The organism is Rhodococcus sp. NPDC019050, from assembly GCF_055664235.1.
Genome location: NZ_JBVOON010000024.1, coordinates 1 through 55,368, shown reverse-complemented (window position 1 = coordinate 55,368; position 55,368 = coordinate 1). Strand labels below are relative to the sequence as shown.

Sequence of the window (55,368 nt, the reverse complement as noted above, 5' to 3'; positions counted from 1 at the left end):
GTGAGTTGGTTACCGAATCGGTCGCAGTCCTCCTGAAACGACATGATCGTCGCAACCTCTCGTTGAGAGTGTTGCGACGATCATGTGAACCCGCCGTCGGTGTGGGGCCTCGTGGTGTGTTTGTCAGTCCTCGGGGCTGAATCCGAATTCGGGGAGGACGTTTCGACCGGCATCGAGGACTTCTTGCACTCCCTTGGCGTGCAGGCCGTGGTCGACGACTTGGCGGATGAGAAGAGCGAGCTTGGGGATCTGGGTCTCGTGGGCTACTCCGTTCTCGATGGCGTCGAGGGCGACGGCGGCGCGGACTCCGTAGCCGTGTGCGTAGGCGACGGCGGCGAGGACGGACAGGATCGTAAAGCGGGCGTAGCCGGAGGTCTTGCGGGCGGCGTCGGTCAGGATGGCGACGGCGGCAACGTTGCGGGAGAAGTACAGGGCCACGTCGCGGGCGCGGGGGTTGTCGGTGAGGGTGATCGCGACGGCGACGGCTTCGGGATAGGTCAGCTCGCGGGGTGCTTCGATGGCGTCGCGCAGCGTCTCGAGGTTTGCGGCGTCGGTAATTTCGGGAGCCTGGGCGCGGGCCTGGCGCGCGTCCCACTGGCGCTCGAACAACACTCCGAGGTCTTCGGCGGGTGCGAGTTCGGCGGTGAGGGCGTCGCGGCTGGGGGCAATGGGTGCGCGGCCGTCGATGACTCCGAGGACAGCAACGGTGCTCGCGAGGATGTCGCCGAGTTCGCCGGATTCGGCGCTGGGGAAGTTGAAGAAGGTCTCACCGGCGGTGTACTCGGGCAGGACGGCGGCGATGGGCACGGCCAGACCGAGTGTGTAGGCGTGGCGGGTGGCGGCGAGAAGGGTTTCCTCTGCGGTGTCGCCGTTGGGGTGGATGCTGACGAGCGCGGCGATGGTGGCGTTGAAGTCGGCGGATTCGGCGGCGGCCATGAGCTTGTCGAGAGCGACAACGGCGGTGGCGTTGTCGTGGTCGAGACGGGCGAAGGGGCCGGTCGTTCCCTGGGGATCGATCAGGGCGATGACGAGGGATTCGTTCGGGACCATGCCGAGGAAGGCGGGGATGCCTTCGATGAACTGGGCGGTGTTGAGGCGGGTAACTGGGGCGTTCTCGTTGTTGTTCATGACTCAAGTTTACATCTGTCTTGATGCTTTTTCGATGTTTCATTGGTGCTTTTCCGGTGCTTTTCTGGTGATGCCGGTCACACGTTTTAGGCTCTGACCTGCGGTTTTGCGGGTTTATCGGGGTGGTTCGGTGGCGGTGGTGGAGCGGGTACCTCGGTCGGTCGGTGCGGCCTGGTGAACCGGGCGCGGTGACTGCCGGGCAAGGGCGGGTTTTCCCTTGCTCGGTGGTCGGCGGGTCCGGTAGGGCCGTGGTGTGGCGACCGGGCGCGGTGCACGCGGAGCAGCGGGAACCTTGGGAGGGAGGGACAGGGGTCCGGGGGCGGAGCCCCCGGGATCGATAGAGCCGACACACGGCAGACGAGCCGGGGCACACCCCTAGCCAGAGCGAGGGGGCACCGTCCGCCGGCCGCGGGAGCATACGTTTGCCGCCCCGAGACCAACGAGGCAAAAATCCGACTGCCACACCGACCCTCGAACACACTGCTCGTCGACACCCGACACGACCCCAAAGGGGGTCCGGGGGCGGATCGCCCCCGGAGACAGGACACCTTCTCGGCCTCGACATCCGAACCGAGACCGTCTCGGAGCCAGTCGGCGTCGGGTGGTTCACTACACTCATGACGTTCCATGCGGTAGCTGCACTTGTGATGATTTCGGGTCCTGCCGACACCGAACAAGAAGTTGAAGCAGTCAGAGCCACCATCGCGAAATGGAACAGCAGCCACGCCAGGGATGAGGGCGTCGTGTTCGTCCCCCAGCACTATTCGACCGATACGGTCCCGGTCCTACGTGCAGGTGTCGATGGTCAGGCGATCATCAACGAGCAGATCACCAATCATGCAGACGTGATCCTCGCGTTGTTCAAATACCGTCTCGGCACCCCGACTCCGCGGAACGAATATTCGGGCACCGTCGAAGAGGCCGAGGCTCGGAGTGAGACCGGGATGGCACACATGTTCTTCTGGCAGGGCGACAGCCTCCCGATGACGATCGCCGGCAGCACCGAGAAGATGGCGGACTGGGACAAGCTCAAGACGTATCGAGAGACTTTCCACGAAAATACGAGCGGGTTGTATCACGCGTATAACTCGCTTGAATCCTTGATCGAAAAGGTTGAGGCAACACTTTGGCGCGACGCTCGAATTCTGAAGACTAGAGGAAATACGCTTCAGCCAGTCCCCGCTGCGTCTGTTTCAAAACTGGATCTCGAAGTCTCTCTGGACGAAAATGAAGTTTGGCATCATCCGGATCTTCCCGAGTTCATCGAAGTGCTCATTGATAACGAATTGGAACGCGAGAAGAAGCGGGAAGGAATTCCCTCAGCCAATGACGTAATTGCCCGTTCCTTCGTCTCCATTAATTCAGGCTCATCGGTCGACCCAGCCAAAGAAATGGAAGGATGGACCGCTCGCACTCGCGCAAACTTGGCTTCTTTCGACGAAAAGATTGCAGCGGCAGCGGCACTCCCTATAAAGGTCGCACTTTCTACTTCCAAGGTCCTCAAGGACCTGGAAGTAGAGTTCGTGTTCTACGGCGTGCGCGGGCTCGATCCCACCGAGGACAGATTCACCGATATATGGACCCCCTTGCGGAGATCCAAGAGTTCACACCCTCCGTTTGGTGTCCACGTACCCGATTTTTCAGCTTACAATCTGATTCTTCATTCATCCTGGGACACCGTTGGAGACGACGTTGTCCTTACCGTTAGTGTTCCCGACCTTCGTAGACAGGTAAAGCCCTACGAGTCGGAGCCCGCGGTGGTTTTGATGGTCCCTTTCGATCAAACTGGGATCGAGGAAATTAGATATTCCTGGCGTGCCACGGCTATGAATGTGGAAGGGGAGGCAGAAGGTGATGGTTATCTCCCCGTTATGCAGTCAGGACGCGAGGACGTGATCGAGTGGATGAAGTCGCATTTATAAAGTCGACTCGTCTCGTGCACGGCGCAGCGTTGCGTACATCGCAGAACGCGAGAGTCCGCTGATCTCGCAGAGCTGGCCGGCGGTGTATTCGCCGGATTCGTAGTCGGCGAGCAGGCGTTTGCGCTGCAAGGCGGACAGCTTCGGTTGCTTGCCTTTGAGTCGGCCGGCCTTCTTCGCTTCGGCCATGCCTTCGCGGGTGCGGGCGCGGATGAGGTCGGATTCGAACTCGGCCATCAGCGACAACATGCCGAAGAAGAGTTTGCCGGTGGGATCGGTCGGGTCGTGGACGGAGCCGCCGATGCTCAGGCGGGTGCCTTTGGCCTCAAGTTCGTCGGCGATCGCCCGGAGGTCGACGGCGGAGCGGCCGAGGCGGTCGAGTTTGGAGACGACGAGGGTGTCGCCTTCGCGGCAGGCGGCAAGTGCTTCGCGCAGACCGGGTCGGTGTCGGTTGCGGCCGGTGTATCCCTTGTCGGTGTAGATCCGGTCGTCGGGGACTCCCAGGCGTTTGAGGGCTGTGCGTTGCGCTCGCAGATCTTGGCCCGCGGTGCTGCATCGGGCATAGCCGATCAGGATTCCGTCCATGAGGCGACGATAGTGCTGTTTGGGTCAGCTATGCGAGACCGACATGCAGGACGGTTAAACAGGACGGTCGCACGGCCGCCTTCCGCAGGACACGATCGAGTGCCGGACCGTTTCGGGGTGTGCTGTTTGAGGATCGTCTTACAGGACCCGCGAACATATGCGCGGGGATCGAGAAGTGCCTCCGGCGGTCATCCCCTCTGGAACGCGGGTAGGACGGGCCACTCGATGGTTGGGCGAGGCACACTGAGTCCTTGTGACCCCTGTGAAGAAGATAGATGCCCAGACTCGACGTGAGATCAAAGAACTCCTACTTGAGTGGGGCTGGCACGGCCACCAGACCGAGCTCGAGTTCCTGTCCGAGCTGTACGAACTCCACACGCTCCGAAGCCGTGATCCTCGGTTCAAGACGGCATATGAAGACATCGAAACGCACCTCAGGTTCAATGATTGGAACGAGGGGTGGGTGTTTACCGATCCACGTTTCGAATGGGAAGGACCGGATGAAACAGTGCTGCGGTTCGTTGCCTACAGGCTTCACCCGCATGTTTGCCGGGAGTCACACAAGGAGCCACTGCTCAAGGCGTTGAGCGAGCTCCTCGCTCCGTGTGGTTATGAGTTTTACGAGCACGAGGGACGTACCGGGGTAACGAAGTTCAACTACCGCGACACTACGAACTACCACCCCCCTCAACCGCCTTCGATAATCTCGGCTGGCGCCCAGCTCGGCGACCCCGAATCCCTCCAACTGCATCTGAAACGGATCGCGAACTCGATCACCAGCGATCCTGGTCTTGCGATCGGTTCAAGCAAGGAACTTGTCGAGGATGTGTGCGCGCAAATACTTCACGCCAAAGGTGCTGCAGTTAACCCCACTGACAATCTGGGGCAGAAGTTCAAAGCGGTAGTCAGCGCTCTCAACCTTTCGAATTTGGCAGTACCCGGCGATCCGAAGGCCAGCGATGCAGCGACCAAGGTCGTTCGCCAACTTACGGGGGCAGTGCAATCCCTCGGAGAATTGCGCAACGCCGCAGGTACCGGGCATGGATCGGGGAAGGTCTCGTCGGCGACCCCGCGCGAGGCACGGCTCGCGTTCAATGCTGCCGTCACCGTCTGCGAATACCTATTTGGGGTATGGGACGACTTCGGCGCTTCGACACCGTAAGACTCGTGTAGCGGCCCATACAGGTCGGCTACAACGGTAGGGCTCCTTGGCGCCCTAGTTGCGCGATGAGCCCTCAGTCGCACTGCCGGTCACATGTTCTCGCTACTGGTCTCACCCCAACACGGGCAATGGTCGATACTGTCCGTTCCAGCTGTTTCGGACAAACTTCGATCGCATCAGAGAGACCTCCACAAATGAGTCGTAAGACAATCGTCGCTTCGACAGCCCTCCTGTTGACAGCTCTGTGCTTCACCGCATGCGGCGACGCTACTGGGGGCGCCCCGGCCGCCCCCAGTAGCGCGGCCTCCTCGCAGGAGGAACAGTCCGAGTCCACTGCGCCGGCGGCATCCGAATCTCAAGCTCTTGTTTCGAGGTTCACGACAGCTCTCGACGACCTCGGCATCGAACATTCCGAGCCCATGCGCGCCGAGGTCGGGTTGTCCGGAGCTCGGATGAAGTTCGACATGCAGGTGAACAATTACGATGCTGGAATCAACCTCTTCCCGGACGCGGAAACGCTCGCGACCTGGCAAGAAGCGAGCGATTCGTTCGGCGGGATCCACGTCGCTCTGCCCGACGGGAACGCTGTGCTGTCGCTGAACAGTTCCGAGGGCATCGCCGACTCCGCGGAGATCGCCCCGAAAATCGCGGAGGCTGTCGGCGGCACGGCGCACGGCGTTTAGACGCCGGGATTTTCCTGCAGGCTGATCCGCTTTGCGGACCTATGTCTCCTGCTGGGGATCGCGACTCGGTGGAAGCGGGATCGAGTCAGGCCAGTTCTTCGGCGGGCTGGAATAGAAGATGTCGGCCACATTCGCGCTGATCAGGTTCGCGCGGCTCAGGGTCGCGCGGCTCAGGTCCGCGCGACTCAGGTCCGCGCCGTGCAGGTTCGCGTTGGTCAGGTTCGCGTCGTGCAGGTTCGCACGGCTCAGCTCCGCGCCGGTCAGCTTCGCGCCGTGCAGGTTCGCGCCGTGCAGGTTCACGCCGTGCAGGTCCGCGCCGGTCAGGTTCGCGCGGGTCAGGTTCGCTCCGGTCAGGTTCGCGACGGTCAGGTTCGCGACGGTCAGGTCCGCGCCGTGCAGGTCCGCACCGGTCAGGTCCGCGCCGTGCAGGTCCGCGACGGTCAGGTTCGCGCGGGCCAGGTTCGCTCCGGTCAGGTTCGCGTCGGGCAGGTTCGCGCCGAACAGGTTCGCGTCGGTGAAGTTGAAGCGGGACCCCGACCAGGATCTCGCCACTCCTGAGCGTTGCGTGTGGTCCCGGATGACGCTGACGATTGCGCTTCGCACGTCCTTCTCTTGGCGTTCTACCTGGGGTGGTCGTGGCGGATTAGGTGCGAGGCGGAGAGGTTTTCTTCCCGCGACGTGTGGGCGGGACGCAGGCCGCGGGCCCGGCGCGGTGGAGTGTTTGGTCGGCGAGGTTCGATCGGAGCGAAGGTATGCGCACAGGAGGTCGATGCACACCTGGCGTTCGTCGTTGTTGCCGAAGGTGTGCCAGTCGTCTGCGAGGGAGGCCAGGGCGTACACCCCCGCTAAGCGGATAGCGGAATTTTCATGGCCGAGCTGTTCGGCGCAGGTGGTGTACCGCTCGCGCAGGTTCCGCTCGACGCCGGTGCGGTGCTCGCGGTCGTCGGCCTGGACCTTGTGTTCGTGCTGGCTTGCAGCCGTCTCTTGTTGCCTGGCAGCCGTCCCGTTGGCGGTGTCGAGTGCTCGCTGCCGGTGATAGGCCAGGACTGCTGCGGGGACTCCGACCGCGGCCGCGGCGATCAGTCCGACTGTCCGTCCAAGGCCACTCAGATCAGCCGTCACCACGCTCACGCCAGCTGGGGTAGCGAGTTCGGCGAGGATCCAGGTGACGACCCCGACCAGGATCAGCGTGCCGACCCCGTAGAAGACCAGAACCTTCGGCGAAACTTGCTCCGCTCGGGGCACGGGCACGTTGCCTCCGGGCGATGGAACAGGCGAATCCGGGAGCGACACAGCAAGAATCTATACAGGCACTTACCCGGGTTGCCGGAGGCCATCGCAGCTGACCGTCTGTGTCGCGGCGGGTGCGGCGGGCCGATGCTTCCCGAAGGTTGCATGAGCGTCCTTCCATCGGCCTGCCGCGGATCCGATTCTACGAGTGTTCGAATGTATGTGCGAATATTGTGAGTATGGGGTCGTATGAGCGTGCCCCGAAAACGTGCCCGGAAGGACATCGGCTGGGGCCGAACCGAGCGGTAGTGGGCTGGATCCCCTGCTCGTGCGAGACGGCGGCGCGGCCGTCGGGCGCGATGGGTCACCGCACGTACTGGTGCGCCTCGTGCGGTGCGGAGATTTTAATTCCCCCGCACACCGGCCCGGTGCTGTTCGGGGTGCAGTGGCCGACGCGCGATGATCGCAGCGATTCGTAATCCGAGGTTTCGTGTTGTCTCGGCGGCCGCGGATCCGGCCGTCGCCTTCGAGTGGAAGTCACCGAGCTACCGTGAGGTCCGTGGACGCGGCACGACGGGCTATCGGGGATTCGGCCGACTCGATGACCGAGGACGAACTCGAGGCGGCGGTCGCGGCGTTCCATGCCCGTGAGCGGGCGCTTCTCGTCGCCGGTGACGGTGAGGTCGCGCTCGAGCTGGCGTGCACGAAGTTCGTGCTCCTGTCCACTCTGGAAGATCGTCGCGCGCGCCGCTGATCGGCGGCGTTGCTTGGATTCGGGTTTTCTCCGACTTCCGTATGTTGCGGTATTTGTACTGCCCGCTCGCCGGTGGGGCCGTACTGGCAGTGCCAAGTCGGTGGTCGCGGTGGATTCAGGGCGGCGCGCTAGCGACGCTCATTGAGTGCGGGCCGCCGGGCCTGGGTGTTCGAGTCTCCGAAGGACGGTGCTGCCGCACCGCCGCTGCGCGCCGGCTTGCCATCGAAACGATCGTCTCCCCTCGTGGACTGCGGTCCGGTCCTTCGTTTTCTTCTCGGCGGCCCACGAGATTCCGCCACGTGCGACGCCAGCGCGGAGCGGGGAAGCTCCGTCGCTGGCGCCGATCGCCTTCTCAGCCGGCCTTCCGGCCTGCTGCTCGCCGGTAGACGATGAGCACGAGCCCAAGGTTGACCAGGGACAATGCCAGTAAGGTCCACTCCATGTCCTACCTCCTTGTCGGTGGTGCGGGATATACTTCGGAGGGAAGGTGGACGCGGCTGGTTGCCGCGCCCACCAGGTGTTACCTCCTCCTAGCTCGACCCTTGCGGCGGCGCTTAGTTCCAGCTAAGCGTCGCTTGCTCCTTTTCGGGAGCATGAGTCGTGCTGTTTGGAGGGCCACTACCGCTGTGACGAGCTGAACCACCGCGGTGGTCAGCTGCACGAGGTTGTGGGCCATTGGGCAACACCTCCCTCCTGCCCCGCGTACGAGGCACGCCCGATTCAGCGGATTGGGGTGGGGTGTCAACCCCGGAGAGCGGAGGGCCGCCGGAATCGACTTTCACGGCGGAGCGCAGCGGAGCCGCGGGTGTGGAAGTCGATGGAGCGCGTGGGCGGAGCGCAGCGGAGAACGCGCGGTAGTGCCCGGAGCGTGGGTTGACGCCTCGGGCCCCCGGTCCGCTTCACTTGGGCGACTCGTATGACGGGATAACGCAACCACTGGCTTGGCCCCGAAGGGGTTTCAGTGCGGCGTAGCCGCTCCATGGGTGCAGTCTGCTGCCTGAGTGTTCGAGTCTTCGCATGAGGGGCTGCCGCCGAAACGGTCTTCTCGCCTCGTCGACTGCGGTCCTTCGTTTACTTCTCGGCCACTTCTGGCAGGCGTGCTTGAATTCGTATTACACTATTCGGTATGGCTGACGAGACGATCAACGGAATCCCCGTCACCGACGAGATGATCGAGGGTTGGGCAGATGAAGCCGAGGCTGGTTACGACGTCGCCGCCCTGCGTAAGCGTGGGCGTGGACGTCCGACGATCGGAGAGGGTCCTGCGACCGTGGTTCCGGTTCGCCTGCCCGAAGCTTTGTTGAAGTCGTTGAACGCGTGTGCTGAACAAAGGCATGTAACCAGGTCGGAGGCGATTCGGGAGGCGATCGAGGCCTGGACTCGGGTCTCGTGAATGTGCACAGATCCGCACTCAAGCACGGAATCGACGAAGCCGACAGTATCTACGCAGCTCAGAACTACGTCTTTGTAGCGCCCCTCAGTGACGACCACCCTGCACGCGAACTCCGGCTCGGTTTTGACCCGAAGAACCGCCTCTTGGAACTGGTGGTTTTGCGATTCGACAGCGGTAACGAACTTCTCATCCACGCGATGAAAGCCCGCAAGCAGTACCTCGATCTACTCCCCTGAGCCTTGACCAGCCTGCCGGCCACAGATCGGTTCTACCGCGCTGCAGCGAGGTCGTGTCCTTATCCCGTCACTGGACCCCTCCTGCGGACCGACAGTCGGACTGGACTTCGTTGCCGTGGCGGGAGCACGGTGTCTACTCATCGTCCTCCCAACCGTCATCGACCGATCCACGTGGAGCCTTCGACGGGGCGATCGGCGGAGCCGGAACGGACGCACCCAGCCCGATACCGTCGAGTGCGTCATGCAGCGAATCGCGCACCCGCTCGCGAGCATCTCCAATTGCCTGGTTGTATGCCAATTGGGCGGCCGCGCCTCCGGCAGCGCCCGCACGTTGGTATCCGCCCCACCACTCGACCGGTCTGTACCCAACTCCCGAGGGATCGATCCGAACCACCCAGAAAGTCTTTCCCATCTTTCGCACGGTCCAATAGGTCCCGTCGGCCGAGTAGGTTCGGTATCCGTTACTCATGGGGGACGATCCTGCCCCAACGACTCGGTTTTAGCTCTCTCACAGTTCCGGTGTGAAGTGCTGACTGTGCGTAGGCGGTTGGTGTTCGTGCGTGGCTGGGGGCCGGCTGTTCGGTTGGGGCGGTGTGTGATTGACCTGCGGCGGCCTGTGCCACTCCCCCGTTGCCGACTCTCGACTGTGTGTTTCCGCTGCCTCTACCTCGGCGAGTTCGTGGTGCATCTCGCCCTCGACGGGCGTTTGCTCTGGTTCGCGCGCGCCGATCGTCGTGGTGGGCCCGGCCTGGTTGTCGACCTCGAGGGGGTCTGGCGCGAGGGCCGGGATGGTCAGGGGCTCGTGAATGTCGTTGCGGCCCGGGGACTCGAGTAGGGTATCGCTGCGCTGGGTCAGGACATCCCAATGCCGCTCGTACCGTTGCTGGGCGTCCGCTGCCCTCGGTCCTTCCGGCGTGCTGGGTAACTCGGTGGTGACGGCCCGCTTGAGTTCGGCGGCGAACGCTTCTCGGCCGGCAGCACGCATCGAGGTCTCGAGTACAGGGTCGGGCTCGGCGCCCTCGGGGGGATCGTCGTGGTAATTCGCTGCGTGGGTTGCGGCGCGGAGCGCTTCGGGGTCGATGACGCGCCAGTCGATGGTGCGGTCGGGATCGCTGTGGACGAGCTGGTCGGTCATGAGCAGGACGGCGACCGACTGGACTCCTTCGGTTTCCTCCTGGATGGCGGCGATGTGGCGGCCGAGCTGGTGCGGGTCGGCGAGCGTGTGGGCGTCGGCGGCCGCGATCACTGGGCTGGTGTAGGCCGGGGTGTCGCTGATGATGGGCATGAAGTCGGTGTGCAGCTCGCGGTGGATGACGCTCGCGTGCAGTTCGCTGCCGTCGCCGGTGATTTCGCGGTGCGCGAGATAGTCGGCGGTTCTCAGGGCCAGCTCCCAGGTGATGAGGCGGCGTAGCCGGGCTGGGTCGCGTTCGTCGAACGCATTGACCGGGGCGCCGGTGTCGTAGTGCATGGTTCGTTTGTCTGCGGTGGGGTCGAACAGATCCTTGTACCGGTCGTTCGGCGCAGGCAGCGCGGCGGCAGTGCGTTCGGCAGCCAGGGTGGAGGCGCCCTCGAGGATCCGGCGCACGGCAGCATCGTGCTCGGGGCCGTAGTCGGTGCGTTCGGCGAGCGTCAGACCGAGGCGGACCAGGGCGTGAGCGTTGTCGAGTTCGGCTCCGCGCAGGGCTCGCTCGCGGGGAATCTCGCGGAAGGTTTCGGCGGCGGTGTAGGGGCCACTGCGGTCGCGGTCGTAGTCACGCATCATCGCCAGGTGGCTGACCAGGGACAACACGGGGCGACCGGGGGCCGGCGTGACGGGTGCGTACCCCTCGTTCGGTACGACGGCGGGTGCGAGGACGTCGGCGAGCAGTCGGGGGTCTCCGGTCTCGGCGGTGACGTAGCGAGCCGCGGACAATGCGGCGAGGTCGACGCGGGTTGTGTTGATTTGCCATCCTGCGGTGTCTGCGACGCGCCGGAACAGTTCGTACTGGCTGCGGGAGTTTCCGTCGGCGAAGGGATGGATCTCGGTCATCCGGGCCCAGTAGTCGGCGAGGCGGGTGACGAAGGTGTGGTGGTCGAGTCCGATCAGGTTGTTCTCGTCGGCGAGGTCGGCGAACAGCTCCTCGACGTCGGCGGCGGTGTCCTCCGGGGTCGAATGCATGATCGGAAGGTTTCCCTGTGTGGTGGCCACGGTCTTGTACTGGCCGGCCCACGAGTACACGCGATACAAACCACGCCGGTGGATCTCCCGCAGGAACTCACCGGTGAACCTCTCGGGCGACGGGATCGCCGCGAACTCGTACATTCCCGCTGCGAAGGACCGGTCCTCGATGCGTTCGAGAAGGCGTGCATCGGTGATCCCCAGCAGGTTGATTCGGACATCCGTTCCAGAGATGTAGCCCTCGGATTCGATGGCCGATGCGGTCACTCCGCGTCCTTGCGGTGCTGTTCGATCAGCTCGTTGATCAGGTCATCGAGCGTTTCGCCGGCTTCGAGCCTGTCGATGATCGTGCGGGGATCTTCGATGTCGAACTTCCCTGCCATTGCGTTGGCAGCCCGGATGTTCTGGGCAATGTGATCGCGTACCGCGTCCTCGCCCAGTGGGGCGAGCCGTTCTCGCAGGGACAGCTTTTTGGGTCGGTTGTCGTTGTCGGTCATGGTCTCCCCCGTGTGTGTCGTGCGTTCAAGACGTGAGACAGGCTCAGCACCGGTGCCCTCTCCCCCATCGGTATCTCTACTTGATCCTTCCGACGGTAGGCGCGGCACCGATCCTCGTGCGAACGTGCTCGAGTCGCTGGGTGGCGGTGCGCTGGGCGCGTCCGATGGCGACCATGTGCTCGAACAGTTCGTGTTCGGGCAGGGTCTCGGCGGCCTCGGTGATGGCGGCGCCGGCGGCCCGGAAGCTGCGGCGGTAGGCGGCGCTGATGACGGCGTGGGCGTAGAAGGGCGCGGCGATGGGATCCGCTTGTGCGGTGGTGGCTGTGGTCAGGGCGTAGGCAAGGCGGCGGCCGTGGTGTCCGGCGAGCTGGCCGTGGCGTTCGAGGTGGGCCAGGACCATTGCGGGGTCGTGAGGTTGGCCGGTGGTCACCAGGGCAGCGAGGGCGTCGAACAGTTCGGCGTGCAGCGGTTGGTGGAAGTCGGTGGTGATGAGCAGACCCACGATGTCGGCGGCGGTGTCTCGGGCGGCGAACAGCAACGCGCACAGCAGCAGGGTTTCGGTGTCGGCGTCCTCGGGCGCGAGCTCGTTGGCGCTGATGTAGCGATCGAGGTCGGCCTGATCGGTGAGGGTCATGCGCTGATCCGTTCGTCGAGGGCATCGGCGGCGTCGAGTACCGGGGTGGGGTCGGGCTGGCCGGTGGGCGCGGTGGCGATGGTGGCGCGGGTGGCGGTGCGGTTGTCGATGGTGACGATGACTTCGCTACCGGCGGGCGCAGCGTAGGAGAGCGCGAGCGTGCGCGCTGCTTCGGCGGCGGCGGATGCGGCGGCGGAGTGGGTGAAGGCGCAGCCGGAGTCGGAGTGCGTGCCGGCGTCCGTTGTCAGGGTGACGGTCCAGACGATCATTGCGGTGCTCCTTCATCGTGGCGGGGTTTTCCCAGGTACTCGTCCATTGTCGCCTTATTTGCATGTTTTGTGAAGCCTTTCCGGTGACTTTTATATGTATATCTGATGTTTTTCTGATTTGGTTGTGGTGCTGGGTAGGTGACGGGCGCGCGCCGTCGGCGTCGACCGGGGGCTCGATGCCCCGGGTCGGCGGCCATGCGCGCCGGGAGCCGGCCCCGGTGGGCGGCGGTGCGGCCGCCCACCGGGGAAGGGGTTACTGCTCGTCGGTCAGGGATTCGAGTCCGGCGGCGCGGCGTTCGATGTCGGCGAGGGTGTAGCCCTGGGCTTCGACGGCACGTAGGTAGAACTGCGCGAGATCGGAGGGCCTGCGCCAGTGCTCGACCCCGACCTGGGACTCGAGGGCGCACAGGAAGTAGGCGCGGAGCAGCACCAAGGCGCGGGGGTCGGTTGCTGTGGCGAGCTTGGCGAGAGTGTCGGAGGTGGGGAGGATCTGCCCGGCGAGGGTGCGCGCGTGGTACGCGGAAGTGATGTGGGGCCACTTCATCAGGGCCGTGGCCACGAATGAGGCGGTGCCTTTGGGGGCGGTCTTGCGGGTGGTCTGCTGGGCGATCCACTTCCGCCGGACTTCGGTCGCGGCCCGCCATTCGCGGTTGTTCTCGATCACTTCGCGGCGCTGGGCGGCGCGTTCCTCGGGATCCTGTTCGGCCTCGACGGGGCGGGCGCGGTGTCCCCACCAGGTGCGCCAGGGGGTTTCCTCGTAGCGGATGACGTGCCAGTAGAGAGTGGTGTCGGTGTCCTCGACGACGTTCTTGCGGGGGATCATCCAGTCCTCGAGGGCGTCACCCTCGGGTAGCTCGTCCACGATGTCTTCTTCCTCGATCTCTTCGCCGGTCTCGCTGTTGAAGAAGGCGGTACGGGTGGCGATGTAGAGACCGAGGTGCCCGGCGGCGGCGACTTCCTCGATGGTGGGGGTGTTGCCTGCTTCGTCGGTGACGCGCTCGAGGAGAGCGCTGTCCCCCTCCCCCACTCGTTCGTTGATGCATCCGAGGGCGACGGCGTCGATGCGGTGTTCGGCGAGGTATGCCTCGGCGCGAGTCTGGGCGGCGGTGCGATCAGTGCGGCGCAGCCGTTCGGCGGCGAGGGCGTGGTCGAGTCGGCCGCTGCGGATCGCCCATTCGATGCGGCCGACGGCGGCAGGGTCGTCGCTGAATTCGGCGATGGCTGCTGCTTGTTCGATGGTCAGCTCGCCTCGGTGCACGGCGTCGCACTGCTCGGTGTCGCGCAGGGTCAGTGCTGCCTCGACCTCGGTGCGGCGTGCTTTGGTGCGGCGGGCGATCTTGGCGGAGTCGAGACCGTGGTCGGCCAGGGTCTCGAACAGTGCGAGTCGCTCGCCGTTGGTGATGGCGGCGCGGTGCTCGTTCTCGCTCCACTGGGTCACGAGCCGGTCGACGGCTGCGTCGGTGCCGTCGCGCTCGTCACCGACGATGAGGGCGGGAATCTGGGTCAGGCCGACCTCACGTGCGGCGGCGGTGCGGCGGTGGCCGGTCAGGACGCGCAGGGCCCCGTCTGTGGTGCGGCAGACGGTGATCGGCGTGAGGACCCCTTGCTCTGCGATGGACTCGCGGAAGTCGTCGGTCAGGCGCAGGTCGTGGCGGATGTTGGCGTCGGCGAGCAGCTCGGCGGGGTCGACGGTGACGAATTCGGCAGGGCTTCCGGTGTTGTTCATGACTCAAGTTTACATCTGTTTTGATGTTTTTTAGATGTATTACTGAGTGTTTTTTGATGTATCTATGGTGATAAGAGTCACGATTTCTGGGCTTGACCTGCGGTTTTATGTGGATGGTGAGGTGTGCGTGGTGGTGGAGCGGGTACCTCGGTCGGTCGGCGTGGCCTGGTGACCGGGCTCGGTGGCCGCCGGGCAAGGGCGGGTTTTCCCTTGCGCGGTGGTCGGCGGGTCCGGTAGGGCGTGCGTGTCGGCCGGGCGGGGTGCTCGGTCGGCGGGAAACCTTGGGAGGGAGGTCGGGGGTCCGGGGGCGGGGCCTCCGGGGATCGGTTGGGGCGAGGGGGCTGCCTGACCGACTGGGGTCTGCGGCCGGGGCAGGGAGCAGCGGGTCCGCCGCGACACAGTGGATCAAAAACCGAAGGCCCCGACCGGGGTCGGGGCCTTCAACGGGGGGACTCGGACGGGTCAGTCCTCGTCGGTGCTGTCGCTCTTGCTGCCCCGAGTCTTCCGCCGGCGAACCTTCTCGACGTCGGGGAACGGCTCGCCGCCGTTGTATTCCTGTTCGAGCTGGTTGGTGTAGTCGGCGATCGCCGCCTCGATGAAGCTGTTGAGGCTGCCGTGAGCGCCGGGATAGACACCTCGCAGACCCTTTTGGGCGTTCGTCGCAGCGTCGATGACGGATTCGGCGAGCGTGAAGGTTCGCCGGACCAGGCTGGGCTGATGCGCGACCTTCTTGCTGGTCGCGGCCGGTGCTGCTGGTGCCTCGTCGGGGGCATCGGCGTCGAACATGCTGCGGATGTCGCTCATGACTTCTTCCTTTGGATGATGGTGGTGGCGAGGTCGTCGTAGACCCAGAGGTGACGCCAGCCTTCCTTGGTGTCGGCCAGGGATACTCCGTCGTTGACGGCTTTCTTGATCGACTCGGCACTGTGGACGTTGCCGAGGACGGGAACGCCGGCCTCGGCGAATTTGGCGTTCCATGTGCGAGCGAGGACGGTGCCGGGCTGCACTTTGTTGAGGATGGTGCCGCGGACCCAGAGGCCGGCATTGTGGCGCTTTTTGATGCTCTGGGCGTAGGAGGTCACTCCCTCCATTGCCGAGATGCTGAAATCGTGCGCTTCGTTGAGGACGATGAGCTGGTCGGCGGCCACGAGCGCGCACATCTCGAGCGCATTCCGGGTCGGGGAGCAGTCGATGAGGATGTAGTCGTAGCGGTCGCGGATCGGTTCGAGGGCTTCGCGCAGGACGTGGGGGCCTTCGATCGGATCGTTGGTGATGTTCTTTTCTGCGTTGATGAGATAGGCGGCGTTGCGCGGTGCCGGGATGAGATCTACGCCCGGTCGCACCGAGTCGAGGATCGCCTCGGATGCAGGCTTCCGGGACTCGGGGCTCATGTCGACGATGTGCTCGGCGGTCACCTTCGCGTTGTCGCGGCGATCGCGCTGCAATTTGGTGAGCGTGTGGGTGAGGTTGCCGGACGGATCCAAGTCGACCAGGAGGACTTTCGAGCCGGCGCGGGCGAGGGCTTCACCGACGTTGAGGACGGTGGTGGTCTTGCCCACCCCGCCTTTCTCGTTGCCGATCAAGATGATTTTTGAGCTCATCCTCATAGCCTCCCTTTTCTTGATGCGAGGATACATCACTTCTGGTTACTAATCCGTGCGTTTCTGGTTCTTATCGGATGTTGTTTATGTGACTTTCGGGCATACGGCGGTTTTTTCATCCGATTAGGTGCGTTTTACATGTTGGGGAGGCTGGAATGACGGCGGCCAGGGCTCGATGCCCTGGTCGTCGTCCACCGCCGCTCGGAGGTCCGGCATGGTGGGTGGATCTGGTGGCGCCCGCGGTTCCCGGAGTGGGTGCGGCGCTGCATGTCCATCCAACACCCTTCGGTTGCGGCTGTGTACTGGGGTGGCGGGAGTGATCGGATTGCGCTCGTGGCCGGCTCGAGGGTTCGGTGCGGCGCAGCCGCTCCTTTGGTGGTGTCCTCGCGCCGGCCGGGGTGCTGCGGTCGATAGGGTGCCGAAAGACCCGGACCGGGGCGCTAGGTCCGCTCCGGTCCGGGTCTTTGTCGTGTCAGGTGGAGTACAGGCCGATCAACTGCCAGATGGTGCGGGCGGTCTCGCGGGGAAACTCGATGGTGATGGGCCAGTGGGCTTCGGCGGTGAGCGTCGGTGTGTCCCTGGATCCTGTGAGGACTTCGACGTATGTCCCGTCGACTCCTTCGACGGCGGCGAAGCGCAGCGGGTCTGTTCCGGCGTCCCACCTCAACATGCCGTGCTCGAGGTCGGTGCACGCTTCGAGCTGGTCGAGGTGGGTGTCGGGGTCGAGGTGCGCGAACAATGGATCGGTTGCGGCGACTTCTGTCAGTGCGGTGCGATGCGCCTCGGTAAAGGGCACCTGCACGCGCTCGCGGTGGGGGTCGTGCGTGGACAGGGACAGTCGCGGGGCGGTGCGGCCGTCGCCGTATTCGATGGTGATGGTCACTGCGGTTTCTCCTGGGTTGGTGGGGTGGTCAGAGGATGTCGCGGCATGTGCGGCACTCCCATCCGCCGGGTCGGAGGATGCACATGCGGCGTTCCTCGCAGAGCCAGCAGGTCTGGCCTGGTTTTTCTGCTTCGCCGCGCTTCTGGGCTGCGGTTTTCACTTGTTGGGCTGCTCGGCGGTATCGGTCGGATTCGGTGTCGATGTCCTCGTGGGCGACGCGCCGTCCGAGCATCGTCCGGTAGGCGTCTGCGGTCTGTGCGTCGCGTTCGGCGAGGTCGGCGGCGGTGTAGCTCGGGGGTCGGTCGACTTCCTGCAACATGGGTCCGAAGATGTCGCGGCAGGTGTCGCAGGGGGTGAGTTCTTCTGCGACCGGTTGTGTGCAGCCGGGGATGATGCAGTCGGCCAACAGTGATTCGGCGGTCATCGTGTCCTCACGGGCGAGTGGGGACCGGCGGCCGCGATACAGGTCGCGGCCGCCGGTGGTGTGGGGTTACTGGCCTGGTCGGATGGGGGTTTTGCCGTCTTCGGCGCGGGCGTCGGTGACCTTGTCGTAGGGCAGGCGATCGTTCCAGCTGTACTGGGTGCTGACGGTGACCGATTTCGCGCTGACTCGGATCACCTTGTGCCATGAGCCGTAGCAGCTGACGAAGCATCCGGGGCGGAGGTCGTCGCGGCTGTAGAGCTTGGGGCCGTCGGTGGCGTCCTGTTCGGCGCGTACTGCGGTCCAGTGTTCGATGTCGGCCTCGAGTTCTGCTTTGTCGAGTTCGAGCTGTTTGACATAGCGGCTGGTAGAGGCGGCTTTTTCGGGCTGGTCGTATTTGGTCAGCAAACGGTTGATGCGGCGGAGTTCGGCGCTTTTCCGTTCGATGCGGCGGTGGATCACTGAGGGGGTGTAGCGGTGATCGGTGCTGCGGGCGGCGATGCGGGCGGATTCTGCGGCGGCGTCGGCGGCGGCATCGGCGGTAACGGCTGCGTAGGCGGTGGAGTGGGCGCGGTCGATGGCGCGGCGGTGGCGCGCTTCGCTATGGTGGCCGACCTTGATCGGTTCGCCGCCTTCGGGAAGGGCGTTGCAGGCGTGGTCGTGGCGGGCGCGGGCGGCGTCGGCGGCGGCGCGCTTGCGTTCGGCCTTGGCTGCGAGGGCTTCGGCGCGGTCGTTGAGGCGTTCATCCCGGTCGCGGTGGGCGACATCGGCGGAGCGGAGGGCGGTGTCGATGTCGGTCTCGACGGTGAATCCTGCGGCGCGGAGGGCGTCGACGGTGCGCTCGATGCGGGCGAGCTGGGGTGCGCGGTCGCGGCTGTGCGGGATGTACCAGGCGGTGATGGTGCGTCCCCATTTCCAGCCTGCGGCCTTGAGGATCGGGGCGGTTCCGTCGCCTTTGTCGGTGCCGTCGATGGTGGTTCCCTCGGCGGGAGCGTGGGTGATGGTGAGCATGTGCGGCGTTTCCTGTTCGGTCGATTGGTGCCGGGTGGGAGCGGTGCGGCTCCCACCCGGCGCAAGGGGGATCAGTACTCGGCGATGAACTGGGTCCAGCCCGGATCGGTGCGGGTGGTCCAGCGGCGGATGGGGCGCCAATAGGTAGTGGTCAGGTAGGCGGTTTTCTCGTGGTTGGGGCACATCGCCCACTCGCCGTCGGTGTGGGTGGCCTCGGCGGTGCAGCCGTTGTAGTCGCACTGCTGGTCGGGTAGCTCGAGCGTCTGAACGGGGGCGGGCGTGGTCATCGCGTGTCCTCCTGCGGGTGGGTGGGTCAGCTGAGGCCGGATTCGAGAGCGGCGTCGATTTCGCCCTCGGTCATGCCTGCGGCGCGGGCGGCGGCTTTGGTCTTGCGGGAGGCGGCGAGGACGTCGGAGATCTTCTTTCCGGTCGAGAGGTTCTCGAGCAGGTCGTCGAAATCGCGGGCGATGGCGCGGAGCTGGGCGGTGATTTCCTCTTTGTTCATGACTCAATTTTACATCTGTTTTGATGTTTTTTTGATGTTCTAGAGTGTCTTTTTTGGTGCTTTTCTGGTGATGCTGGTCACACGTTTTAGGGGTCTGACCTGCGGTTTTATGGGTGTCCTGGGGTGCTGCGGGGTGGTGGTGGAGCGGGTACCTCGGTCGGTCGGTGCGGCCTGGTGACCGGGCGCGGCGGCCGCCGGGCAAGGGCGGGTTTTCCCTTGCGCGGTGGTCGGCGGGTCCGGTAGGGCGTGCGTGTCGGCCGAACGGGGTGCGCGCGGACAGCGGGAAACCTTGGGAGGGAGGTCGGGGGTCCGGGGGCAGAGCCCCCGGGTATCGGTAGACCGCACCCGCACGGCACACGAGCCGGGCACGCTCCTGGCCAGGGCGAGAGGGCACCGTCCGCCGGCCGCGGGAGCATACGTTTGCCGGCCCCGTCACCGACGAGGCAAAAATCCGACTGCCACCGACCACCGAACACACCGCTCGTCGACACCGAAGACGACCCGAAGGGGGTCCGGGGCGGATCGCCCCTGGTCAACGCTGTAAACGCGACTCGGCGCACCGAACCGGGGGACGACTCCCGAGTTCGATGCGCCGGGGTGAGACTGCCGCGCATCAGACATGGACATTTTTTGATGTTGGTCTGATTGTTGCTTGATTCAGATTTAAGTCTGAAAAGTTGATTTTCCGATGTTTTTGTGATGATCAGATGGTGACTGAGATGTCGGCCTCGGAGAGCCAGCGGTAGACGGTGGCGACGGAGCGGTCGACTTCTTGGGCGATGACGGGCACGTCCACTCCGGCCTGGCGTCGGGCGAGTGCCCATTCGCGACGTTCCTCGTGGGAATGGAAGGTCGGGACGGGGTTGGTGTCGAGGTGCGTACCGGGCAGATGGGGCAGTGGCACCTCGAACTGTCGGGCGAGAGCGTCAGCGGTCGCGGTGCGAGTCGGCCGCGCGACCGGAGTCTCGCTCGCGGTCTCGGCGGCGGCACGGTTCTCGGTGATGGTCGTGACGTGAGTCTTGGGTGCGGTCGCGTTCTCGTTCGCGGTCTCACGGCGCGGGGGTGCCGCGGGCGCGGATTCGATGTGAGTCTCGGTGGGTGCGGCGGTGCGACGGCCGAGAACGGTCAGCGCGTGGGTGGAGGCGAGCAGTGAGATCGGCGGGAGTGTGGCGATCACGGCGGCGAGAACGGAGTTGAAGCCGGGGGTCGTGGTGAGAACGGCGTGGATCGCGTTTCCTGCGATCGAGACGGTGGCGGCGCCGATGAGAATCTTCCAGAAGAATCGTCGCGCCCGGTGGTCGTGACGTCGGGAGACGACTCCCATCGTTGCTTGCAGGATCGTTCCGTCGACGATGACGGGGAACAGGAAGGCGATCTCTCTCGGTTGGCCGGCCTGGATGCACAGGTCTCGCAGTGCGAGGAAGCTGAGAATGAACGCGGCCGCCCCGATTCCTACGGTGATGGTCACGCCTGCAAACCACATGGATCCGCTGACGGCTGTCACGTTCTCGGGCGCTGAGGCGTTCTTGTTCTTGTGTCGCTTCGTCCACTTCATAGATCCCATAGTAACAATGAGAACCATGATATGAGAAGGGGTTTCTCAGATGAGAGTCGCAGGTCACGACCGGATCGAGTCAGGTACGTGAGATGAGAGACGACTGCGCCCCGGCCGGTTCTTGGGGGAGCCGGTCGGGGCGCGTGATAGTTCGTATCGTTCGGGTCGTCGTCTCGCGATGTCGGCAGGACCGTCGCTTCGAGCGGATCCTGTTGCATGATCTGTTGATGACCAGCTGACCGGTAGCGTCTGTAGGGTGAGTGCTGCTTCGGAACTGCCCTGGTGGGAGACCTACAACAACGGTGTTCGCTCCCTGCACGACACCGGCTGGGCAGATCTGTCGTCGCTGTTGTCGGACGACATCTGTGCGCTGCTCAGCGACGTCGACGCGGCCTTCGCGCTTACCGGTGCCCACACCCCCGGATGGCCGAACCCCTACCAGGACGGTCTCGCACCGGACGAACACGTATACGAGCGAGTCACCGACCCGGAGAAGTTCCAAATTGTCGAAGCCCGGGCACGAGCCTGGAGCCACGTGCTACTCGAACGCGGCTGGGCACGGCACGCGGTACACATCGAATGGGCCCTGCGCCCCCACGACAGCGGCGGAACCGACACCATCCTCGAGCCTGTCGCCGACGACGCGGTCCCCTTGGTGCTGACCACGCACACACCGGTCGATAACGACCACATAGTCACCGTCACAGTCGCCGCGGGCGACCCGGCGGTACGACTGGCATCGATCCCCGACTGCGGATGCGACGGCTGCGACCACGGATCCGCCACCCTGCTCGAAGAAATGGACACATCGGTGCTGTCGGTCGTCGACGGCTCCCTTCACGTCCACGTCGATGCTCGCCGCCTGTCGATCCGCACGTCCTTCGGCGGTCATACCAGCCGCCCAGTCCCGGACCTCGACGAACCAACCGCATTCACAGCAGCACCCTGGCCCCCGAACTGGACGGCTCGTCCACTCGTGCCCGACGTCGACACACACCGTCACTGAGCAACCGCACCGGGTCAAATTTCACGTGCCGCTCCGGGGGTCAATTTCAGGTTCTGGCCCACTTTGCGTGATGGCGCGACACCATGTCTCAGCGCAGTATCCTGCAGATGCTGCCTGGCAGACTTCGACCATGGATCGCGACCGAGGCGACGAGTACAACGGCCGTTACGAGCACTACAGCACCAGCGATCGCGGTGAGGAATTGCCGACCGTCCGACACGGTGACTTCGAACAAAGCGACTGGGACATGAGCTTTTTGTCCGCGCTCACCAGACATCTGTCGGCACGCCCCTGGGACACCGGGGTGTACGAGATCGAACAGCTGAGCTGGGCAAATTCGGTCATGACATTGGTGGTGCGGGTATGGGGTCGCGACAACTCCGGGCTGATCGGCTGGCGTGAACACCTGCCTACAGTCCGAGCAGGATTCGAACCCGACGATCCGGCGACAGTCGCTGGCGCCTGGCACACCGGCGAGTTCTATCCCCGCTACCTGCCGCAACCGTACTCACCTGGCCCCGACGGTATTCACTGGATCGGGACGGGACGACCCTCTCACCCCGATAACCGGTGACGATGACTCGCAATCGGATCATCACGGAAAGTGGACCAGAACCCAATTCAGGTGTCGTTGACACCCGTCCGGTTCTCGGGCGACTACTAAATCTGGGATCCATGGCAGGCAACAAAACCTCCACCTTGGCGAGTCCGGTCCGATCGTCGATCAATGCCGCCTCGATCAGTTCGCGGCGATCAGGCCGAAGATGCCGACGACGAATCCCATGAGGCCGCAGTAGAGGAAGAAGGCCGCTCCGAGCCTGTTCTTCTCTTGCCGTTCCCTCTTGGTCACGCTCTTTCGCCGCATGTACTCGCATGCTCCGAAGCAGATGAGCGCCCCGATGATCAGTAGCCACCACAGACCCGTGAGACCTCCGGCGAGGTTGCTGACGGGTTCGGGTGGGCCGTCGAAGCCGAGGTAGGTGGTTCGGACGTAGAGGTAGGGCTCATTCACGTCGGTGGCGGTCCTTTTCTCAGGCTCGGTCAGTCGGTGGTCGGCACTGTGTCACGCGGCACCGACTGATCTTGGTGCGTCGGGGTGCGCCCCGCTATCGGCTCGACGGTGAGAACGGCGACCGCTACGACGAGAACGACGGCGGCAACTGTCATTCGGCCGGCTACCGGACGGGCGTTATTTGTGCTGGTGGGAGCGTTATCGTCGCGGATTCTCGCGCACACTCGCATGGGTGCTCGAGGGTTCTCTGTACTGCTGCCTTATGTCAGGGATTCCATAGTAATAATGGGTTATATGAGTCGTGAGAGTCCCACTGGGGAGTGAGAAGGGGTGGTTCTCATCGTGTCCTCAACGCATGAGGATGTGCGACTGAGAACCGGTCAGGTGCGATTCCAGCGGCCGACGCCGGTCTGGGCGGTGGACTTGACTTCCCCGGTGGCCGGGGCGTCCCAGCTGTGGCCGTTGTTGTGTTCGGCTTCGAGTCGTTCGATTGTCTCGAGGACGGCGGTCTCGAGGAATTCGCTGAAGGTGCTCGGCGGGAGGACTGCGCGGGTGCCGAGGTAGGCAGCGCGGATGCGTTCGGCCTGGTCGGTGTGGAACCCGAGTTTGGGGCGCGGTGTGCGTGACGCCTCGGTCATTGTTGGTCCTGTTCTCCTGGGCGGCAGGGGGCGTTGCGTCCGACGCCGGTCTGGGAGAGGGATTTGAGTTCGCTGCGGCTGGGGGTGCGCCAGGGCCGGCCGTCATTGTGTTCGGCTTCGAGGCGTTCGGTGGCCTCGACCAGCAGGTCGGTCATGAACTCACTGAGGGTGGCCGGGGGCAGGATGGCGCGGGTGCCGACGTAGGCGGCGCGAATCCGGTCGGCGTCGGCTTCGGTGATGTCGAAGGCCATGCGCTTCTTCCCGGTCATGGTTCTCATCGTAACTTCGGTACGTGAAGCACAGCCTCTGCCACGAGTGGACATGTTCGAGGGTTCGAAAGGGAGAAGGCGGGGCGGATACCTGATATGGCTTGGCATGACCTACCCGAATAATATCTGTATATGGCTCGGCGTGTCCTACCCGAATACTCGATCTTGGTAGTGCACAGTACTCGGCATGGAAACGGCGGGGGAGTCCCTTCTCACTGACGAGCAGTGGGGAAACGAGGTGCTACTGCCGCATCGGCCGTTCGCGACGAACCAACTCGAGCACGGTCAGTACCGAATGAGCCGTGACCAGGCATTGATGATGCGCTACATCCAGCACTCTCCACACGCGTTGCTCGGATCGATCGTCATCGACTGTGACCACCCCGATGCGGCGATGCGGGCGTTCGAGAAACCGTCGGATCATCCGACGCCGAGCTGGGTCGCGCAGTCTCCCTCCGGGCGGGCGCACCTGGGTTGGTGGCTGGGCGACCATCGAGTCTGCCGTACCGACTCGGCGCGGTTGACTCCGCTGCGCTATGCCCATCGCATCGAGCGAGGTCTGTGTATCTCCGTCGGCGGGGACTTCTCCTACGGTGGGCAGCTGACCAAGAACCCGATCCACCCTGAATGGGAAACCATTTACGGTCCAGGGGATCCGTACTCGTTGCGGGATCTGGCGACCATCTACACACCTCGTCAGGCTCCGCGCCGGCCCGACCGCTCCGTGGGTCTGGGCCGCAATGTGACGATGTTCGACACTGCCCGTAAGTGGGCGTACCCACAGTGGTGGCACCATCGTCATGCCACCGTAGACCAGTGGCTCCAACTGGTTCTTCAGCGTTGTCACGGAATCAACAGCGAGTTCGCCGACCCTCTTCCTTTCATCGAGGTCCGTGCCACGGCGTACTCCATCGGCAAGTGGATCTGGCGTAACTTCGACGAGGGGACGTTCCGGGCGCGCCAGGCAGCACGTGGCAGCAAGGGCGGCAAGGTCATGAGCTCCGCCAAACGGGAAGCAAACAGGAAGCGGGCCACCAAGTTCGATCTGGCGACAGCATTGGAGTTCGCGCAATGAGCGGCAGCGCCCAGGCACAACAACGTCGGTCGATCACCGCAAAGGAACTGGCACGCCGGCTCGGCTCGTCGGAGCGCACTGCACGTCGCCTGATTGCCGAACCCCGAGACCAATTCCTTGAACGCGCAGAACGCCGACGCAAGCAGGTGGTCGAACTTCGCCAGCAGGGGATGAAGTACCGCGAGATCGCCGAGAAACTGGAGATGTCGACCGGAGCGGTGGGTCGGATACTGCATGATGCCCGCAAGCTCGAGGGGTAGGAGCGGCTTCCGCGTGAAACGATTCGATTCCCCTTCGCCGCTGTGGTTCTGACCGGAGCGAGAATTTCGTTCAGTAGCGGTGCCGGTCGAAGCGGTCCCCGCGGGTCCGGGTGCGCATGCCCGAGCGCTGGAACAGTATCTGCCGGATCTCGGCGAGAGCGGTGGCACGGATGTCGTCGCTGGCCGGAGGATGAGCAGCACGCCGGTCGAGTTCGGCGCGACGTTCGGCGGCGCGGCGGTCCTGGATCTCAGTGCGGCGCTCGGTGGGGGTAGGCCCTGACCACACATCGGCGAGGGCACGGAGCTGCCAGCGCAGGAAAGCGGTCGGGGACGCTAGGTGTGGGAGGCTGCGGTCGCGGCGGAACTCGGTGATCTGGTTGGCTACGTCGTCGCCGGTCCATCGGGTGGTGTCGATGCCTGCGGCGGTCAGGGCATCGGCGATCGCTCCGACGTGGTGATGGATGGTTCCGGGGACGTAGTGGCCATTCCGATCCACGCCGCGGTATTCGGGCATCGTGGGACCGAGTCGGTCGGCCAGGCGCGCTGCGGCGATCTGAGCGTGCAGGGGTCGTGGGTCGCCCTCGCCCGCGGCCTTCGTCGAAGTCCGAGCGCGGCGCGTAGCGCGCGCGTTGGTGATTACTTGAGAACGAGAGATACCTGTAGAACCCAAAGGGTTCTCCGGTAGATCCGCATGATTCGGAAACTGGGGATAAACAGAAGAGTTGGCAGTGAACTTGCTGGTCAAGGCCCACACGGAAGCTGCGCGAAGTTGCTTTCCACCGTGGGTGAGGCTGGCTTCGATGCGTTCGGCGATGGTGAGGTAGCGGCCGCGGACGAGCTCGACGGCGGCTCCGATGCGGCGAAGGATCTGGCGGGCACGATCGAGGACGTCGGTGCTGATGCCGGCGTACTCGGCGAGGGTGTCGCGGGCGGCGGTGAGGCTGCGGCCGGTGGATTCGTCGGCGTACGCAGCGTGGGCGTTGGCTGCGGCGATGAACTTGTCCGGGGCGATGCGGTGCTCGTGGCAGATCTTGATGCCGGTCTCGCTGCGGGCCCAGTTGATGATCTGGCGCATCCAGCCCGCGCGGGAGTCCCAGACAGGGATGGGGGAGTAGGCGCCCTCGGCGACGCGGAGGTTGTAGCTACCGCGGCGGCGACCGCGACGGGTCTTGGGAGCGGCGCGGCCCGGTCCACGGCGGTTGCCGTGCGGCGCGTCCGCGCCCCGACGGGGGCGACACGCTCGGGTGTGATTTGGACCGAGAGTTGAAACCGACGAGCTGTGCTCGCTAATATGCATAACGAAGGCTTTCTGAGCAAGAGAAAGTTCGAGTGCCCGAAACGTTTGGCGACCGATCGGGCAGATATTTGGTTTGGAAAACCCTCCACTTTGGCCGGTGGGGGGTTTTCTGCTTCTGAGGGACCGTCTAGTTGGCCGCTAGAGCCCCTCTGTCGTGGCGTTTACACGGGCACCGCCTTGATTTCGCGGGCGAGGTCCGGCCGACCTGCTTGCAGTGCGAGTAGGTCGGCGACGTACTGGGACAGCGCGATCTTGGCGTCCTCCGCGTCCTTGCTGAGCTGGTCGTGCAGCTCGGCGGGGATACGTAGAGTCATCGCGGCGCGGTCGCCTTTGTGCGGCTGTGCCATGCGTAAACCCCCGTTCTTCAAGATCGGTCGATGAATCTGACTCAGGTTAGCGGGCGATTCCGTCGTTCCCGGTTATTCGCGAGTCTCGGCGTGGCGCGTGTCGCCTTGTGGGACACGAGGACGTGCTGATGCTCTCTGACGCGGCCGACCAGAGGCTGCGGTCTGGGTCACACAGTTGGTGGTGCACACTCTCAGGAATGGCGTCCCCGCAGCTTTCTACAAGCAGCCCCGCGACCAGCACCGACTCACGTCCCATTCCTCGGCCGCGCCGAAGACTGCCAATTCTGGGGGACCTGCTCAGCATCGACGTCGCCAAGCCCGTACAGCGCGAGATGCAGATGGCACAGGAACTCGGAGGGATTTTCGAACGCAAGATCCTCAAGCACCGACTGATCGTGGTCTCGGGTGCCGACCTGGTGCGCGAGGTCAACGACGAGGAGAAATGGGCCAAATTCCTCGGAAAGCCACTGCGTAAGCTCCGCGTCATCGCCGGAGACGGGTTGTTCACTGCGTTCAATTCCGAGCCGAACTGGCGCAAGGCCCACAACATCCTCGGTCCGGGGTTCAGCCAGGCCGCGATGCGCGGGTACCACGACTCGATGCTCGCGGTGATCGACCGTCTGCTGCACAGCTGGGACGTCGCAGCAGAGAGCGGCGAGTACGTCGACGTGCCGCAGAGCATGACTTCGCTGACCTTCGACGTCATCGGGCGATGCGGGTTCGGCTACGACTTCGATTCCTTCGGCCGCGCCGAGCCCGATCCGTTCGTCGAGGCGATGAGTCGCGCCCTCGAGTACATCAACCGTTCCTCGAACGACATCCCGATCCTGCGCGCCGTGTTCGGTCGGGCGGCCCGTGAGCAGCACGCCCGCGACATCGCGTTGATGCAGGACACGGTCGATCGCATCGTCGACGAACGGATGCGCTCGCAGGACACGCAGTCCGATCTGCTCGAGCTGATGATGCACACCGCCGACCCGGACACCGGTGAGCACCTCGGTCGTGAATCGATCCGCAACCAGGTCCTGACATTCCTGGTCGCGGGCAACGAGACGACCGCCGCCACCCTGGGTTTCGCGGTTCACTTCCTGAGCCGGCACCCCGAGGTGGTGGCGAAGGCACGCGCCGAGATCGCCGAGGTGGTCGGAGCCGACGGACAGATCGGCTACGAGCAGGTCGCGAAACTGCGGTACGTGCGGCGGATCGTGGACGAAACGTTGCGGCTGTGGCCGGCTGCACCGGGCTACTTCCGCAAGGTGCGAGGCGAGACGACCCTCGGTGGCCGCACCCTTCCTCCGGGATCGTGGGTGTTCGTGCTGTTGCCGCAGCTGCACCGCGATCCACTGTGGGGCGAGGACCCGGAGCGGTTCGACCCGGACCGGTTCGCACCCGACGCAGTGCGGCGACGGCCGGCGCACATCTTCAAGCCGTGGGGCACCGGGATCCGCGCGTGCATCGGCCGGCAGTTCGCGCTCCACGAGGCCGTGCTGACACTCGCGTCGCTGATCCGTCGGTACGACTTCGCTCCCGAGCCCGGGTACGAACTCGATGTTCACGAGGCCGTCACGCTCAAGCCGCGGGATCTGAAGGTCAGACTCTCGCGTATTTGACGTGCGCCTGTGCCCGGTATGTTCCTTTTCGGGGAGCTGTAACCATGCCGCGGTTCGGGGAGGACTACGACAACGATGAATCTCAATGAATGGCACCTGGTCGAGACACTGGTCGACGAGGAAATGTCCGTAGTCGCCTGCGGCGGAACAGTACGAGACTGGGCATCGGTGACCCGGCATGTCCAGCCGGCCCCGGACATCGCGATCACGCGGATCATCCAGGAGGTAGTCCGGACCCGTCGTGCCGTCAAGATCGATGTGAGTTCTCGTAAGAGGCCGCCGAAGACCTTTCACATCGAAGCCGTGCCCGTCCTCGGGCCCGGTGGTGAGGCGCACGGCGTCCAGGTCTGGGTCGGGGAGCCGGGAGTAGTCCCGAGCCCGCCTCGCATAGTCGCAGGCATCGCGTGGGATCTCGAACGCATGGCGATCGGTCAGACGGTCGAGGCGTCCATGATGTCGGGAGTGCTCCCCGAGGACCATGTTCCGGAGCGGACCCCGGCGGAGTACATCGCAAAGGCCGTCAAGTTCGATGAGTCGGCGTCGCTGTTCGAATTGGCTATTGATCCGGTGCACGGGCGCAAGTGGCAGGCGCCGATGTCGGTTCTCCACGCTGACGGGCGAGTGATGCGCTGGTACTGCTGGGGCAAAGGCCGCACCGATCCGGGAAATGTCGGGATCCGGCTGCTCTGGCATGACGTGTCCGATACGACGCCGCCGGAGCTGCCGACGTTGAGCGAGCTGGGAATGCAGGAAATGCTGCGATCGGCGGGCGTCTACACCGGCGTATTCGTCGCCGATCTCGCTGTTCTGACCATGTGGCTTCCGGATGCTCCCCCTTGGGTGTCCTGGCGGAGCGTCAAGGGCGCAAACGACATCCTTCATCCTGACGACCGAGGTGTCCTGGCGGAAGCGATCGCAGCATTCCGCGCGGGCGATACTGCCGCTCGTCTGGCTCGTGCTCGCCTGCGGTCCGAATCGGGGTGGCGAACAGCGGAATTGTCGATCAGCCCCTATCCCGGAGCTCTCGGTGACCGTCTCGTGCTCGTACAGATTTCGGCGGTGTCCACCGAAGTCGACGCGGCCACAGAGGGTCTACACGCCCTCGATCAGCGCCGCCTTGAAGGGTAGGTCGATCCCCGAATACTGGCGGTGATCTGGTAATTTGTCTTTCGCGTCCCCGCCCGTGGGGATTTCCTGAGGCTTGTCGACTCGGCCTCGGATGTAGCACAGCCGGTTTCGGTCGCCTCCGCATGTCTGAGTGAGGCGGGCTGCTATCTCCGCGGGGGAGTCCAGACGTGGTAATTCGTACGTTCCGTACGTCGACCACCAACGAGTCGTGCACGTCAGACCCGAGTTCCTGGCGGTCGGGTACGGGAACGTTCGTAGGCGGCACAAACTTCGGCTGTGCCCAACCCCAGCGCTTTGCCCAGTCGTTCGGCAACCGACTCGCGCAGCGCGGTTTCTCCCAGTTCCAGACTGCTGAGCGAGGCCGTGGAAATACCTATTTCCAGCGCCAGTTGCGGCTGCGTCAAACCTGCCTGGACTCGCAGATCGCCCAGGTACCGCTCGTGCGGAGGTATTCGAACGAGGTCCGACAGGGGGACTTCGAGGGCATTGGCAACGCGGGCCAGTCGATCTACCTGCGGGGTCGCCTGCCCGGATTCCCAGGAGCGGACCGCGGCCACGCTCACCTCGGCGAACCTCGCCAGGTCACCACGGGTATAGCCCTTTTCCGTCCGCAGATCGATCAGCCTCTCCCGGTCGAAACCCCGAAGAGGCCGTCTCGTCATGCCCACAACCCTTCCACGAGTGACAACACTGCCCTACAGGAATGTATTGCGTCATCTTCCACTGGAATAGATTTTGCGCTAACGTCCTGGAATAGAGTTTCAAACAGGGTTTCACTGTTGAAGGAGGTAGCCATCGGCTGAAACCGCAGGCGAGCCTCTGGCCGGCAACCAGAGCGCGGAACGGCGTGAGCCACCTGCACATAGGAAAACCCCGGACACGTGTCAGTGATTGGCGTCGATGTCACGTATCCGGGGCTGAACCACTCACGAAACGACCTATCCGGGCGCTACGCAAGCTCGGGCATCAATCGCTGACGGCGAGAGAGCCCACTTCTTCTTCGGGCACTGCTGTTCTCGCGTTACTCGGCTTCGCGCCAGCAACGAGCCCGCACCTATCCGGCACTCGGACCACGACTACCGCCCCCGAGTTCATCTTTCCGACCTCGGACCAGCAGCTCTACCTGCTCAATCCTCACGGTTCATCCCCGCACGAAAGGCGACCTATATGTCCGTATCCAACGAAGATCGGTTGGTTTCCGGCACCGGCAGACACCGGCGCCGCCAGACGACCAGCGCGATGCTCAGCACTGCGACCCTGGCACCGGCAGCAGCCGGACTGCTTATCGCCTTTGCGCCCACAGCAGTCGCAGCCCCGACCGACAATTCCGGTGGGGGTGGGCAGGCGGGTATCACTGCGACACCGGAAGCCGAGGGTGGGCAGGCGGGTATCACTGCGACACCGCCTTCGACCCCGCAGCCGGCACCGTCATCGCCTGAGCCGAAGCCGGCCGAGAACTTCTGGGTCGCACCTCCGGCCGACTACAACCGCGGTACGCGCGCTTACAACCCGCAGACCGGTGGCGGCGTGTCGATGACCCAGTACAGCGACTACTCGGGCGGCGGAAACTCGGGTTACTCGGGCGGTGGAAACGTCGGTTACAGCGAGCCTTCACCGGCCTTCTTCGAGGGCCCGACCCTGCCGATCGAGGCTCCTGCCGAGAAGATGCGTTTCGGCCGGGTGATCTTCGATCAGCCGAACTGGGTCTCCGATGTCGACGCCGACAAGACCAACCGCACGACGGCCGTGGTCGAAGCAATGGTCACCGACTACCACCGGTCGACAGGAATGGAGACAGAAGAGGCCGAGAAGATCGCGTCCGCGCAGGTCGCAGGTACGGCAGTGGGGGCCGGTGCCGGTTTCGCCACCGGCTGCGTGGCCGCCGGTGTTCCGACGGCTCTGGCCGTGTCCACGGTGTCGGGAATCGTCGGGGCCAGCCTGGGCGGCATGTTGGTGCCGATTCCGGGCGTGGGCATGGTCACCACGGGTGTTGCTGCCACGGCCGGTGGCGCGGCGGCAGGTTTCGGCGCCGGATGTGTGGTCGGTGGTGGCCTCGGCGCCCTCGGTGGCGGCGCGCTCGGATACGCGGCCGGCACTGCCTACGGCGCTGGCGAGGACGCCACGCCGATCGAGACCGAGGTGCCGGATATCGAATCCGAGCAGGTCACCGAACAGGTCGACACCACGCTCGCGCAGTGGTCGGAAGATCCGGTCGGTGCGGTCGCTGTGGAGACGGTGCAGACCTTCACCACCGAGACCGCTCCGGCGCTCGACACCCAGGTCCGCGACTTCGTGCAGGCCCAGCCCGGCGGCGAGCAGGTCGTCGAGCAGGTTGACCAGGCACTTGAGTCGTTCTTCACCGACGCGACGCCGGGACTTGCATCGCGCCTGGTCAGCGAAGCGGTCGGCCAGGGCCTCGGCCCGCAGGCTCCGGTAGTCAACGCCTAGTTCCGGTCGAAGGGGGACGAACCGATGAAGCGGAACAACCAAGCGGGTTCGCCGCGAGTGCTCGACGCGACCGCGCCTCGGACCCGCATGGTGCGGACGCCGGTGCCTGCACCGGCGGACGATGAGCGTTTTTCCCCAGTGGGGACAGCGCCCGCCCGTGAGTCGGCGTCTCGAGTGGTCGCGGCGGCTGATGTCAGCCGCCGCGCTGCTCGCCCGGCCGCAAAGGTCGGGGGCGCGACGGTGCACCGACCTTCCGGGCGGGGATGGACCTATGCGGGAGTCGGTCTCGCGGCGGTGGCAGTCGTGGGGACGGCTGTCTGGGGTGTCTCGGCCCTGTTCGGCGGCGACGACAACCCCGACTTCGGGGGCCTGGTCCCAGATACCGCGACCGCAGCCCCGACCACCGCCGCGGCGGTGGCAGAAGATCCGTGTTCGCCCGACGAGGGCGACCAGCTGTCGGGCGAAGGTGTGATCGCAGCGCTCGAACACCGCTACTACCTGCTGCGATCGGGTCCAGCGGTGCGGGAGCTGATGGCCACGGATGCGCCGTTGCCCGATGCAGCAACGATCCAGAAGGGCATCGACACCGTTCCGCTGGGGACCACGCACTGCCTCGAGGTGACGGCGATCGGTCCGAACACCTACAGCGCACAGATCACCGAGGTCCGACCGGATCGACGCAACGAGTTCAAGCAGCGCATCACCACCACCACGGCTGAAGACGGCCGGGTGATGATCCGCTCCATCGAAGAGGTCGGGGGTAGTGGGGGATGAGGAAAGCAGGTCTCGCTCTGGCAGCGGCGGCAGTGACCACGGCGGCCGCCGTGTGCACTCCGACCGTTGCCCATGCTGCGGAAACGAACGGATGTGCCCGCACGATCGCGCTGATGATTCCCGGCACGACGGAAACCTCCGCCAACGCCGACCCGAATGTGCCGACAGGAATGCTCGCGGCCGTCGGTGATGCCCTCGAGCAGCGCTACGGCAAGAACCTCGACGCGGTGTACGTGCCGTATCCGGGCGAGGCTTTTTTCAACGGCACCTCCTATGCCGAATCGAAGTCACGGGGTGACAAAGCGGCAGCAGAGCTGATGGAGCGGTGCCCGTCCTCGAAGTACCTCATCGCCGGGTACAGCCAAGGCGCGCAGATCGGCAACGATCTGGCCGTCAACATCGGCCACGGCCTCGGCCCGGTCGCTGCGCAGCAGGTCAAAGCGGTGATTCTGCTCGCCAACCCGAAGCGGGGTACCGAGGGCGCGACACTGATCGGCCCGCCGCTCACCGGTCGGGGCATCGCCGGCCCTGCCCCGGAAGGGTTCGGACAGCTCGCGGGCAAGGTGTTCGATATCTGCCACCCGGACGATGCGTACTGCAACACCGATGGTGAGTCGACTCCGTTCCTGGCATCGCTGGGTCGAATCATTGCCAATCCTCCGGGTGCGGTCGATGTCTCTGCCGACCTCGCTTCGGCGGCGACGCCAAACACTCCCACGATCACCGGTGACTCGACGGTGGCGCAATCGTCGCTGGTCGATGTGCTGTCGTCGCCGGGCAACTGGCGCAATGCCGATCTGTCGGCGGTGTTCGGGGCAGCGTCCCGGCTGGCCGAATCGGTAACCGAGCTCGACGCCGCAGGTCCGACCTCGACGACCTCGGCGGCGAACATCGCCCGCATCACGCAGCAAGCTCGGTTGGTGTCGGAGACTCTGACGCCCGTCGATCAGACACGGCAGTGGATCGACAGCAATCCGGGCGCACGCGAGACGTTCGCCTCGGCGCCGGAGGGATCGCCGGAGGCAACGACGGCGGGCGTGCTCGACACACTCGAGCAGGTTGATGTCCCGGCGGTGCTCTCGGCCGCCGATGCGGTGACCGAGACCAGCACTGCGCTGCTCAAATCGCGGGCCTCGGGTGAGCGAGTCGACGTGTCCACGCTGGCAAGCTCCGCAGACACGCTGGTCGCGGGCCTGTCACCCTTGGCGGCCTCGGGTCCGCCGGAGTTGCGGACCGCCACGCAGGTGCTCTCGGTTGCCAAACCGACGACGATCATCAACCAGTTGCTCAATGTCGTCTCCGGGGTGACCACCGTTGACTACGCGGCGGTGGCTGCCGGCCTGCAGCAGCTCCCGATCAAGCTCGTCACCGGAGATACGCGGGGCGCGCACGTGATCGCCGGGGACCTGAACAATCAGCTCTCTCCGTTGGTGAAGATGGCCGCCGGGGTGGACTTCAAGACACTCTCGCGCCTGGTGGCGATGGTGCCGGATCCATCCGGAACGGCCGCGATCGCAGCACTGGTACTCGATCTGCTCGGCAACGTCGATGTGATCCGGCTGGCTCGCAGCGTCGGCGAGATTCAAGAGATCGCCTGGGCGGTGGCCGAAACCGGGAACGCGCTCGAGCTGTCGCGGCTGATGCCGGTCGCGCTGGAACTGGCGCAGGTGGCCCTCGGCGTGCTCACACCGGGCCAGAAGATGAGTCCCGGGCAGCTGCACAATCCCGGCGATCCGATCGGGTCGCTGATGTCGGTGCAGGCCCAGGACAGCGACCTGGCCGGCCTGAGCCGGTCGGTGATGGCACTGGCGAGCAGCGACGGCGCCTCCGAGCTGGGCCAGCTGGTTTCGGACGGGTTCACCGCAGCGAGCTTCTACGCCTCGAATTCGCACATCGCTTATCCCAGTTGGGCTCCCGACGGAAAGGACAACGCGATCGACACGATGGTGACCATCTTCGCGAAGGCAATCGGCTAACGCCGAGAGGTCCCGGCAAGCGGGTGGTGCCGCTGCCAGGACCGAAGCCTTCCACTAACGCGACATCCGACCTCGGGCGGGCGGATGCGAAGTCACACACGGTGCATGGCCTGGGCGGGCTCTCGACAAGCACTCATGCAAAGGGGGTGAGAACGTGGCTTCTTCGACGACCAAAATCACGATGACAGTCGGTGTCGTGGCACTGATGGGCGCGCTGGTGATGTGCGGCAGCGACAATCCCGAGCCGGACAACTGCCTGCCGACGCAGGGTGCTTCCCGGTCGCCGAACAGCCTGCGTGCTGCCACCGGCAAGAAAGTGCAGCCGATGGTCACCGGCACGTACACGTTCACCTCCGGCTTCGGCCCGCGATCGGGTACCGCGCACAACGGCGTCGACCTCGCAGCCCCGACCGGCACGCCCTTCTATGCACCGATCGACGGAATCGTTGTCGCAGCAGGGGATTCCGGCTCCGGCGACGAAAACGGTTTCGATAACTGGATCATCGTCGACTCGATCACCTCGGACGGATCGACACTCTCGACGGTCTATGGGCACATGTTCCCGGACGGAGTTCTCGTCTCCGTCGGTGACGAAGTACGCGCCGGGGATCTGATCGGCTTGGTCGGCAACGCCGGCGGTTCGACCGGCCCCCACCTGCATTTCGAGGTCTGGGCCGGGGGCCGGCTCGACGGCGGAGCGCCCATCGACCCGATGCCGTGGCTGGCCGATGCGAACGAACTCGACGCCCCACAGCAGGTGCCGACCTCGCCGAATGTGCAACTGGTGGCGGCCGAGACCCCACTCGGTGCAGGCTGCACCGGCCTGGCACGGCCCGGCGGAAGTTCCCTCGCGCCCGGATCGGTCCCCGACGAGTTCCGCGAATGGATCGTCAAGGCAGCTCAGACCTGCGATGCAGTCGACGCTCCGCTACTGGCCTCCCAGCTCTACGCGGAAAACCGGTTCCGGTACGGCCCGAACTCACCCGTCTCTCCGGCCGGCGCGCGCGGTCCGGGTCAGTTCATGCCCGGCACCTGGGCCGCGATGGGTAAGGACTACGACGGTGACGGCGTGGCCGATGTGAACTCCATCGGCGACTCGGTGATGTCGATGGCCGACTACAACTGCCAGATGTGGGACCAGACCCAACAGTGGCTCCGCGAAGGAAAAGTCGCCGGTGACGGCACCGAACTGATGCTCTCGGCCTACAACTGCGGTCCGGGCAACACGCTCGCCTCCGGCGGGGTGTGCGGGAACGCAGAGACGACCAGCTACGTCCGCACCATCCTCGCCGGCCGCGCCGACTTCGCAGGTGTCGACCAGCCTGAGCCTCCCTCAGCGAGCGGTTCCCGGGTGGTCGATGCTGCGCTGGGATGGCTGGGCACCGACTACGCATGGGGCGGCGGCGATGTCACCGGCCCGACTCGTGGCATCCCTGACGGGGGTGTAGCCGATCTCCACGGCGACCACAACACGGTCGGATTCGACTGCTCGGGCCTGGTCCTGTACGCGGTAGCTCAAGCAACGGACGGGAGAATCGTTCTACCGCACCAGGATTCCGCGCAGGTCAGCGATCCGAGAGGGACACCGATCACCTCAGCGGCGGACTTGCAGCCCGGAGACATCGTCCAGCCCCATCCCGGCCATGTCTGGATCTGGATGGGGGACAACCAGGTTGTCGAAGCTCCCCAGTCCGGCGAGAAGGTTCGGATCACCGATTGGACACCCCCGGAAAATGTCAGAGCCATCCGGTTTATTTGAGCCACAACAACTTTCACACACCAGGACATCGGAAACGATGAGAAACCAGAAAGGGGACACCACGCCGTGAGCGATGAATGGGACAAGGCGGAATCTGCGGTCCGCACCCTCGGATCGACCCGGACGGTCGAAGACTTGACGGCCCCGGACCTGCGGACCTGGGCCGCGCAGAACAACCTCATGACGCGCACGCAGTGGCCGAAGGTCAAGCGCGAACTACACAAGCAGTTCGATGTCGACTACGACGCCCTGCGCGAGCACGAACAGCGCGAACGAGCCGACAAACTGGCCGCGGCCGCCGCCACCGCCCCGCTGGTGTCCTTGTCCTCCGCCGGCGACGAGCGTGGATCGTTCGCCGTGGTCGGTGACGCCGACACCAGCGATGTCGCCTGGTACGGCACGTTCCACAAGGAGGACCGGATCTTCCGGCCCGGAGACCAGCACTCGGCCGACCAAGCCAGCGCGGGCAAGGCGGTGTTCCTCGCTGCCAAGGTCCGCGAACACCTCGGCGTGGACGCGGTACGCCTGCACTTGCGGGTGAGCAGCGAACGGATCGAAGGGGTGAAGCTGGCCGATCTTGCGGCGAAAAAGCAGGTCATCCTCGACCTCAAGGTTGTGCCGAACGGAAATCCGGCCGAACAGTGGTGCCTCGAGCCGGGCTTCGGCGAATGGCGGGCGATCCGCCTGTCGGATCTGGTGGTGACCGAATGATCCGCCGACTGGCACTGATCGGCGTCCTCGCCGGGACCGTGGGCGTGGCCGGATGCAGCTCCGAGACCGACCAGGACCAGGGGAACTCGAACTCGTCTGCGCGGCCGTCGACCTCGACGGCGGCGTGGCCTCCCACCGAACCGGCTCCGCCTACCGAGCAGCCGGCCACACCGGCGGCGCCCACGGTGACGACCGACGATCCCGCGGCACTTGGCCGCACGGTCGTCGAAACCTGGTTCTCCTATGACACCCGCACCGACACCAACCGCAATGAGGCACCGGTCAGGGCAGCCGATCTGGGGATACTGACCGCCGACCTCGACGCGCAGGTCCGCGCCGACGCCCAGATCGAGGTCAAAGCCACCGGTGAATGGGCACAGTGGGCGTCGCAGGACGCGACGGTCACCGCCGTGGCGGTCGAGGTCCCCAACCAGGGGCAAGCCAACACCGCAACGAAGTATCACGGCATGTACGAGGTGACCAGCACGGTCACCGATTCCAGCGGCACCGAAATCGGCAGCGACGTGCAGTACGTCGCCGTGGTGCTGACCGACAACGGCGACGGATGGCGCGTGTCGTCCGTCGCCACCCTGTGAGGCGAGCGTGATGGCTGACATCGCTGACTACAACCACGAACCGACCATCGACCCACGACGACTGCGGCTGCGCCCGAACCGTCCTGCAGTCGATCCCGAACCGACCCCGGAACTTGAGGCCGACGACATTGCCGATCCGTACGGCGTCGGGGTAGAGGCCCTGGTCTCCGTCGACGAGCCGGTCACTCCGGCAGCGGCCCCGTCCACCAGGCATAGTGCCCTGTTCGATGAGGCCGCATCGCCGGCTCTCTCCCAACCTGCCCAGTGGGGTTGGCGGGGCCGGATCAATGCGGCTCTCGGCACGAAACTGGCTCCGAAGTCGGAATCTGCGGAGACCGGCCATCGGGCAGCGGTCGAGGCGATCCAGCGGACCCTTCCGGGTTCGGGCACGGTCGCGGTGGTCAACACCAAGGGTGGCGCCGGAAAAACCCCGACGACGATTGCGCTCTCGGCGATGCTCGGCAAGCACCGCGGTCGCGGTGTCGTGGCGGTGGATATGAGCGAGGCAGGCGGCACTCTCGGCATTCGGGCAGCACGCACCGCTCCGATCGAGCGCACGGTCTGGGATGTTCTCGACAACGCGTCGCGGCTGGTGTCTGCCGATGTCGAGGCGGGGGAGCTGGCGGCGTATCTGCGGCTACAGCCCACGCACGACGAGATTCTCGCCGGGGACACCGATTCCTCCTACGACAACATGATCGGGGAGAACGAGTGCGCGGCATTGGGTGCGGTGCTCCGTCGGCACCGTGATCTGCTGATTATCGACACCGCCACTACTCCGCAGGCGGGGGCATGGCAGTGGACGGTGCGTCATGCCGACCTGCTGGTGGTGCCGCTGCCGATGCGCCGGGACATGGCCCAGCACGCCTACGCGATGCTCGACGGTCTGCGTAAGCGCGGTCTCGAGCATCTGGTGCGTTCGGCGATCGTGTTGCTGTGCGCGACCCCGGGGTCCGATCCGAACCTCGAGACCGCCATTGTCGAAGAGTTCGATGCCCTCGGTGTGCAGACCTACGTGCGGCTTCCGTTCGAGCCGGTGTTTGCCACCGGGGAGCGGATCACGCTCGAGGCGCTGTCGCAGGACTCGATCATCGCGTGGACGAATGTCGCTGCGCTGGTGACCGATGCGCTGGCCGATGCCATTGTCGAGCGGCAGGCCGGCTATCAGCAGCACTGGGCTCCGGCACCTGCGGTGGCCACGGAACCGGCCGCCCCGACCTTCGGGTCGGATGTTCCGAGCTTCGCAGCTCCCGAGCCTGCACCGGCTCCTGAACCTGTTGCGGAACCACCGGCCGGTGCTGTCGAGCACAGGGCCAAGACGGATCCTGCTCGAGACCTGCCCTTGGACTACCGGCCCCCCGCGGATGTTGCGGCAGAGCCGGACGCCGACCAGGACGCCTCGGGCGGCTCGTCCACCGCTCTCGGCAGCTACCCGTTCACCACCGCCGACTCCGAGATGCACCAGCCGCCGGCGCGGACTCGGCGGCCGCAACCGCCGAAGCCGTCCAGCTTCGACCCCTATGCCTGACCTTTTGAAAGGACCTCTGATGTCTCGCACTACTTCTGTTCGTTCGCTGCCTCATCGGGTGGCCCGCGCCGTGTCCGTGCTGTCGGCCACCGCCGGCATGGTGCTGCTCACCGCCGGTACAGCCTCGGCTCAGACCGACAACCCGCTCGATGGAATCGCGCCCGACCTGGGGGTATTCGGCCCCACATTCCAGAGCACCTGGTCGCGGATCGCGGGAGGCATCTGGGGCGCGGTCCTGGCGGTGTCCGCGGTCAACTTGATCATTTCGCTCTACAAGATCCGCAAGGCTCGCGCCGGGGGTTACCAGAGCGAGCTGAGCGATTCGATGGATTCGGCCAAGACCGCCGCGGTCGCGTTCGGTTGCGTGGCCGGAGCCGGGATCATCGTCGGCGCCATCTTGTTCCTCGTCAACGGCTGATAGCCGATCTACCCGCACTGTTAGGAGAATCAGATGGCACCCGATTTCAGTTCGATCAAGCCGGGCTCCCAGCAAGCGGCCCCGGCCCCGGCCGCTCCGTCGTCCTCGGTGAGCACGGCCGGTTCGGGAGGTGTGGCGGCAGCATTCGGCAGGCTGCCCAAGTGGTTCAAGTACGGCATTCCGATCCTGCTCGTGGTGACGATCCTCGGCGTACTGATCGGGGGGTCGGGTGGCGGGTCGGAGTCCGACACGGTGCGGACCGGGCACGGTCCGAACTCGATCACCAGTGGTGTTCCGCACGGCTACGACCGCACCGAGGCCGGGGCACAAACCGCGGCCGCCAACTTCGTGCAGGCCGCAAGTCAGATTTCTCTCGGACGTATCTCGGCGGAAGAAGCGAAGTCGGTTCTCGTCGGCAGTAACGCCAGTGATGCCCTGACCGCGGTCCTCGAGGACAGTGGGACGCAGCCCGAGGGGACCGTGATGAACGTGCTTCCCGCCCTGGTCAATGTCACCGACTACTCGGATGATCGTGCGGTCGTGTCGGTGTGGGCGGTCTCGGCCAGCCAGGACGATCTGAGCGGCACGGGCAGGGTCAGCGTCATCACCTTCTGGTCGACGACGACGGTGACCTTGCAGTGGGAGGACGACGACTGGAAGGCCGTCGACTGGGCGTACCGATCCGGCCCGGAACCCGAGGAAGTTTCGTTCCCCGAAGGGGATTCCAGTCTCGCCGAGTTCGGCGCGAACGGCCTCTACACCTTCTTCGTGGAGTAATCATGCGATCCCTTGTCCGTACTTTCCTTGCGGCGCTGCTGGCGGCGCTGGCGCTGGCCTTGAGCGCGACACCAGCGTGGGCGCAGCCGCTCAGCGGCGCTGCCGAGGGTTGGCCTGCCGGGATGCCCGACGACCTCAAAGAGTTCTTTCCGGGCCATCCCGAGTTCGAGGCGGCCGGGTGGTCGACCGATCCGGCGTGTGCGGACAAGGGTGGCGACTACGGCCTGTACCTCGGGCAGTACCTCCGCTTCGACCAGCAGATTTTGTACTGGTCTTCTCCGGTGACGCAGCGCATCGCCCAGTACGCCGACTTGATGGACGTATCGGACGACGAGGCGAAGCAAGCCGTGCTCGACGGCAAAGCTCCGACCACCTGGCCAGAATCGTTCCCCGGCGGCGATGAGACCTTCTCGCCCTCGGCGAAGGTGTGCGCCGCAGACCTGGCGAAGTGGTCCGAGTCTGCCGGCAACCATTGGGGGTTCACCTGGGCTGCCAAACCCGACACCGCCTCCATCGAACTGATGAAGCAGCAGCAGTACGTTGACAACCTGCCCGACGACATCTTCGAGAACCCGTGCAGCGACCACGAGATGCTGTGCAACCGGGCTTATTTCCTCGACTGCGACGAGACCGCCAGCGCCAGCGAAACCAAACGGTGCCAGGCGTGGAACAAGCAGGTCGGCGTGATGTTCGGCGGAATCTGGAACTGGAAAGAACAGAACAAAGACGCCGCCGACAGGTTCCTCGATGTCGCCAAAGCCGGTGGTGTCGTCCTCAGAGCTGTGACGCCTCTACAGATTCAGCTCGGGGTCGGCCTCGGCATGGAGGCTATCGACAAGACCGCCGACGCGGTTGCCTTCATCGCCGATCCGGGCAGCGTAATCGACGACTGGGCCAACAGCGCCAAGGAGAGCGCCGTATCCCTGACCACCTCGGTCCTCGAGGGCTTGGCGAACATCCACGAGTTCAACCCGCGGGACGAGGGTTTCCTGCGGTGGTACGCGATCAGTTGCGGCCTCGGGGTTTTCGTCATGGCGGTCACCGCACTGTTCACGATCTATCGGACTTCGGCGCAGAAGTCGACCCGGATAGAGTTGGCGCACAACCTGATCGGTTACGCCCCGCTGGGTGTGCTGTCCATGATGTTCGCCCCTGCTGCCGCCGAGCTGCTGGTCCAGTTCTCACACGCACTGACCACCTCTCTGTCCGGCCTGCTCAAACAGGATTTGGAGCAGGCGGTGGTGTCGGTGTCGGCCATGCTCGGAGGGATCACCAGCGACACTGTCGTCGGCGGTTCTCTGACCGGCATCGTGTTCTTCGGGTTGTTGTTCCTCGGGTCGTTAGCCCTGTTCTTCGGCATGTTGATGCACGCCGCTGCCCTGCCGATCCTCGCCGGCCTGACCGGTGTCGCGTTCGGACTGTGGTCGCATCCGACACTGCGAAAGAAGGCGATGCGGCCGATCTTCGTGTTCATCTCGATCGTGTTCTCCAAGCCGGTGATCTTCCTCGGGCTGGGGTTCTTAGCGACGGTGTTGATCGACAGCAGCGCCGGGGCCTATGTCGACGGTGAACTCGCGAACCTCGGGGCGCTGGCAATGACGGCGGTGTGCATCGGCCTGGTCGGACTCGCACCGTGGTCCCTGCTCAAGTACGCGCCGTTCCTGCCGTCGAGCGAGGACTCGGAGGGCTTCGGCGATACCGGCTCGGCATCCGGCGAGGGGCTGGGCGGCACCTTGCAGACCGCACAGATGGCGATGATGGCCCGCGGTGGCGGTGGCGGCGGGGAAGTCGCGGCGGCTCGCTCCGCTGGGGCAGCACACTCCCATTCCGTCGGCGGCGTCGGCGGCGGTAGTGCCGGTGGAGGGTTTTCGGCCTCGTCGAACGGCTCGGCATCGCACGGTTCGACCTCGCACCAGCATCCAGGCGTCAGCGCAGGTCATAGCAGCGGTGGGCACGGTGGGGCGAACACCCGCAAGCTCATGTCCGCAGCCAAGGGGGTCTCCGGCACGGTCGCCTCGGCCGGCGTCGGCGCGGTCATGGTGGCCGGAACAGTCGGCGGGGCCGCACTGAACAAGGCGGCGCAGGCCGCTCAGAACGCCCCCGAACGGGCCGACAACGTGGGAGATCAGTGATGAGTGAGAGCGAGCAGCGCACCTCGATCCTCGGTTCGGAAATCGCTCGTCGGGGACTGATCCCTGTTCCCGAACCAGTGCTCTTTGCATACGCAGCGGCGCTGATGACCTCGATCTTCCTGTTCATGTTCTTCGGATCAACGATCTGGACGCTGGCCGGTGTGCTCGCGGTCGCAGCTGGAACGCTGGGTGCGACCACCGACATCAACGGCCGCCGATCGTGGGCGGGGGACAAGCTGCACCGGCTTCGGGACCGGCGGCGTCGCAAGCGCGGAGAACACATCCACCGGGCACCTGGCGACGAGCTGTACGGGGTAGCCGGAGCCGATCCGGGCTGGGAATTGCCCGTTCCCCTCGGCGATGTCACCCCCTTGGACCTGGCCGGAACGGGTCTCGACGACATGTTCATCCTCGAGCACACGACCCCCGGCGACAACAACTACTACTCGGTGGTGCTGTCGATTCAAGGGCTCGCCGAAGGGTTACGCGGCGCAGAGGAATGGTCGGTGACCTCGCAGGCGTTCTCCCGCACTCTCGCCTCGTTCGCCCGCCGGTCCTCGCTGGTCCGGGGCCTGGAAATGGTGCACCGGTCGGTGCCGGCCGATCTGACCCCACACGTGGCGTGGATGGAATCGGTGGTGCAAGCGAACCCGAATGCGACTCAGGTGATGCCGGCGATCGAGTCCTACGGCCAGCTCATCGACGGTCTGGCACCGGAATCGGAAGAGCATCGCTGCTACGCGACGCTGATCTTCCCGAAATCGCTAGAGCTACTGTCTGCCGCCGGAGCGGTCGCACGGCGCAAGGACGTGAGCGTGAAGGCCGGCATCGGCCAGGTCATTGTCGAGGAGACCCTGCGGGCAGTCGGCGCGCTCACCGCGGCCCGACTCGGCCAGGTGCAGGTCCTCGGCCAGCAACGTGCCTGCGCCGTGTTCCGGTCGATGCTCGATCCGTCCTATGCACTCGACGCCCACCGCGGAGCCAACTGGGGCAACTGCTGGCCGTCCTACGTCGGCGGCGACCTGTCGGTGCGGGTATCGGATCGGTGGGACACCCGGGTGGGATTGATTCGTCCCGGTTCGATCGAACCCATCCCGCTCCACGCGGAATGGCTCTCGCCGCTGTTGACCGGTGTCGACCCGGATCCCGGCGATCCGGTCGAGGGGATCCCGGCGCAGCCGACGATCCGCACGGTGAAGGTGCGGATGGATTTCGTCGATGCGACGAAAGCGCGCCAGGTGGCCCGCAAGGACGCGACCGAGGACGCGGCGCGTCAGTACAAGGAACGCAAGAAGGGGCAGGTCACCGATGGTGCCTCGGAGGTCATGGCATCGGCGTCACTGAGGCGCCGGGAAGACCTCAAGCCAGGATCCGGTCACCACGGGGTCATCTGGTCGATGGCGGTGTCGGTCACCGCACCGGACGAGGACGCGGTGATGCGGGCGTGCGCGCGACTCGAGCAGGCCGCCGACCAAGCTGCCATCAAGGAGTTCGACTGGTTCAACGACAGCCACGACGTCGCCCAATTCCTCACTCTGCCACTGGGTCGCGGACTCGCGGCCACCAAATACACCCGGGTCAAGGGGGTCTGATGCGGTCACTGACGAACAGCACAAAGGACACTGCACCTGCGCCGACACCGCCGCAGTCCGGCCCAGTGGAAGCACCGGCCGTCCCTCGTCGGCGGCCACCGAAGCGCAGGAAGTGGCTCGACCGCTGGGGCTGGTACGAGCCCCGCCCGGAGGGCGTGTGGTCGACCACCCGGCAATCCGAGGCTCTGAATCTGGCGACCACCCGCAAGAACGTGCGCCACGAAGGGCTCGTCTCGGGCCGCAACCTGATGTCGAACGCGCTGGTCATCACCGATCCTTTCGCGCTGTACGGCAGTGAGATCGAAAACATCAATGTTGCGGTGGTCGGCGACATCGGTAAGGCGAAGTCCTCGCTCATCAAGACCACCCTGGGACTGCGACAGATCGCGGCGGGCCGTCAGGTCGTAGTGATCGACAAGAAACGGCAGGGCGATCGCGGCGGCGAATACACCGAACTCGCCAAGGCGCTGGGTGTGCCGTCGATCAAGTTCAGGACCGGCGGCGACGGAGCGCGGTTGAACATCATGGACCCCGCGATTTCCTCATCGGTGACGACCTCGGGCGGCATCGTTCCGGCCGGTCAAGAGGTTCTGATCGCCGCGGTGCTCGAGGACACCATGCAGAGACCCCTCGTACAGACGGAGATCGCGGCGCTGAATCTGGCGCTGCGGCTGGTCAACGAACGCGCCCGCCGCGCCGGCACCGAGCCGATCCTGCACGACGTCGCCGATCTGCTGCTGTCGACGCCGGAGGAAGCGACGGCCACCTTCGGCGAGGTCTGGGAGAAGGAAGCGTGCCGGTGGGGTCGTGATCCTGGCTTGGCACTGCGGCAGCTCTGCGAGGGCGATCTGCGCGGACTGGTCGATCAGCCGACCTCGGCCGATGTCCGCCATGCGCTCGACCACCCGCTCGTGCACTTCGACGTATCCGACCTGCCCAACAAAGGTCCGGCACTACGAGTGGTGATGACGGTCATCAACACGTGGCTGTCGAACGTTCTCGCTGCTCGAGCCTCCGAGCACAAGCAGACGATTCTCATCGTCGAGGAAGGCTGGCACATCGCAGAGGGCTCGACCGGGCGGGTGTTCCGCGACAACATGAAACTCTCTCGCGGTCTGGGCCTGTCCACGGTGTCGGCGTTCCACCACATCGCGGATCTACCTGCGGATTCACCGGCTCGGGCGTTGATGCAGGAAGCCGGGATCGTGTTTCTGTACGGGCAGGATCGCGTGGACGACGCCGAGCAGACCGTCCGCATGTACCACCTGCCCGAATACTGCGTTGACCTGCTGATGTCCATGCACAAGGGGCAGTGCCTCGTAACGATGGGCAAATCCGATCCGGTGCTGATGAAGCACGAGCGGTCCCCGCTCGAGATCACCCTCACCGACACCGATGAGGTCATTCGCGGTGCCGCGACCACCCTGGTCGCGCAGACCCGGCTCCCGGACACCCTTGACGCAGAGGCGATGGCCGAGCTGGTCGAGTCGGTGGTGCAGTGAACGAGCGCGGGCAACAGCGACCGGCCCAGCCGGTGCTTCCGGTCGGCACCGGCCCGGTGGTCGTGGTCATCGGTGGGGTGCTGTGGACGGTGTACGTCGGCGGCGCGGCCGCCGGCCTGATGACCGGAGCGGGCCTGGTGTGGCCGGAAGGTCTGTCCGGCACGGTATCGGTGCTGCGGGCCCTGGTGGTCTCCCCGAGCGATCCAGCGGTGGGGTGGCCCGAGGGTTCGCGGCCGGGGTCGGCGGTCGCGGTGTGGGTGTGCCTGATCGTGGCGATGCTGGTCTACACCACCATCGCATTCGTGATCGACGGGAAGGTTTCGGCACGTCAACGCGCTAAGCGCAAGCGCGAAGAGGGGTTCGCGGACTCGACGGAACTTCATCGGCGGGGCCTCGATCGCAAGAGCGCGGTCAAGGCGGCACAGACGAACCGCACCACCCTGCGGGATACGCCGGCGCGCAAGATCCGAGCGCACCACGTCGCAACTCGGATCGGCGCACTCTATGGCGAGCACGGAAAAGATGCCGAGGTATTCGTCCAGTACCGGGACGGCACGTTGGTCGAAGGGCCGACCGGATCGGGTAAGAGTTGGCGTCTGGCGTGGCAGCGGATCGTCGAGTCGGTTGGGTTCGTGCTGGCGACGACCACGAAGCCGGATCTGCTGTGGTCCTCGGTCGGGCAGCGGCTGGCGACCGGGCCGGTCGAGGTGTTCGACCCCGAAGGCATCACGCAGTGGCCGACACCGATGCGGTGGTCCCTGCTGGCCGGCTGCGCGGACCCGGACACGGCGATCCGGCGTGCCAACGCGCTGGTGCAGGCTGTTCCTCTCGACGACACCAAGAACAGTGGCTACTTCTCGACGAACGCGGCGAAGTACCTGCGGTGCTGCCTGTATGCGGCAGCGGTGTCCGGTGGCGATGTGACCACCTTCTACCGCTGGGCGATGCAACGGCAGGTGCCGAAGGTCAAAGAGATCCTGGACCGGGATCTGCCGACGTGGAGCGTGGAGTATTCGCAGCTCGGAGGGTCGGGATCGGATTCGGTCGACGATGTGATGTCCACGGTCTCGACGCTGCTCGATCCTCTCGCCTCGCCGAAGCTGATGGCGGCGGTCAACGTCACCGCGGCCGAGTCGGTCGACCTCGCCCAGCTCATCCGTGACGGCGGAACGCTGTATCTGATCTCCGAAGGCTCGTACGGCTCGAGTGCACCGATCGTCACGGCGTTGGCAGCGGAGGCGTATTACCTGGCGAAAGAGATTTCGCGGGAGTACCCGGAGGAACGGATCGACCCTCCGGTGCGGTTCGTCCTCGATGAAGTCAACAACGTCGCTCCCATCCCGGACCTGCCCGACAAGGTGTCCGATAGCGCGGGTCGGGGGATTTCGATCTGGGCGTTCTGTCACGGTCAGGAACAGAACATCCGGCGGTGGGGTCCGAGCGCGGGGAAGATGTTCACGACGAACTCGGCGGTGCGGATCATCCTTCCCGGCCTCGGTGACGTGAGCGAGCTCGAGCAGATTTCTCGACTCACCGGTGAGCGCGAAGAGTGGTGGTCGCCGACGCAGGCGCCGCGGCAAACGAAGGTGATGACCGCACCCGAAATCCGCGGAATGCCTGCTGACCAGGCATTGATGATCTATCGGGGGTCGGCTCCGGCGCTGGTTCACCTGCCGCTGGTCTGGGACATCCCGCACTGGAAAAAGCGGGTGCTCGAGTCCCAAGAGGTCTACAACTGGATCTGTGAGACGGGGGAGCTGCCTGATTGGGCCTGGTCCCGCACCGACGGGGAGGTGGTGCTCGGATGAGCGGGTACACACCGGGCCGGCTGTCGTGGCGGCATCTCGACCAGGAACAAGCGCAAGAGCTGTGGGACGAGCTGATCGACTGGGTGGAGTGGTTTCGCGGCTGCTACCGGATCACCGATCGGATCAAGGGCTGCTGGTATCGGCATCCGAAGGTGGTCGAGGAACTGACTGCGGCGATGTCGGCGCACAAGGTCGCCTACGAACAGCTCGGCGAGGGCCAGGTGCATTCGTGGTCGCCGGGAAGCTGGCACTACCAGGTCTATCAGCCGCTTTTGCAGCGGTTGGCGGCCACCGCGGACGAGTTCGCCGATTGCATCGACGGGCGTTGCGAGCCCCCGGCGGTGCGGGTCACGTTGTTCGATGGGGCGCGGGAGTGGGTCGCGGCCGACATCGCGGCGCGGCCGACACCGATCGCGGCGGCGGTTGCGGCGACCGGATCGCTGCCGGACTCGGGCGCCGGCTCGGCGGCGCTGGCGGTGATCGACGCAGCGCGGATGGTCGATCTGGTCGACTCCGGCGAGGCGGAGCCAGCCGACCCCGGCGACGACTTCGGACCGGTCTCCTATGACGGTTACGAGTGGGAGTGGTCCGACGATACGGCGGGGTACGTGCGGGCATAGAAACTGCCGAGGAACATCAGGCCGGACTCACCACCCGGCCTTCCCCTCGGTGTGGCGGCGGCGGTCCTGAAGGTGCCCGCCCAGGCGACGGGGCTGACCGCCGCGGCAATAGGACGGTCCAACCTGGGAGACCCCGGGTTGGACCGTCTTTCGCACACTCAGATCACACCCCTTGTCGCATGTGTCCGATACTGTTCAACATCCGTGACTTAGTGGAGGACACATGGGGCTGCTCGATGAGGTCAATTCTCAGCTCGATAAGACCATCAGAAAGCAAATGACGGTCACCGAAAAGCGGGAATCAAGTACGTCGGTGCCCGAAGCGACCGACTTAGGTTATGCCGAAGGAAGGTTGATCGAGGCCACCTACCTATATACTGACATGTTGGATTCCTCGGGGCTGGCAGCAGCAGCCGACAAAGAATATTCCGCTCAGGTATTTCGCGCATTCTTGAATGTCAGCACAAAAATTATAAGATCCCTGGATGGACACATTCGCAGTTTCGACGGAGATCGGGTCATGGGAATATTCTCTGGCCCAAACAAAGAAGATCGCGCGGTTAAGTCCGCCATGCATATTAAGTATGCGGTGGATTTTATCGTCACACCAGTAATACACAGGGAAATACCATCCCTGAAATCCAGCGGGTGGGAGCTGAAGCAGTCAAGCGGCATAGCCACTAGCGAGGCCCTCCTTGCTCGCGCCGGCTTCCGCGGGAGCGACGATATGATTTCGATCGGAGTAGCGCCCAACCTTGCCGCGAAACTAAGTGATGTCAGAGGTGACGGCATCGACGAGGGATACGTGACGAGGATTGGCAAGGGAACCTACGGAAGACTCTCTGACTCCCACAAGTTATCGGGCGACAGGAAGATGTGGGACGGAACTTATAAGCTTTCCATGGGAGGTACGGAGTACGGCTATTACCGCTCAAAGTTCCATTGGAAGTTCTCATGAGCGACCCGGCCGAAGTCGGATGGAAGATCCACTCAGCACTTACCGACTGGACTGCCAAAGTCGATACAAAGGCTTCATTTGCACTCACGATTGAATCGGCACTTCTGGCGGGAGTGGTAACTCTGTCCGGCAGCGGACGCTCTTTGAGTGATTTAAGCGGATGTGCGCTATTTTGGTATGTTCTCGGTGTCGTAATTCTGATACTTTCCGTCCTCATGGCAGTCAGTGTTGTAGCACCTCGACTACGCTCGAAGCACCTAAAGAGTGAGGCATCCCAAAATTTCATTTACTTCGGTCATCTGCGCTTTCTTAATGCAACACAAGTAGAGAATCTCCTAACCAATTCCGATATAGTTCCGGTTCTTTCTCGTCAGCTGGTTGCCATGAGCAAGATCGCCTGGCAAAAACACCGACGGGTTCAGTTGTCATTGCTCCTTTCCCCGCTCGGTGTCCTGTCCCTCGGCATCAGCTCGTGGCTAGGCACACATTAGAAGTCAATGGCCGCTCTCAATGACTAAATAGCGCTCAAATCGATCATGATTGGTTTAGTCGCGCCGTAATCGGTGTTGGGTTTGGGGTGCTATCGCCTGGTGGTCCGGTTTCCTTAAATCGTGCTGTTGAGGCACCCGTTGCTGGTGTACCTGTTCGTGCAGTTGGGTGCGTCGACGTTCGATGTGTGTCCAGTCGAGTGCGGTGCGTCGGTCGTGTGGCCTGCCCCCGGCGAGAGTGTTCTCGTCGGTGATGTGGTGGGTGCTGCGGTAGGCGGCCGCGTCCGCGATAGTGGCGCGCCACTGGGCAGAGTGTTCGGGATCGTCGGGGCAGGGGCCGAGGTTCGACTGCGCCCAGGTCGGTGCGGTGTCGTCGGTGAGCTGGTCCCGGTAGTTGCGGTGCACATCCGCTATGACCTGGTAGTCCTCGAGCATCTGCTGCGCGAGTTCTGGGTCGATGTGGGCGGCGTCGGATACGGGCGCGACGATCCATTCGGGTGCGTCCGGGTTGGTCAGGTCGCGGCCGTCTGCGGCGATGCGATCGAGTTCGGCGAGCAGCACCGTCGCCGGCGCGGTGGCTCCGGCCCGCGCTGCGAGGTCGGCGGCGATCTCGTCGATGCTCGTTCCGCTGAGGCGGTGGAGATGTTCGAGGCGGCCGGCGATGGCCTGCGCTCGTTCGTCGTCGGTCTGCAACGCGAGGGTCGGCAGGTGCTCGGCGATGGTCTCCCGGTGCTCGGCCAACCATTCGGTATTGCGTCGAGCAATCAGCTCGGTCAGCGGCGTGGCCATGTCCGACCGCAACGCGGCGGCGGTGATGTCGACCCCGTTCTCGGTGAGGCGGTCGTGATGCCAGGTGAGCAGGTTGATCGGGTCGACACCGGCTTGGGCGGCGCGGTGCAGCTGGCGGGCGAGTAGCCGTGTGGAGGCTTCTTCGGCGATGCGGGTGCCGAGTTCTTCTCCGAGGGCGGCGGTGACGAGGGTGCGGACGCGCTGCGTTTCCAACAGGGCAGAGGTGTCGCGGTAGCGGCGGATGACCTCACCGATGCCGGTGTCGGCGGCCGCGGCCCGCTCGCAGGCCTCTATGTAGCGGCGGGCACAGTCGACCGCGAAGTCGTGCATCTCGGCGTCGGTGTCGAGTGGGCTGCGGATCGGCAGCGGCGGCAGCACCGGATGCTCGGTGAACTGTCCGACGGTGGCGCGGGCGCGGTGGGAGAGGACCGCTCCGATGTCCTTTGCTCCGGTGAGCGGGCCTTCGGCGAGGGCATGTCCGAGGACGGTGCGGGCGCTGTGCCCGTGGTCGTGTGCGTCGGCGAGCACCTGGCGAAGCTGGTCCCACCCTTCGGTGCCCTCGATCGTGGCGGCCACGTGTTCGGGCAGGGTGCGGCGCATCTCGACCTTGAGTGCGTCGTCGCGCAGGCGGCGTTGGGCGACCAAATATGCCTCGCGCAGCCGCTCGGGGTCGACAGCGTGGGCAGCTTGGTCGGCGAGTTCTTCGGTGGCGGTGCGGTGGCTGTTGTCGGTGGCCACGACGGTCTCAAGGAGCGTCCGGCCGGTGGAGATGTTCTTGTCGGCCAGGTGCGGACGCTCGGTGTCGAGGTTGACCGGCACGTCGACGGGGACGTAGATCCGGTTGTCGGTGCGGGCGCGGGTGGCGGCCACATACAGGCCGGATCGGTCCATGTCGGGGGTGATGACGGCGTGGGCGGTGTCGACGGTGACGCCCTGGGCGCGGTGCACGGTCGAGGCGTAGCCGAGCTGCACATGGGAGGCGATGTAGTCGGCCGGCAAGGTGAGGACGCCGCCGTGGTCGAGGTGCCGGACGGTCAGTGCGCCGCGTTCGGGCAGGGCGTCGAGCACTTCCCACAGGTCACCGTTTCGCACGAACGATCCAGCCTTTTTCCCGCCGGAGGGGGCCAGGTCGCGGCGATTGTTGCGGGTAATCACGATGTCTCCGCGTCCGGCGGTGAGTTCATCGGCGAGGGGCACGGTCGCGGTCTCGTCGCTGAGTCCGTCGTGGCGACGCACGGCCTGGACGTGGATGTTCGCTGCCTTCACGTCCTCGCGGGTGGGCAGCATGACGATGGATTCTTTGCCGTCGGCGAGGTCATGGAGGTAGTGCTCGACGGCCTGGCCGATCATCTCTTCGCGGGTTCCCTCGCGGACAAGATCGCGGTCGTAGATCAGATCCAGGCCGGTAGTGTCCCCGGATCGCAGCAGTAGGGAGTTCTCGGCTTGGGCGCTGTCGGCACCGAACCGGACGACCGAGGTCAGCTCGGGAGCGTCGGTGTGCTCGGCCAGATAGCGCAGCATTCCGCCGGTTTCCACGGCGTCGAGCTGCGCCGGGTCACCGAGCAGCCGCACGATCGCGCCGCGGTCTTTGGCGATGTCGACGACGGCGGCGAGGTCGAGAGTCGAGGCGAGGGAGGCTTCATCGACGAGCAGCATCGTGCCCGGCGTGATGTCGATTCCGGTCGGGAGGGTGCCGGGTCGGCCGCCGACGACACCGCGCCACGGGTAGGTCAGTGAGGCCAGAGTCAGGCCGGTGGTCCCGACTTCGGTGCCGAGCGTTTCGGCGGCCACGGCGGACGGGGCGAGGGCTATGACGTTGTGCCCTTCTGCCCGCCATGCCTGCACGACGGCCTTCATGCTCGTGGTCTTTCCGGTCCCGGCCGGCCCGACGCCGACGGCCAGCAGCGACCCGGACTGTAGGAAGTGCTCGGCAAGGGTGCGCTGTCCGGCATTGAGACTGCGGCCGGCCTCGGCGTGCATGGACTCGTAGATGCCGGTGATGGTGGCGGTGCGCGCGGTGAACACGGTCGGTTCGCTGGTCGCCGAGACCATCATCGACTCGGCGTCGAGAATGCGCCGGGAGCTGTGCTTGTGGCTGCCGTGATGGGACAGAACGAAGTCGCCATTGCGGCGTCGCAGACGCCGTGGTGTGGCAGGAAGCTCGGCCCTCGGAGTGGTCACCGACAGTTCCAGTACCCGGTCAGCAAGCAGGTCCACGGCATTGCGATAGGTGTCGATGTTGGGGAAGTTCTCGCCGCCGAGGTGGGCCTGGACCGCGGAGAGAACGTGCGGAAGCTGCCACCTCGACCGCTTGGACTCGAGCTTGCTCATCACTGCCCGCGCATCGTCGTCGAGGCTGCGGCGCTGAGGTGGTGGGGCGGGCTCGGCGGCCAGGGCATCGCGAACGAGCTGGTCGATGGCCTCGCGGCCACCGAGGATGTCGGCGGCCTTCTCTCGCCATTCGACGCGCATCTCGGCCAGCGATTTCGGATCGGCCTTGCCTTCGCGGGTGTCCAGGGTGGCCTGCTGGTACAGCTGATACATCGTCTTGGCGTCAGGCATCCGCTGGTACTTGGCCCGGAACTGCGCCACGAGTTCGCCGCGGCGGGCCTCGATCGCGGTGCGGCGGGAGCTGAACATCTCGAGCATTTCCCGTGGAATCGCGGCCAGCTCGACGATGGGCTGCTTGCCCTGTTCGATCTCGCGGGTGGTCAGCTCGAGTCCGAGTTCGGTGCTCAGGCGCTGCATCACCTCGGCGTTGAATCGTTGCGAGGCGGCGACGGCGAAGCGGAACAGGGTCGAGCCGTCGACGGCGCGCCACTTGCCGTCTTCGGTGGCCTGGGTCTTGATCGACACGACCGCGTGGGTGTGCAGGTTCGGGTCCCCGCAGCGTGAATCGAAGTGCTTGTAGAGCGTGGCCACGAAGCCGTTGGTGTCGATCTGCTCTTCGCTGCGCGATCCGACTCGGGTGAAGCAGGCGTTTTCCTCGAGCCACCGGAGGGTGTCTTTCACGGTGGCATCGACGATCCGCTCGATCTCCACGCGCATGTCGTTCGGTGCCAGCGCCCACAGGCTCGACACGCTCTTGGGCGGGGTGAACACCAGGTCGTGACCGGAGACCGGGTGACGGACCTTGCCCTTCTCGTGGGCGATCCAGTTCCGCAGTTCGGCTTCGTTTGCCACCGGACGGCCGTGCTTGTCCTGGAACATTCCGCCGGCGATTCTGTCGAGAATCGCGTCGGACTCTTCCTTGCTCGGGGCCTTGTCGTGGGTGGCGGTGTACTCGGCAATTTCGGCGGCGTGCCGGTCGAACAACTCGACGTTGTTCTTGAAGGTGGGGAACTTGCGACCGAGTCGTGCAAGGCGGATTGCATCGTCGGCGGGGACGCCGCGGTCGATGAGTTCGGCGATCACGGCGTCGGCGTTCGGGTGAAGCCCTTCCCCGAACAGGGCCTTCATCTGTGTGTCGGTCACGACGTCACCGACGGTGATTCGTTCGGCGGTTTCGGCGTGTACGTCGTCGAGAACATCGTTGAGACCGTCGACTCCAGAGCCGAACCATTCGCCGGGTGGTGTGCCGTGCGCGGTGTAGTAATCGGTCAGTTCTGCTCCACGTTCACGCTCGCGATCGGCTGTGGCTACCTGACGGGTCAGGTACTCGTAGCCGTCCGCTGCGTGCAGGACGTGGAGGGTCATCACGGAGTTGATCTTAGCGGTGCGAACGCGCAGATCGGGAGCAGGTTTCCCGAATGTCTGTAAAACAGCAAGAGGTGTGTCCCCGTACTTCTGTCGCTGGTTCCCAAATACGGTGCGGGTAGATCGGTGTAGCTGGCGGTCGCAGACCGCTCCGGCGAAGCGACGGGTTTGGTCAGGTTGCTGGTTTAGACTCGGCGTGAGTTGTTGTAGACGGGAAGGGTGTCGCAGTGAGTGGTTCGGGGGATGCGGTGCACAACGAGACGAAGGTGATCTCGGCGCGCAGTCAGGCACGGTCGAAGTTGTCGGAACGGCGCGCTGAATTGCTCAAGCGGATCAGCGACAACCAGCGCGACCTCGAGCGCGCGTTGGCGTCGCTGGAGAAGGTGGACAAGGCCGCTGTTCGTCGTGATGCGGCGATCGCCAAAGCGAATGATGAGTTCGAGAAGAAGAAGGCTGCGGCCGAACTCGCGGCGGGCAGGTCGCTGGCGCAGGTTGCTGGACGTGGCGAGACCGCGACCTCGATCTCCGAACTCGTCGATCTGGACGGGGCGATGGTGCGCCGGTTGGTGAAGCTGGCCGAAGAGAACAACGACTCGATGCCTCCCGCACAAGGATCGAGCGAGGGCGGCAGTGAGGCGAAGGAACCGACGCCCGACGTGCCTGTAGCTGCTTCCGGCTCCTGATCGGGGCAGCAAGCAACGGCGCGAGGTCAGGGACGGAGTCACTGTGCGGTGGGAGCCAGGAGACGAGATCGAACGGACTCGCTTCTTCCAACGCGTGGTGTACGGACCGGACTTGGATTCCTGTCACCTCTGGGTCGGTGCACTCGGTGACGACGGCTACGGACGATTCTGGATAGCTCGAGACGGTCATCAGATCGTGGTCCGACCGCACCGTTACGCGCTCGCCGTGGAGCTGGAACGTGGCCTCGACGACAACGAAGTGGGCGATGCACCGGCGTTGTGACAACCCGCTGTGCGTCAACACGGGCGACGGTGATGCCTTCGCTGCCCATGTGGTGCTCGCGTCGGCCGCTGAGAACATGGCGGACATGGGGCGTAAGGGTCGCGGGCGGGGGCCGGCGGTTGTGGTTCGGTGCCGACCGTGCCGAACGTGCTCGACGATCACGAGCGGTGCGCCAGGCGGTCTTGCGATATGGCTGGGATCAGCACGCGATCGAGACAGCCCTGTACGACAGGGTGCAAGGAACGCTGTGGTAGTTGGCAGGCGATCGTCATCTGATGTGTCGAGGCGGTTGGTTCGGCCACGGTGGATATCCGATGATGAGAGTTGACCGTTGCACGCGAGTCGGGGCGGTTTCGGAGACGTTAGGGGTTCTTATGCAGCGCAGTGAAGCGGAAGTGGCCTTGCTCGGTGCTGTGCTTGAGGTGATGCCGATTTCGGACCTGGCCCTCGATGCGGCGGTCGCCGGCATACCGGTGTTGGACGTACCCCGCACTCGCGGCATCGACATCTGCTTCTCGGATAAGCCGGACATTTTCTGACGGCTCGCCTGAATCGCACCGTGACGATGCACGGTCGTCGCACTGCGGTTGGGTGTCGTCCCGGCACGGTGGCGCGGATCCGTGCGCGGGCTGCGGGAGAAGCCGGGCGAGGGGGCTCGATGCCCTGAGTTCGGCCCTGCGCGCTGCGGAGGTGCGGGCGGGTTCGTTAGTGAGTTGGAGATAGGGCGAGGCCCCGCACCGGTCGGCGGTTTCAAGGGGTCGACGCAACACCGCTGTTAGTTGGTGGTGATTAGATCACGCAGACGCTCGGCTGGGGTATCCCAGCCGAGCGTTTTGCG

General features: G+C 64.9%; 54 protein-coding genes. 31 read left to right on the top strand and 23 right to left on the bottom strand.

Annotated elements, in window-relative coordinates; translation table 11 throughout:
- Positions 1-123 precede the first annotated feature (123 nt).
- A complete protein-coding gene (locus tag AC0B44_RS19935; RefSeq protein ID WP_471904509.1) occupies positions 124-1,128 on the bottom strand; it encodes a DUF4192 domain-containing protein in 1,005 nt (334 codons plus the stop codon).
- A gap of 617 nt (positions 1,129-1,745) precedes the next feature.
- On the opposite strand from AC0B44_RS19935, the gene AC0B44_RS19930 reads away from it, so the two are divergent.
- Entirely contained in the window at positions 1,746-3,050 is a 1,305-nt protein-coding gene (locus AC0B44_RS19930) for a hypothetical protein (protein ID WP_471904508.1), read from the top strand.
- Here AC0B44_RS19930 and AC0B44_RS19925 read toward each other — a convergent pair.
- Positions 3,045-3,632, bottom strand: coding sequence for a recombinase family protein (locus AC0B44_RS19925; protein WP_006937976.1), 588 nt, complete (start codon positions 3,630-3,632; stop codon positions 3,045-3,047). The genes AC0B44_RS19930 and AC0B44_RS19925 overlap by 6 nt on opposite strands.
- A gap of 253 nt (positions 3,633-3,885) precedes the next feature.
- Here AC0B44_RS19925 and AC0B44_RS19920 point away from each other — a divergent pair, with 253 nt between their 5' ends.
- Both AC0B44_RS19920 and AC0B44_RS19915 read left to right on the top strand, forming a co-directional pair.
- Entirely contained in the window at positions 3,886-4,794 is a 909-nt protein-coding gene (locus AC0B44_RS19920; RefSeq protein ID WP_471904507.1) for an abortive infection family protein, read from the top strand.
- Positions 4,795-5,246: 452 nt separating this feature from the next.
- A complete protein-coding gene (locus AC0B44_RS19915) occupies positions 5,247-5,477 on the top strand; it encodes a hypothetical protein (RefSeq protein WP_471904506.1) in 231 nt (76 codons plus the stop codon).
- A gap of 39 nt (positions 5,478-5,516) precedes the next feature.
- On the opposite strand, the gene AC0B44_RS19910 is transcribed toward AC0B44_RS19915, so the two are convergent.
- Positions 5,517-6,728, bottom strand: coding sequence for a pentapeptide repeat-containing protein (locus AC0B44_RS19910; protein WP_471904505.1), 1,212 nt, complete (start codon positions 6,726-6,728; stop codon positions 5,517-5,519).
- A gap of 538 nt (positions 6,729-7,266) precedes the next feature.
- Here AC0B44_RS19910 and AC0B44_RS19905 point away from each other — a divergent pair.
- The 3 genes from AC0B44_RS19905 (at position 7,267) to AC0B44_RS19895 (ending at position 9,090) form a co-directional block, all read left to right on the top strand.
- Positions 7,267-7,461: a hypothetical protein gene (locus AC0B44_RS19905; protein WP_471904504.1), complete on the top strand. Its 195-nt coding sequence runs from the start codon at positions 7,267-7,269 to the stop codon at positions 7,459-7,461.
- Between the two features lie 1,126 nt (positions 7,462-8,587).
- Positions 8,588-8,854: a ribbon-helix-helix domain-containing protein gene (locus AC0B44_RS19900; RefSeq protein ID WP_471904503.1), complete on the top strand. Its 267-nt coding sequence runs from the start codon at positions 8,588-8,590 to the stop codon at positions 8,852-8,854.
- Entirely contained in the window at positions 8,851-9,090 is a 240-nt protein-coding gene (locus AC0B44_RS19895; protein WP_471904502.1) for a toxin, read from the top strand. Before AC0B44_RS19900 ends, AC0B44_RS19895 begins: the two co-directional genes overlap by 4 nt.
- A 508-nt stretch (positions 9,091-9,598) precedes the next feature.
- On the opposite strand, the gene AC0B44_RS19890 is transcribed toward AC0B44_RS19895, so the two are convergent.
- From AC0B44_RS19890 to AC0B44_RS19830, 13 genes are all read right to left on the bottom strand, one after another.
- Positions 9,599-11,515, bottom strand: coding sequence for a Fic family protein (locus tag AC0B44_RS19890; protein WP_471904501.1), 1,917 nt, complete (start codon positions 11,513-11,515; stop codon positions 9,599-9,601).
- Positions 11,512-11,745 (bottom strand): hypothetical protein, encoded by a 234-nt coding sequence (locus AC0B44_RS19885; RefSeq protein WP_439808520.1) that lies wholly within the window; start codon positions 11,743-11,745, stop codon positions 11,512-11,514. Before AC0B44_RS19885 ends, AC0B44_RS19890 begins: the two co-directional genes overlap by 4 nt.
- A 76-nt stretch (positions 11,746-11,821) precedes the next feature.
- The gene (locus tag AC0B44_RS19880) at positions 11,822-12,379 is read right to left on the bottom strand and encodes a DnaB-like helicase N-terminal domain-containing protein (protein WP_471904500.1); all 558 of its coding nucleotides are present in this window, start codon (positions 12,377-12,379) and stop codon (positions 11,822-11,824) included.
- Entirely contained in the window at positions 12,376-12,648 is a 273-nt protein-coding gene (locus AC0B44_RS19875) for a hypothetical protein (protein WP_471904499.1), read from the bottom strand. Before AC0B44_RS19875 ends, AC0B44_RS19880 begins: the two co-directional genes overlap by 4 nt.
- Before the next feature lie 253 nt (positions 12,649-12,901).
- The gene (locus tag AC0B44_RS19870; RefSeq protein WP_471904498.1) at positions 12,902-14,374 is read right to left on the bottom strand and encodes a ParB/RepB/Spo0J family partition protein; all 1,473 of its coding nucleotides are present in this window, start codon (positions 14,372-14,374) and stop codon (positions 12,902-12,904) included.
- Positions 14,375-14,836: 462 nt separating this feature from the next.
- Positions 14,837-15,178, bottom strand: coding sequence for a hypothetical protein (locus tag AC0B44_RS19865; protein ID WP_471904497.1), 342 nt, complete (start codon positions 15,176-15,178; stop codon positions 14,837-14,839).
- A complete protein-coding gene (locus tag AC0B44_RS19860; RefSeq protein WP_439808515.1) occupies positions 15,175-15,975 on the bottom strand; it encodes a ParA family protein in 801 nt (266 codons plus the stop codon). Before AC0B44_RS19860 ends, AC0B44_RS19865 begins: the two co-directional genes overlap by 4 nt.
- A 472-nt stretch (positions 15,976-16,447) precedes the next feature.
- Positions 16,448-16,858 carry a hypothetical protein gene (locus AC0B44_RS19855; protein WP_439808514.1) on the bottom strand — a complete coding sequence of 137 codons (411 nt, stop codon included), beginning with the start codon at positions 16,856-16,858 and terminating at the stop codon, positions 16,448-16,450.
- 28 nt (positions 16,859-16,886) lie between these two features.
- Positions 16,887-17,282: a hypothetical protein gene (locus AC0B44_RS19850; protein ID WP_471904496.1), complete on the bottom strand. Its 396-nt coding sequence runs from the start codon at positions 17,280-17,282 to the stop codon at positions 16,887-16,889.
- Between the two features lie 66 nt (positions 17,283-17,348).
- Positions 17,349-18,290 carry a DUF3560 domain-containing protein gene (locus tag AC0B44_RS19845; RefSeq protein ID WP_439808512.1) on the bottom strand — a complete coding sequence of 314 codons (942 nt, stop codon included), beginning with the start codon at positions 18,288-18,290 and terminating at the stop codon, positions 17,349-17,351.
- A 71-nt stretch (positions 18,291-18,361) separates the two neighbouring features.
- The gene (locus AC0B44_RS19840; RefSeq protein WP_396950694.1) at positions 18,362-18,577 is read right to left on the bottom strand and encodes a hypothetical protein; all 216 of its coding nucleotides are present in this window, start codon (positions 18,575-18,577) and stop codon (positions 18,362-18,364) included.
- A 26-nt stretch (positions 18,578-18,603) separates the two neighbouring features.
- Complete coding sequence (locus AC0B44_RS19835; RefSeq protein WP_396950695.1) at positions 18,604-18,795, bottom strand: hypothetical protein; 192 nt, start codon at positions 18,793-18,795, stop codon at positions 18,604-18,606.
- Between the two features lie 703 nt (positions 18,796-19,498).
- The gene (locus AC0B44_RS19830; protein ID WP_471904495.1) at positions 19,499-20,350 is read right to left on the bottom strand and encodes a DUF2637 domain-containing protein; all 852 of its coding nucleotides are present in this window, start codon (positions 20,348-20,350) and stop codon (positions 19,499-19,501) included.
- A gap of 256 nt (positions 20,351-20,606) precedes the next feature.
- Here AC0B44_RS19830 and AC0B44_RS19825 point away from each other — a divergent pair, with 256 nt between their 5' ends.
- Positions 20,607-21,356 (top strand): DUF6226 family protein, encoded by a 750-nt coding sequence (locus AC0B44_RS19825; protein WP_396950697.1) that lies wholly within the window; start codon positions 20,607-20,609, stop codon positions 21,354-21,356.
- Between the two features lie 130 nt (positions 21,357-21,486).
- Positions 21,487-21,930, top strand: a complete 444-nt coding sequence (locus AC0B44_RS19820; RefSeq protein ID WP_396950698.1) for a hypothetical protein — start codon at positions 21,487-21,489, stop codon at positions 21,928-21,930.
- Between the two features lie 165 nt (positions 21,931-22,095).
- Here AC0B44_RS19820 and AC0B44_RS19815 read toward each other — a convergent pair whose 3' ends face one another.
- The 3 genes from AC0B44_RS19815 to AC0B44_RS19805 all read right to left on the bottom strand — a co-directional run bounded on the left by AC0B44_RS19815 (position 22,096) and on the right by AC0B44_RS19805 (position 23,275).
- Entirely contained in the window at positions 22,096-22,368 is a 273-nt protein-coding gene (locus AC0B44_RS19815; protein ID WP_396950699.1) for a hypothetical protein, read from the bottom strand.
- Positions 22,369-22,748: 380 nt separating this feature from the next.
- Positions 22,749-23,006, bottom strand: coding sequence for a ParB family protein (locus AC0B44_RS19810; RefSeq protein ID WP_102799410.1), 258 nt, complete (start codon positions 23,004-23,006; stop codon positions 22,749-22,751).
- A complete protein-coding gene (locus AC0B44_RS19805; protein ID WP_396950700.1) occupies positions 23,003-23,275 on the bottom strand; it encodes a ParB family protein in 273 nt (90 codons plus the stop codon). Before AC0B44_RS19805 ends, AC0B44_RS19810 begins: the two co-directional genes overlap by 4 nt.
- A 187-nt stretch (positions 23,276-23,462) precedes the next feature.
- On the opposite strand from AC0B44_RS19805, the gene AC0B44_RS19800 reads away from it, so the two are divergent.
- Both AC0B44_RS19800 and AC0B44_RS19795 read left to right on the top strand, forming a co-directional pair.
- Positions 23,463-24,350, top strand: coding sequence for a replication initiation protein (locus AC0B44_RS19800; RefSeq protein WP_396950701.1), 888 nt, complete (start codon positions 23,463-23,465; stop codon positions 24,348-24,350).
- Positions 24,347-24,610, top strand: a complete 264-nt coding sequence (locus tag AC0B44_RS19795) for a sigma factor-like helix-turn-helix DNA-binding protein (protein WP_072815822.1) — start codon at positions 24,347-24,349, stop codon at positions 24,608-24,610. Before AC0B44_RS19800 ends, AC0B44_RS19795 begins: the two co-directional genes overlap by 4 nt.
- A gap of 70 nt (positions 24,611-24,680) precedes the next feature.
- On the opposite strand, the gene AC0B44_RS19790 is transcribed toward AC0B44_RS19795, so the two are convergent.
- Both AC0B44_RS19790 and AC0B44_RS19785 read right to left on the bottom strand, forming a co-directional pair.
- Positions 24,681-25,685, bottom strand: coding sequence for a replication protein (locus AC0B44_RS19790; protein WP_396950702.1), 1,005 nt, complete (start codon positions 25,683-25,685; stop codon positions 24,681-24,683).
- Positions 25,686-26,068: 383 nt separating this feature from the next.
- The gene (locus AC0B44_RS19785; protein ID WP_396950703.1) at positions 26,069-26,254 is read right to left on the bottom strand and encodes a toxin-antitoxin system HicB family antitoxin; all 186 of its coding nucleotides are present in this window, start codon (positions 26,252-26,254) and stop codon (positions 26,069-26,071) included.
- Between the two features lie 197 nt (positions 26,255-26,451).
- Here AC0B44_RS19785 and AC0B44_RS19780 point away from each other — a divergent pair, with 197 nt between their 5' ends.
- Positions 26,452-27,864: a cytochrome P450 gene (locus AC0B44_RS19780; RefSeq protein WP_471904494.1), complete on the top strand. Its 1,413-nt coding sequence runs from the start codon at positions 26,452-26,454 to the stop codon at positions 27,862-27,864.
- Between the two features lie 75 nt (positions 27,865-27,939).
- On the top strand, positions 27,940-28,992 hold the full coding sequence (locus tag AC0B44_RS19775) for a GAF domain-containing protein (RefSeq protein WP_396950705.1): 1,053 nt from the start codon (positions 27,940-27,942) through the stop codon (positions 28,990-28,992).
- Between the two features lie 215 nt (positions 28,993-29,207).
- Here AC0B44_RS19775 and AC0B44_RS19770 read toward each other — a convergent pair whose 3' ends face one another.
- Positions 29,208-29,654: a helix-turn-helix transcriptional regulator gene (locus tag AC0B44_RS19770; protein WP_396950706.1), complete on the bottom strand. Its 447-nt coding sequence runs from the start codon at positions 29,652-29,654 to the stop codon at positions 29,208-29,210.
- A 505-nt stretch (positions 29,655-30,159) separates the two neighbouring features.
- On the opposite strand from AC0B44_RS19770, the gene AC0B44_RS19765 reads away from it, so the two are divergent.
- From AC0B44_RS19765 to AC0B44_RS19690, 16 genes are all read left to right on the top strand, one after another.
- Entirely contained in the window at positions 30,160-31,440 is a 1,281-nt protein-coding gene (locus AC0B44_RS19765) for an insoluble domain protein (protein WP_396950707.1), read from the top strand.
- Between the two features lie 240 nt (positions 31,441-31,680).
- On the top strand, positions 31,681-32,214 hold the full coding sequence (locus AC0B44_RS19760; RefSeq protein ID WP_471904493.1) for a DUF8176 domain-containing protein: 534 nt from the start codon (positions 31,681-31,683) through the stop codon (positions 32,212-32,214).
- Complete coding sequence (locus AC0B44_RS19755) at positions 32,211-34,190, top strand: cutinase family protein (RefSeq protein ID WP_471904492.1); 1,980 nt, start codon at positions 32,211-32,213, stop codon at positions 34,188-34,190. Before AC0B44_RS19760 ends, AC0B44_RS19755 begins: the two co-directional genes overlap by 4 nt.
- A gap of 181 nt (positions 34,191-34,371) precedes the next feature.
- Positions 34,372-35,949, top strand: a complete 1,578-nt coding sequence (locus AC0B44_RS19750; RefSeq protein WP_471904491.1) for a peptidoglycan DD-metalloendopeptidase family protein — start codon at positions 34,372-34,374, stop codon at positions 35,947-35,949.
- A gap of 66 nt (positions 35,950-36,015) precedes the next feature.
- Entirely contained in the window at positions 36,016-36,660 is a 645-nt protein-coding gene (locus AC0B44_RS19745) for a hypothetical protein (protein WP_471904490.1), read from the top strand.
- Positions 36,657-37,256: a hypothetical protein gene (locus AC0B44_RS19740; protein ID WP_396950712.1), complete on the top strand. Its 600-nt coding sequence runs from the start codon at positions 36,657-36,659 to the stop codon at positions 37,254-37,256. The genes AC0B44_RS19745 and AC0B44_RS19740 overlap by 4 nt, the downstream gene beginning before the upstream one ends.
- A gap of 10 nt (positions 37,257-37,266) precedes the next feature.
- Entirely contained in the window at positions 37,267-38,784 is a 1,518-nt protein-coding gene (locus AC0B44_RS19735; RefSeq protein WP_471904489.1) for a nucleotide-binding protein, read from the top strand.
- Between the two features lie 19 nt (positions 38,785-38,803).
- Positions 38,804-39,202 carry a hypothetical protein gene (locus AC0B44_RS19730; protein WP_471904488.1) on the top strand — a complete coding sequence of 133 codons (399 nt, stop codon included), beginning with the start codon at positions 38,804-38,806 and terminating at the stop codon, positions 39,200-39,202.
- 33 nt (positions 39,203-39,235) lie between these two features.
- A complete protein-coding gene (locus AC0B44_RS19725) occupies positions 39,236-39,979 on the top strand; it encodes a DUF8175 domain-containg protein (RefSeq protein WP_439808499.1) in 744 nt (247 codons plus the stop codon).
- Between the two features lie 2 nt (positions 39,980-39,981).
- Positions 39,982-42,111 carry a hypothetical protein gene (locus AC0B44_RS19720; protein ID WP_471904487.1) on the top strand — a complete coding sequence of 710 codons (2,130 nt, stop codon included), beginning with the start codon at positions 39,982-39,984 and terminating at the stop codon, positions 42,109-42,111.
- Positions 42,111-43,703, top strand: a complete 1,593-nt coding sequence (locus AC0B44_RS19715; RefSeq protein ID WP_471904486.1) for a hypothetical protein — start codon at positions 42,111-42,113, stop codon at positions 43,701-43,703. Before AC0B44_RS19720 ends, AC0B44_RS19715 begins: the two co-directional genes overlap by 1 nt.
- A complete protein-coding gene (locus AC0B44_RS19710; protein ID WP_471904485.1) occupies positions 43,703-45,205 on the top strand; it encodes an ATP/GTP-binding protein in 1,503 nt (500 codons plus the stop codon). Before AC0B44_RS19715 ends, AC0B44_RS19710 begins: the two co-directional genes overlap by 1 nt.
- Positions 45,202-47,013, top strand: a complete 1,812-nt coding sequence (locus AC0B44_RS19705; protein ID WP_471904484.1) for a type IV secretory system conjugative DNA transfer family protein — start codon at positions 45,202-45,204, stop codon at positions 47,011-47,013. Before AC0B44_RS19710 ends, AC0B44_RS19705 begins: the two co-directional genes overlap by 4 nt.
- The gene (locus AC0B44_RS19700; protein ID WP_471904483.1) at positions 47,010-47,633 is read left to right on the top strand and encodes a hypothetical protein; all 624 of its coding nucleotides are present in this window, start codon (positions 47,010-47,012) and stop codon (positions 47,631-47,633) included. Before AC0B44_RS19705 ends, AC0B44_RS19700 begins: the two co-directional genes overlap by 4 nt.
- A 223-nt stretch (positions 47,634-47,856) precedes the next feature.
- Positions 47,857-48,591 carry an adenylate/guanylate cyclase domain-containing protein gene (locus tag AC0B44_RS19695; protein ID WP_471904482.1) on the top strand — a complete coding sequence of 245 codons (735 nt, stop codon included), beginning with the start codon at positions 47,857-47,859 and terminating at the stop codon, positions 48,589-48,591.
- Complete coding sequence (locus tag AC0B44_RS19690) at positions 48,588-49,082, top strand: Pycsar system effector family protein (RefSeq protein WP_471904481.1); 495 nt, start codon at positions 48,588-48,590, stop codon at positions 49,080-49,082. Before AC0B44_RS19695 ends, AC0B44_RS19690 begins: the two co-directional genes overlap by 4 nt.
- Positions 49,083-49,136: 54 nt before the next feature.
- Here the strand turns inward: AC0B44_RS19690 and mobF are convergent, their stop codons facing one another.
- Positions 49,137-53,564 (bottom strand): MobF family relaxase, encoded by a 4,428-nt coding sequence (mobF, locus tag AC0B44_RS19685; RefSeq protein ID WP_471904510.1) that lies wholly within the window; start codon positions 53,562-53,564, stop codon positions 49,137-49,139.
- A gap of 227 nt (positions 53,565-53,791) precedes the next feature.
- Between mobF and AC0B44_RS19680 the strand changes: the two genes are divergently transcribed.
- The 3 genes from AC0B44_RS19680 to AC0B44_RS19670 all read left to right on the top strand — a co-directional run bounded on the left by AC0B44_RS19680 (position 53,792) and on the right by AC0B44_RS19670 (position 55,069).
- Complete coding sequence (locus tag AC0B44_RS19680; RefSeq protein WP_471904480.1) at positions 53,792-54,247, top strand: hypothetical protein; 456 nt, start codon at positions 53,792-53,794, stop codon at positions 54,245-54,247.
- A 43-nt stretch (positions 54,248-54,290) separates the two neighbouring features.
- Complete coding sequence (locus AC0B44_RS19675) at positions 54,291-54,530, top strand: hypothetical protein (RefSeq protein ID WP_471904479.1); 240 nt, start codon at positions 54,291-54,293, stop codon at positions 54,528-54,530.
- 374 nt (positions 54,531-54,904) lie between these two features.
- The gene (locus AC0B44_RS19670; protein ID WP_471904478.1) at positions 54,905-55,069 is read left to right on the top strand and encodes a hypothetical protein; all 165 of its coding nucleotides are present in this window, start codon (positions 54,905-54,907) and stop codon (positions 55,067-55,069) included.
- Positions 55,070-55,368: the final 299 nt, after the last annotated feature.

Coding starts and splice junctions, on each gene's coding strand:
- AC0B44_RS19720 (WP_471904487.1), top strand. CDS start 39,982: ATGCGATCCCTTGTCCGTACTTTCCTTGCGGCGCTGCTGGCGGCGCTG.
- AC0B44_RS19875 (WP_471904499.1), bottom strand. CDS start 12,648: ATGATCGTCTGGACCGTCACCCTGACAACGGACGCCGGCACGCACTCC.
- AC0B44_RS19870 (WP_471904498.1), bottom strand. CDS start 14,374: ATGAACAACACCGGAAGCCCTGCCGAATTCGTCACCGTCGACCCCGCC.
- AC0B44_RS19785 (WP_396950703.1), bottom strand. CDS start 26,254: ATGGCACAGCCGCACAAAGGCGACCGCGCCGCGATGACTCTACGTATC.
- AC0B44_RS19885 (WP_439808520.1), bottom strand. CDS start 11,745: ATGACCGACAACGACAACCGACCCAAAAAGCTGTCCCTGCGAGAACGG.
- AC0B44_RS19740 (WP_396950712.1), top strand. CDS start 36,657: ATGATCCGCCGACTGGCACTGATCGGCGTCCTCGCCGGGACCGTGGGC.
- AC0B44_RS19915 (WP_471904506.1), top strand. CDS start 5,247: ATGAAGTTCGACATGCAGGTGAACAATTACGATGCTGGAATCAACCTC.
- AC0B44_RS19790 (WP_396950702.1), bottom strand. CDS start 25,685: ATGCGCCAGATCATCAACTGGGCCCGCAGCGAGACCGGCATCAAGATC.
- AC0B44_RS19710 (WP_471904485.1), top strand. CDS start 43,703: ATGCGGTCACTGACGAACAGCACAAAGGACACTGCACCTGCGCCGACA.
- AC0B44_RS19830 (WP_471904495.1), bottom strand. CDS start 20,350: ATGAAGTGGACGAAGCGACACAAGAACAAGAACGCCTCAGCGCCCGAG.
- AC0B44_RS19780 (WP_471904494.1), top strand. CDS start 26,452: ATGGCGTCCCCGCAGCTTTCTACAAGCAGCCCCGCGACCAGCACCGAC.
- AC0B44_RS19845 (WP_439808512.1), bottom strand. CDS start 18,290: ATGCTCACCATCACCCACGCTCCCGCCGAGGGAACCACCATCGACGGC.
- AC0B44_RS19880 (WP_471904500.1), bottom strand. CDS start 12,379: ATGACCCTCACCGATCAGGCCGACCTCGATCGCTACATCAGCGCCAAC.
- AC0B44_RS19850 (WP_471904496.1), bottom strand. CDS start 17,282: ATGACCGCCGAATCACTGTTGGCCGACTGCATCATCCCCGGCTGCACA.
- AC0B44_RS19930 (WP_471904508.1), top strand. CDS start 1,746: ATGACGTTCCATGCGGTAGCTGCACTTGTGATGATTTCGGGTCCTGCC.
- AC0B44_RS19695 (WP_471904482.1), top strand. CDS start 47,857: ATGGGGCTGCTCGATGAGGTCAATTCTCAGCTCGATAAGACCATCAGA.
- AC0B44_RS19765 (WP_396950707.1), top strand. CDS start 30,160: ATGTCCGTATCCAACGAAGATCGGTTGGTTTCCGGCACCGGCAGACAC.
- AC0B44_RS19755 (WP_471904492.1), top strand. CDS start 32,211: ATGAGGAAAGCAGGTCTCGCTCTGGCAGCGGCGGCAGTGACCACGGCG.
- AC0B44_RS19935 (WP_471904509.1), bottom strand. CDS start 1,128: ATGAACAACAACGAGAACGCCCCAGTTACCCGCCTCAACACCGCCCAG.
- mobF (WP_471904510.1), bottom strand. CDS start 53,564: ATGACCCTCCACGTCCTGCACGCAGCGGACGGCTACGAGTACCTGACC.
- AC0B44_RS19810 (WP_102799410.1), bottom strand. CDS start 23,006: ATGACCGAGGCGTCACGCACACCGCGCCCCAAACTCGGGTTCCACACC.
- AC0B44_RS19925 (WP_006937976.1), bottom strand. CDS start 3,632: ATGGACGGAATCCTGATCGGCTATGCCCGATGCAGCACCGCGGGCCAA.
- AC0B44_RS19805 (WP_396950700.1), bottom strand. CDS start 23,275: ATGACCGGGAAGAAGCGCATGGCCTTCGACATCACCGAAGCCGACGCC.
- AC0B44_RS19820 (WP_396950698.1), top strand. CDS start 21,487: ATGGATCGCGACCGAGGCGACGAGTACAACGGCCGTTACGAGCACTAC.
- AC0B44_RS19715 (WP_471904486.1), top strand. CDS start 42,111: ATGAGTGAGAGCGAGCAGCGCACCTCGATCCTCGGTTCGGAAATCGCT.
- AC0B44_RS19725 (WP_439808499.1), top strand. CDS start 39,236: ATGGCACCCGATTTCAGTTCGATCAAGCCGGGCTCCCAGCAAGCGGCC.
- AC0B44_RS19795 (WP_072815822.1), top strand. CDS start 24,347: ATGAGCGGCAGCGCCCAGGCACAACAACGTCGGTCGATCACCGCAAAG.
- AC0B44_RS19750 (WP_471904491.1), top strand. CDS start 34,372: ATGACAGTCGGTGTCGTGGCACTGATGGGCGCGCTGGTGATGTGCGGC.
- AC0B44_RS19865 (WP_471904497.1), bottom strand. CDS start 15,178: ATGAGCGACATCCGCAGCATGTTCGACGCCGATGCCCCCGACGAGGCA.
- AC0B44_RS19700 (WP_471904483.1), top strand. CDS start 47,010: ATGAGCGGGTACACACCGGGCCGGCTGTCGTGGCGGCATCTCGACCAG.
- AC0B44_RS19770 (WP_396950706.1), bottom strand. CDS start 29,654: ATGACGAGACGGCCTCTTCGGGGTTTCGACCGGGAGAGGCTGATCGAT.
- AC0B44_RS19860 (WP_439808515.1), bottom strand. CDS start 15,975: ATGAGCTCAAAAATCATCTTGATCGGCAACGAGAAAGGCGGGGTGGGC.
- AC0B44_RS19835 (WP_396950695.1), bottom strand. CDS start 18,795: ATGAACAAAGAGGAAATCACCGCCCAGCTCCGCGCCATCGCCCGCGAT.
- AC0B44_RS19840 (WP_396950694.1), bottom strand. CDS start 18,577: ATGACCACGCCCGCCCCCGTTCAGACGCTCGAGCTACCCGACCAGCAG.
- AC0B44_RS19670 (WP_471904478.1), top strand. CDS start 54,905: ATGCAGCGCAGTGAAGCGGAAGTGGCCTTGCTCGGTGCTGTGCTTGAG.
- AC0B44_RS19690 (WP_471904481.1), top strand. CDS start 48,588: ATGAGCGACCCGGCCGAAGTCGGATGGAAGATCCACTCAGCACTTACC.
- AC0B44_RS19730 (WP_471904488.1), top strand. CDS start 38,804: ATGTCTCGCACTACTTCTGTTCGTTCGCTGCCTCATCGGGTGGCCCGC.
- AC0B44_RS19775 (WP_396950705.1), top strand. CDS start 27,940: ATGAATCTCAATGAATGGCACCTGGTCGAGACACTGGTCGACGAGGAA.
- AC0B44_RS19900 (WP_471904503.1), top strand. CDS start 8,588: ATGGCTGACGAGACGATCAACGGAATCCCCGTCACCGACGAGATGATC.
- AC0B44_RS19735 (WP_471904489.1), top strand. CDS start 37,267: ATGGCTGACATCGCTGACTACAACCACGAACCGACCATCGACCCACGA.
- AC0B44_RS19800 (WP_396950701.1), top strand. CDS start 23,463: ATGGAAACGGCGGGGGAGTCCCTTCTCACTGACGAGCAGTGGGGAAAC.